This window comes from Umezawaea sp. (assembly GCF_036375055.1).
Lineage (GTDB): Bacteria > Actinomycetota > Actinomycetes > Mycobacteriales > Pseudonocardiaceae > Umezawaea.
Window position 1 is genome coordinate 1 of sequence record NZ_DASUSQ010000055.1, and the last position, 40,634, is coordinate 40,634.

Here is a 40,634-nt window from a genome sequence, read left to right on the forward strand (position 1 = left end):
GCGCCGCTGGGCCGTTCGCCTCTCGCCTCGGCGAAGGCGGCATTCGATACTGGAAGGTCCTGAGGGAGGTGCGGGGTGAGGCTGCGGTGGGTGGTCCCGTTCGTGACGATCACCACGGCCGCCATGTCCCACGGCCGCGGGATCACGCCGGGCCATTCCGTCGTGACCGCCACCGACTGGTGGGTGTACTACTGCGAGGAGTGCGGGAAGGTCGTCGGCTGGAGCGGGTCTCGATCCCCCGACCCCGTCCGGTGCGAGGTCTACGGTCACGGTTACGCGGTGGCGTCGATCGCCCGCCAGTGCGCCACCTGCTCGACGCTGCTCGTGTACCTGGATCGGCCGGACGACGCGGATTTCACCACCGAGTGCCGCGGTGGTGGGCACGGGGACCGACCTGACGCGCAAAGCTCGCCCGACGAGGTGGAGTTCATCCCGGGGATCGGACTCGACTGATGTGGCTGAGTTCCCTGCTGACCTCCGGGGCGACCTCGTTGGGCCGCCTCATCGTGGTCGGGTTGCTGCCCAACGCCGTGCCCGCGGTGGTGGTCTGGCTCCTGCTGACCGCGGGCAGCTTCAGCGGACCCAGCCACTGGGAGCGGGTGCGGCTCGCCAACGCGCTGCCCGACGCCATCACCGTCGTCCTGTTCCTGCTCGTCGTCGTCCTGGTGACGGTGGTGCTCCAGCCGTTCCAGATCAGGATGGTGCGGGTATTGGAGGGCTACTGGGACAACTGGCGGCTCACCGCACGGCTGGCGCCGGTGTTCGTGGAGTTCCAACGACGGCGGATGGCGAAGCTGCAAAGAGCGACCGGCGAGCCCGCCTCGGCACCCGAGCCCACCTCCGCGTTGGACGCGGCGTGGCGGCGGCAGAGGGAGGACGCCCGGTCGGCGGCCCGTCGCAGGCGCCACTGGCAGCGGATGGAGAGGTATCCGGGCTTCCTGCCGTCCGGGACCCAGCGCCAGGTGCAGATCCCGTTGCTGCCCACCGCGCTCGGCAACGTGCTGCGCGAAGCGGAGACCTCGGCGGGGGAGCGCTACGGGCTCGACACCGTCAGGTCGTGGCCCCGGCTGTACCCGCTTTTCCCCGAGCGGTTCGCGCAGATCAACGACTCGGCCCGCGACGCGCTCGACGCCGCGGTCACCCTGTGCGTGAACTTCTCGGTGACAGCGGTGGTGACCGCGGTCGCCCTGCACGACGAGCCCAAGGCCTACTGGATCCCGGTGCTCGCGGTCGCGCTGTGCTTCTTCAGCTACCTCGGCGCGGTGGCGGCGGCCGCCGACTACGGCCTGTCCGTGAAGGTGGGGTACGACCTCTACCGGTTCGACCTGCTCAAGGCGTCCCACTACAGGCTGCCGGAGAACACCGCTGACGAATTCGCCGCGTTCGCCGCCCTCTCGACGTTCTACGCGAAGAACACGACCGACATCGGCGCTCGGGCGTTGGCGAAGAGGTACCTCGGCGGCGCGGTCCTCCCGTACCAGCACGACGAGGCCGAGGACACCGCTAAAGACGCTTGACGCTCACGATCCCCGCCACGGCGAGCACGTGCAGCCGGATCGCCGGACCCTTCGGGTCGATGCGGTCGTACGGACCGGGGTCGACGATCTTCGACCACACCCCTCCCGGGTCCACCAGCACGACCGGCTGGTTCGCGGGCACGACCAGCCTCACGTGGCCGAGCACGGCGGTGGCCTCCACGACCAGGTCGCTCTTCTGAGGTGCGTCGAAGGTGATCAGGTTGGCCCGCACCTGGCCGACGATCGCCCGTGGGCGGAGCACACCCGCCGGTGCCCGGTCCAGGTCTACCCGGCCGGAGGTGAAGACGCGCGTCCAGGACGGGCCGGGGCCGATCAGGAGCAGCAGGGTGGTCCCGGCCAGCGCGACGACGATCGGGACGACCACCTCCAGCGTCGTCAGGGCGTCCTGGCGGACCGCCAGGGCGATCCCGCCGACCAGCGCGATCAGTCCCGGTGCCAGCAGGAACTCCGACGGGACCAGTGCTCGGACCACGTTCAGCACGGCCAGGCCGAGGAGCAGGAAGGGCCACCAGCGGTCGAGGAACCTCCAGGCCGCGCTCAGCCGGGACGCCGGATCACCGATCAGGAACGCGGCACCGACGACCATGACCACACCCAGCCACGTGCGGGTGCGGAGGTCCCGTGCCGACTCGGCGGAGGACTTCGCGCTCACCGCACGAGGGTATGCCCGACCCGTCCGACAGGGGACTGCCACCTCGACCTCCGATCAGACCCGAACCACGCGCCCCACCCGACAGCCCGGCCCGACAGCCCAGTCCAAGGCCCGGCTCAGGTTCCAGGCCAGCCCGGCTACCCGGCCTCCAGCCCAATCCATCGATCGACGTGAACGGGGGGATGGGGTGGGGTGGGCGTCCACTGTGGAGCGGGGCGGGGTCAGCCGAGCGCGAGCGACACGCCGATGGCGGTCATGACGGCGGCGATCGTGCCGTCCACGAACCGCCACGCGGCCGGGCGGGACAGGACCGGCGCGAGCCTGCGCGCCCCGAGACCCAGGCCGGTGAACCACACGACGCTCGCCGTGGCCGCCCCCAGGCCGAACACCCACCGGTTCGGGTCCGCGTGGGCCACCGCTCCCAGCAGCAGGACCGTGTCCAGGTACACGTGCGGGTTGAGGAACGTCATCGCCAGGCACGCCAGCAGGGTCGCGCGCAGCGTGGCGGGCGGCAGGTCCAGCGGGGTGAGGGCGTTCGGGCGGACCGCGCGGCGGGCCGCGAGCAGGGCGTAGCCGAGGAGGAACGCGGCGCCGCCCCAGCGCACCGCCGTCAGCGCGGCGGGCACGGAGGTCAGCGCGGCGCCGAGACCCGCGATGCCCGCGGCCATCAGCGCCGCGTCGGCGACCACGCAGGTGACCACCACGGGGAGCACGTGCTCGCGGCGCAGGCCTTGGCGCAGCACGAACGCGTTCTGCGCCCCGATGGCGACGATGAGAGCGGAGCAGAAGCCGAAACCGGCGAGAGCGGAACCCATGCCGGTGACGCTAGGAGCGCGGCCCGCCACACTCCAGCTAAAGATCCTTCACCACCGTTAGACTGCCTCATGTCACTCGACCCGGTGCAGCTCGCGACGTTCCAGGCGGTCGTGGAGCACGGCAGCTTCGACGCCGCCGCGCGGGTGCTGCACGTGACGCCGTCCGCGGTGAGCCAGCGCATCAAGGCGTTGGAGCAGGTCGTCGGCCAGGTGCTGGTGCGCCGCACGCGGCCGTGCGAACCGACCGACGCGGGCAGGCCGCTGGTGCGGCTCGGCGGTCAGGTCGCGCTGCTCGAACGGGAGGCGCTCGCCGACGCCCGCGGCGCGCTGGTCGGGCAGGCCCGCACCCGCGTGGCCGTCGTCGTCAACGCGGACTCCCTCGCGGGCTGGTTCCTGCCGGTGCTGGCCGAACTGCCCGACGTGGTGTTCGAACTGCACACCGACGACGAGGGGCACACCGCCGAACTGCTGCGCGCGGGCGCGGTGATGGGCGCGGTCACCTCGGAGCGGATCGCCGTCCAGGGCTGCCGGGTCACGCGGCTGGGCGCGATGCGCTACCTCGCGGTCGCCTCACCCGGCCTCGCCGAGCGGTGGTTCGCCGACCGCGACCCCGCCGAGGCGTTCGCCGTCGCGCCGGTGATCTGCTTCAACCGCAAGGACGTCATCCAGCGGCGGTTCACCCGCTCGATGACCCGCCGCGACGTGGACCCGCCCACGCACTTCGTGCCCGCGGCGGGGAGCTTCACCGAGGCGATCCGGCTCGGTCTCGGCTGGGGCCTGGTGCCCGAGGGCGTCGCCCGGCCGGACCTCGCGGACGGCGTGCTGGTCGATCTCGCCCCCGGCCGCCACCTCGACGTGCCGCTGCACTGGCAGTGCTGGCGGCTGGAGTCGACGGTCCTGTCGGCGCTGACCGCCGCGGTCGGGAAGGCCGCCGCGGGCGCCCTGCGCCGGGCGTGACCCGCGGGGTGCTCCTCGGGGCGTCCCGATCGGGTTCCACGCGCCCGCGCTCCATTGTGGAGTCGGTCGATCACCACGCGTCACCACCGCCACGGTGACCGCCGATCAGCGTCGTCACCAGCGGAAACGAATTCGTGGAATTGCCGGTCCATTTATTTTCGAGGCCTGGGTGAATTGGCTGCCCGCTATTTCACGTGGGCCGCTCGGCGGGGGCGAATGGCTTTCTGTTCGGTGAAACTTTGCTCGCCCGGCGTGCTGGTGCTGTGGTCGCCGGCTGGCGGCGCGCCGGTATCGAACCAGTTCAGAGGCCTTCCACGGTTCTCATAGTGGATCTTCCGCCGTTCGTAAAGATGCTCTTCCGTTGAGTGGAAGGGTGTGTCGAGTCAATTCGGGTTTTCATTCCCCGCTTTGCCCGTATCGCTTTCTGTGCCACCATGTGGACCCGCCGTCACGCCATCGGATGCGGATGACGAATCGAATGGAAGCCTGAGGATCCGTCGGTTTCCCGTCGGTCGTCGCGTCCACGCACATCGGGAGTTCCTGCACATGATCTGTCGAAGCGGCCACCCCGCGCGGACCCTCACCGGGCTCCTGGGCGCCGTCGTGCTGCTCGTCGCCACGTCGGGCTGCGGACTGCTCGGCGGCTCCGGGGCCGCACCGGGCGCGGCGGCGCACGGGGCACCGGAGAAGCCCAAGATCAAGATCGGGCTGCTGCCCATCGTGGACGTCGCGTCGGTGCACATCGCGATCGAGAAGGGCTACTTCCGCGAGGAGGGCATCGAGGTCGAGCCGGTCATCGTCCAGGGCGGCGCCGCGGCGATCCCCGCGCTCATCGCGGGCGACCTCGACGTCACGTTCGGCAACTGGGTGTCGTTCTTCGCCGCCCAGGCCAAGGACGCGGCCAAGAGCGCGGACGGGCTCAAGCTCATCGCGGACGGCTACCAGGCCAAGCCGGGCATGTTCATGATCCTCGGCAAGGCCGACTCGGGCATCAGGTCCCCCAGGGACCTGGAGGGCAGGACGATCGCCCTCAACACCTTCAACAACATCGCGGAACTGACCGCGAAGGCCACGCTGGAGGGCAACGACGTCGACCTGAAGTCGGTGACGTTCAAGGAGATGCCCATGCCCGACATGGAGGCCGCGATCGAGAGCGGCGCGGTCGACGCGGGCTTCATGAGCGAGCCGTTCATCACCAGGGCCCAGCGCAACGCGGGCCAGATCCCGTACCTGGACGCGGCCTCCGGCCCGACCGACGGCATCCCGATCGCCGGGTACGGCACGACGGGCGCGTTCGCCCGGCAGAACCCGAACACCGTCGCCGCGTTCCAGCGCGCCATGCTCAAGGGCCAGCGGGACGCGGCCGACCACGCCACCGTGCAGGCGCTGCTGGTGGACTACGCCAAGGTCGACCGGGACACCGCCACGCTCGTCCACTTCGGCGAGTACCCCACGTCGCTCGACCTCAGCAGGCTCCAGCGGGTCTCGAACCTCATGAGGACCTACGGCCTGCTCCAGAACGACTTCGACGTCAAGCCGATGCTGGTCAGCGGTCCGACCGGTTGAGACGGAGGGGACCGGGCCACTCGGCGGGGTGGCCCGGTCGGTCCGTCCGGCCTCAGGCCTCCGCGAGCGGCAGCGGCAGCACCTTGGCGAGCGTCGGCACGGTGATCGCGGCGACGGCGAGGTGCATGGCGACCAGGGCCAGTGCGTTGAGGAGGGGCACGCCCGTCATCAGGATCCCGAAGTCCGGCACGAGCGAGAGGAGCACCGCGGCGGGCACGAGGTACCGCAGGACGGCGCGCGGGTTGTCGGCGTGGCGGCGGACGAGGAACCAGGCCAGCGCGCCGAGCAGGATGCCGACGACCGTCAGCGACGCGTACTCCTGGAGTTCCAAGCCCATCCGGGTCCCGCCGGGTGGCAGGGCCGAACTCGCGATCGTGGCGATCACGGAGTTGACCGCGACGCTGGCCAGCGCGGCGAGCACGACGCCGCCGACGACGGTGCCCGCGTCGAACGCGGGCCGCAGCGGCCGGGGCGTGGTGTCGGTGGTCTTGGTCATCGGTGATGTCCCTCCGAGGTCAGGGGAACCGGGGTGCGCGCGACCAGTCCACTGTGGATTGCGGTTGGTCGGTTGCCAGGATATGTCGGGATCGCGGGCACCAGAACCGGTCAATTCCGCATGGATCTCATCGACCGGTTCGATAGTTGGCCTGAGCTGCGGTGTTGCCTTGCCACCCCCGGTGGGGCGGAGGACAATCGCGGCGGTGGCCACGGACTGGGGCAGGCTGGACCTGAACCTGCTGATCCCGCTGAACGCTCTGCTGCTGGAGCGCAACGTGACGAAGGCGGCGGACCGGCTCGTGATGGGCCAGCCCGCCATGAGCGCGGTCCTGGCCAAGCTGCGGCGCCACTTCAACGACCCGCTGCTCGTCCGCGACGGTCGCGCGATGGTGCTCACGCCGTTCGCGGAGTCGCTGCTCCAGCCGGTGCAGACCGCGCTGGTCGCGGCCCGCGAGGTGCTCAGCTCGGGGCGGTCGTTCACCCCGGCCACCGATCAGCGCACGTTCACCCTGATGGCCAGCGACTACGTGGCGGACGTCCTCGTCCTGCCCGCGCTGCGCGGCCTGTCGGCCGACGCGCCGGGGGTGCGGGTCACCGTGGTCTCGCTGCGCGCGGAGATGGTCGAACTGCTCCGGACCGGGTGGTGCGACGTGCTGTTCTGGCCGTTGCAGCTCCAGACGCCCGAGCTGCTGAACTTCCCGCACGCCACGCTGTTCGGCGACGAGTTCGTCGCCGTGGCCGACCGGGACAACCGCGCGGTGCTCGGGCCGCTGACCGCCGAGGACCTGGGGAGCACCCGCGCGGTCCAGGTCAGCGGCGTGGCGGGGCAGCGGGTGGTGTCCGAGGTGAGGCTGAACGAGCAGGGCGTGACCCAGCCGAGGCCGCTCACCGTGGACTCCTTCACCCTGGCCCTCCAGGCGGTCGCGGGATCGGACCTGATCACACTCGCCCCGCGCCGCCTGGTCGAGCGGCTCGGCCCGGCGCTCGGCCTGCGCGAGGTGCCGCTGGCGATCGAGCCCCCTCGGCTGACGATGGCGATGTTCTGGCACCCGCGCAACATGCTCGCCCCGGCCCAGCAGTGGGTGCGCGAGCGGCTGGCGGAGGTGGCCTCCCGGCTGTGAACCGGGGCCGGGCCGGTGGGCGGGGACGCCCGCCGGGCAGCCGCGGGTCCACCAGCACGACGTCCGGGCGCGGGGACCGGGCCGGCCGCACCGCCTCGACCCCGTCGGTGGCCCCGCCGCCCCTCCGAACGGCTGGTCGGTCCGGCCGATCGGGGGAGGGGGGAGCGGCTACCGCGCGGACGCCACCACGGTCGAGGCCGTCAGCACGAGCGGTTCGCCGTCGGTGACGGCGATCGTGTGCTCGCTGTGCGCGGTGCGGGACCCGTCGGCGGAGCGGATGGTCCACCCGTCGGGGTCGTAGACGATCTTGTCGGTGGTGCGGGCGAACCACGGCTCGATCGCCAGGGTCAGGCCGGGGCGCAGCTTGAGCCCGCGGCCGGCGCGCCCGGTGTTGGACACGTGCGGGTCCTCGTGCATGGTCCGCCCGATGCCGTGGCCGCCGAACTCGGTGTTGACCGGGTACCCGTAGTCGGCCGCGACCCCGCCGATCGCCGCGGAGATGTCGCCGAGGCGGTTGCCCGGCAGCGCGACCGCGATGCCCGCGGCCAGCGCGCGTTCGGTGGCCTCGACGAGGCGCAGGTCCTCGGCGCGCGGGGTGCCCACGACGACGCTGCGCGCCGAGTCGGCGGCCCACCCGTCGATGGACACCGCGATGTCCAGGGTCAGCAGGTCGCCGTCGAGCAGCGTGTAGTCGTGCGGCAGGCCGTGCAGCACCGCGTCGTTCACCGACAGGCAGATGACGTTGCGGAACGGGCCCCGGCCGAAGGACGGCGAGTAGTCCCAGTAGCAGGACTGGGCTCCCCGCTCCGCGATCAGGTCGCGGGCGCGGTGCTCCAGGTCGAGCAGGTTCACCCCCGGACGGGCCCGCTGGGCGACGTCGTCGAGCAGTTGGGCGACGAACGCGCCGGTCACACCCATCGCCGCGATCTCCTGCGGCGTCTTCAGCTCCAGCACCGAGAACTCCTCCTGACGTACCGACGTTCGGTATTAAAATACCACCCTAGCGAATCCGTCGGTATTTTCATACCGGGGACCGGTAGGCTGTCCCCGTGGTACGTCTCCCGTTGACCTCGGAACAGCTCGCCGCGGGCAGGCGCCTCGGCGCGTCCCTGCGCCAGGCGCGGGGCTCCCGCACGCTCGCCGACGTGGCGCAGGCGTCGGGCATCTCGCCCGAGACCCTGCGCAAGATCGAGACCGGCCGGATGGCGACCCCGGCGTTCACCACGGTCGCGGCGCTGGCCCGCACCCTCGCCGTGCCCATCGACGACCTCGCCCAGATCTGCCTGGCGCACACCGACCTGGAGCAGACCGGCTAGTGCCGGGCCGCTCCAGGTCGGTGCGGTGATCAGGCCGCGGGCTCACCCGAGGGCGCGGGCATCGGGGTGCCCAGGCGGACGGGGGTGCCGAAGTTCGGTGTGCCGTCGGCGTTCCAGGTGAACCTCTGCGCCCGCGTGGAGCGGTTCATGTCGCAGCCGCCGCTCGCCGAGTCGTTGGCGTGGTAGACGATCCAGTCCTCCGTGCCGTCCGGTGACGTGAAGAACCCGTTGTGGCCGGGGGCGTACACGCCGTTGGCGTCGTTGCGCTGGAACACCGGGTTCGGCGACTTCGTCCAGTGCGCGCGGTTCAGCGGGTCGGTGCCGGTCAGCGTCAGCAGGCCCAGCTTGTAGTCCGGGCCCCAGCACGCGCTGGCCGAGTACACGATCATCGTCTTCCCGTTGCGGTACAGCGGTTCCGCGCCCTCGTTCACGGGAGCGGTCTGGCGTTCCCAGGCCAGCGTGGGCTGGCTGATGGTGCGCCTGCTGCCGCTGATCGTGTACGGGTTGCTCAACGGCGTGATGGTGAGGCTCTGCGTGCCGTCCATCGCGCTGCCCATCAGGTACAGCTTCCCGTTGTGCCGCAGGATGCTGGGGTCCAGCTCCCAGGTGGTGCCCAGGTCGGCCTTGAACGAGTACGGGCCCATCGGGTCCGTGCCGGAGGATTCGAGCACGTGCAACCGCTGGGTGGGGTTGTAGTCCGGCACGTCCTGGCCCGCGACGTAGTACAGGTACCAGCGGCCGTTGATCAGGTGGAACTCCGGTGCCCACATGTTGCAGCACCCGTTGGGGCGCCCGGACAGGCTGAACACCGTCTGGTCGGCCGCCGTCGACAACCCGGCCAGCGTGCGGGACCTGCGCATCGTGATCGTCGAGTTCCACGTCGTCGTGGCCAGGTGGTAGTAGCCGTCGTGGAACTGGAGCCACGGGTCGGGGCCGTTGCGCTTGATCGGGTTCGTGACCGTGCCCGCGCCGAGCTTCACCGGCAGCCACTGCTGGTTCGCCCCGTCCAGGTCGGGCCACTGCACCACCCGCGCGCCGTCGGCGGTGGACCACTCGTAGGTCTCGACCGCCTTGCCGCTGCCCCGGTTGAGCAGCCGCACGTACCCGCCCGCGGAGTCGGCCAGCCGGAACTGCTGGCCCGCGGAGTTGGCGTCTGCCCACTGGACGACGTCGGCCGCGTCGGCCGTCGAACCGCCGGAGATCTGGAGGACCTTGCCGCTGTGCCGCGACCTCAGCCGGTAGTAGCCGCCGCCGGAGTCGACGAACTGCCACTGCTGCCACGCGCCGTCGTTGCGGGTGTACTGCGAGATCCGGGCGCCGTCACCGGTCGCCAGGTCGTAGACGTCCAGCGCCTTGCCGCTGTGGCGGTTGACCAGGACGTAGGAGGCGTTCGTGTCCACCACCGCCGCCGACGCGGCGGGCGGCAGGGCCGAGGTGATCCCGCCCAGCAGCGCGGCGGTGGTGGCGAGGACGAGGGCGGCCCGTCGTCGACGGACGGCGTTGATCGGTGTCACGGTGTTCTCCCTGCGACGCTGCACGGGTGTCGTGGTCGGGTGGGTCAGTGGACGTAGGGCCAGCCGGAGGAGTCGATCGCGAGCAGGTTGATGCCCAGCAGCGACGCGCCGTTGTCGGCGTAGTAGTGGTAGACGAGGACGTCGCCGTCGTTGTCCGCCAGCACGTCCTGGTGCCCGGTCCCGTGGACGCCGCCCTGCCCGGCGAGCACCTCGGTGCCGCCGCCTGAGGTCAGGGCGACGCCGTTGCGGTCCACGTACGGCCCGGTGACGCTGGTGGAGCGGCCGACCATGACGCGGTAGGTGCTCGACGCCCCCTGGCAGCACAGGTCGAACGACACGAACAGGTAGTAGTAGGAGCCGCGCTTGACGATGTTCGGCGCCTCGATCGCACCGCCGCCGCGGCCCGCGAGGGAGCGGATCGTGCTGTCCGACCGCAGGCCGGTGGACGGGTTGAGCGCGATCATCTTGATGCCGGACCAGAACGAGCCGAAGCTGAGCCACCAGCGGCCCTGGTCGTCCACCACCAGGTCGGGATCGATGGCGTTGACGTTGTCCGACGTCCGCGTCTCGACCACCAGGCCGCGGTGGGTCCACGTGCCGGAGTTCCCGCTGGGGCTGGTCGCGAGGAAGATCGCCGACCGGTTCGAACCGAACGTCGAGGCCGAGTAGTACAGGTAGTACTGGCCGTTGCGGTAGGACAGGTCCGGCGCCCACAGGTTGCGGCTGCCGCCGGTGTAGGCGTTCGTCCACGACGCGCCGCCGGGGAACACCGAACCCGCGTTGCGGAAGGCGACGCGGTCGGTGGAGGTCTTGAGCGCGATGTCGTTCCCGGTGTGGGCCACCAGGTAGGTGCCGTCGGGGCGCTTGACCGCGCTGGGGTCGTGCACGCCGATGTCGCCGGTCACCCGGCCGGGCGCGGGGTAGGCGGACGCGGGGGTCGCCGTCGCGACGGTCAGCGCGAGCGCGGCCGCCACCACCAGGGCGCGTTTCATCGAATGGACCACGGTGTCCTCGATCTCCTCGTAGGGGGAGCGGCGGCGTGCGCACCCGCTGGCCAGGACTACTGGGAGCGTGACCGGAACGATAGTGGGGTGGATCGGATTGGACAAGGTTCTCTGTTATCGCTAACAGAGGTGGGAATGTCGAACGAGTCGATCGAATTCCTTTTGGTACTGGGGATAGCTGCTCGAACCTGTCGATCCTGGACGTTCGGAGGCGGTGGTGTTGATCGTTTCTGTTATCGCTAACAATTGGGCGAGGGGGCGATTGGGCTGCGAGTGCGGCGCGGGGTGGGGCTGGGTGTGGAGTGAGCGAGTGCGACGCGGGGTGGGGTTGGGTGTCAAGTCGGGTCAGCGCGGCGTGGGGTGGTGCGGGCTGGCTGGCGAAGCGGGCCAGCACGGCGCGCAAGGTGGGATTGGGCGTCGAGTTGGCCCGGCCCGGTGCGGTGCGGAGTGGGCCCCGGTGTCGAATCGGGCCGGGTGTCGAATCGGGTCGGTGCGGCGGGCCGGGTGTCGAGTTGGGTCGGTGCGGCGGCGGGGGGTGGAGATGCGTGAGTGCGGCGTGGGGTGAGCTGGGTGTCGAGTCGGGCGGTGCGGCTCGGGCAGTGGGAGTCAGGTGTCCACCCGGGCCAGCACCGCGCGGGCGTGGTGGAAGTCGGCCTCGGTGTCGACCCTGGTCAGCAGGAGCTTCGTGACGCCCAGCGCGACGTACCGCCGCAGGTACTCCGCCACCCGGTCGTAGCTGCCGACCAGCAGGGGCGCCGCCGTCCGGCCGGTGCTGTAGAGGCCGGTCCAGTAGACGTCGTCGTGGACGTCCGCCTCCGCCGCCAGCGTGGCCAGCCGTCGGTTCCAGTCCGACTCGGACTCGCGCTTGAGCAGCGTCCTGAGCCTCGCGGCCCGGTTCACCCGGTGGCCGTCCAGCGCGGCGGCCCACGCCTCCTCCGCCGTGGGCCGCGCCACCAGTCCGACGCGGATGCCCATCTCCAGCCCGCGATCACCGCGCGCGGCGGCGAAGCTCTCGGCGAACCGGTCCACCGGCTCGGGGTGGGTGATCGTCACGTGGCCGACCTGGTCCACGAGGACCCGGTTGGCCTTGGACGAGCCGGGGACGAAGATCCGCGGCCTGAGGTGCTCGGGCAGCTCCGCGTTGACCCGGAGGCCGCGGAACCGGTAGTGCTCGCCGTTCCAGGTGAGCGGCTCGTCCGAGCTGAGCAGCCGGTGCAGCACGGCCACGTACTCGGCGGCCCGCGCGTAGCGCCCGTCGTGGTCCAGAGGGTCGCCGACCTGGTCCAGCTCCTCCGGCGCCGCACCGGTGATGACGTTGAGGTCGACGCGGCGGCGGTAGAGCGACGTGAGGCTGCTGATCGTCTTCGCCGCGGTGAACGGCGGCAGGGCGTACGGCTGGAGCGCGACCAGCGGCACGAGGGTGGAGGTGTGCTGGAGCAGCAGCCCGGCCACCGTCCACGGGTCCAGCACCACGTGGTCGTAGAACACCAGCAGGCCGGTGAAGCCGTGGCGCTCGGCGCGCTCGGCGAGGCCGGTCAGGTGGGGGCGGAAGTCGTGGGTGGGCGGCAGCCACGGGACCGTGGCCGTGCCGATCACCTCCAGGCGCTCGCCCACGTCAGCCCGTCGGGATGGAGGAGGCGCCGGGCAGCTCCGTCCACCGGTCGGGGTCGAACAGCCGGTCGAGGAAACCCCTCTTCCACCGCGTGGGCCGGCCCTCCAGCTCGCCGTACTCGTCGAGGTAGCCGAGGTCGTCCGGCTCCAGCCTCGCCAGCAGGTCGGCGGGAACGGCGTCCGGGTAGAGCAGACCGGTGTGGTGCAGCGCGAAGAACAGCTCCCGCCGGGCGCCGAGGTCGTCGGCGTAGCCGGGCAGCCGGTCCAGGTCGGCTGGCGCCGTGACGCGGATCGACTCCTTCACGTCGAGGAAGCGCTGGAGGGTGAGGTCCCTGCTCTGGGTGATGCTGAGGTAGCTGGTCGCCTCCTTGTACAGGTGCAGGCACAGGTCCAGCAGCTGGTCCAGCGGGCTCAGCACGAACGACGGCTCGCCGCAGACCACCGCGGGCCGGGCGCGGTCGAGCACCACGCCGACCTCGACCCCGCCGGCCGACCGCTTCTGGAACAGGTCGAAGCAGAGGTCCACCTCGAACCACCGGACCTCCGGCTCGGTCGTCGTCCTCAGGAACGGCAGCGCGTTGTTCAGGTGCACGGCCCAGAACAGCTTCGTCTTCCGCTCGTGGGGGATCACGCGGGTGCCGTTGGCCGACGGAACCCCCTGCGCGTAGCCGAGTTCGGTCAGCACCTCGCCCGCCGCGTCCAGCGACTCCCGCTCCACCAGGACGTCGAGGTCGCTCATCCGCCGGATGCCGGGATCGTCGTAGACCAGGGCGCACAGCGACGGTCCCTTCCGGACCGCGTACCGCACGCCGCGCTCGTTCAGCGCCAGCAGGATGCGGCCGAACTCGGCGAAGAGGCTCCGGTTGCGCCGGGCGTTCGCCTCGTAGGCGGCCGAGTAGATCCACGGGTGCGGCAGCACCGACCGGTTCCTGGGCAGGTGGCGGCCGAGGTTCCGCCCGATCGCGCAGATCACCTGCTGGGTCAGGGCCTGGTCGAGGAAGTACGGCCAGTCGGCCAACACCCCGGCGTCGGACCACTGCCGGACGGCGTGGTCGCTCGCGGCGTCCCAGCGCGGCGCGGACAGGGCGAGCAGGAGCCGGGCCTCGGGCCGCAGCCCGGTCGCTCGAACCGCGGATGTCATCGGGGCGCCTCCAGGTCGAGGGTCTTGCGGACGCGGTCCGGCCAGCGGCCCGTCTCCTCGCCGTGGCGGTGCAGCAGGGCGAGCGCGAGCCGTTCGTAGCCGAACGCGAGGCACGCGGTGTGCGCGACCGCGCCGTCCGGGCCGGTGATGGCGAACAGCCTGCCGAACTGGTCGGTGTGGTAGTTGCCGGAGGCGACGGCCTGCCGCTGCCCCGGCGCGACCTCCGCGCACAGCTCGACCTTCAGCTCCCGCTCCACCTGGAGCTTGCGCAGCAACCGGTTGCCCCGGCCGAAGAACGGGTCGCTGGCCACCTCGCTCGTGGTCTCCAGACCCAGCTCGGCGAGCAGGTCCCGCGCGGCGGCCAGGCGGTCGTCGCGCCAGGCGAGGCACCGCTCGGCGGTGTCGAGCCGGACGAACTCCCGCATCCGGAACGACCGCAGCCGCCCCGGTTCGGCGTGGGCCTCCTGCCGGAAGCACGTCGCCTCGACGCTCACCTCGGTCGGGCCGTGCAGGCGTTCCCCCGCGTGCACGGGGTAGACGCAGTAGCAGCCCGCGGGCAGCAGCACGAGGTCGGACTCGGCGAGCGCCCCGCCGTCGGTCCTGGCGAACACGCGGCCGAGCAGGTGGGGGAACGACTCGTGGTAGCCGACCTCCTCGATGGTCTGGCGGGCGATCACCGGGGGCGTGCGCAGCCGCGGCACGTCGGGGGCCGCGAGCGTCGACAGCGCCGACGCGAGGCCGTGCACGACCGCCTCGAAGCCCCCGGTGGACAGGTGGACGCCCGCGGCGGGGGTGGGGACCAGTGCGGGCTTCACCGCGCGACGCTCCCGGTCAGGTCCCGGACGGAGCGCACGATGCTGTAGATCGACGCGAACGTGGAGTGCCTCAGCTCGCTGTCCGGGAACTCGAAGCCGAAGGTGGACTCCAGCGCCAGCATCACCTCGACGCTGGCCGCGGACGTCATGCCCATCAGCCACAGGCTGTCGTGGATCCCGATGGCCCGCACGGCGTTCCCGAGCCCGGAGTGCTGCCGGAGGATCGTCCTCACCTGTGCTTCCACAATCCCTCCCCAGGGGTCACGCGGTCGGGGTGGCGGTCACCGTCACGGATTCGACGACCACCGGGTCCGGGGAGTCCGCGATGGCCAGCACGACCCGTCGGCCCTCCTCGGTGAGCACCTCGCCGAAGCCCGCGTAGGACCCCTCCAGGTGCGGGGCAGGCGCGACCGTGATGAAGAACTGCGAGCCCGTGCTGGTCGAGCCGGGCCCCGCGCGGTTGGCCATCGCCACCCGGAACGGCCGGTCGAACACCGGGCCAGGGCAGATCTCCTCGAACCAGCGGTAGCCCGCGCTGCCCTCGCCGGTGCCGAGCCGGTCGCCGCCGTGGACGAGGAACCCCGGCACCCGCCGGTGGAACGGGGTGCCGTCGTAGAAGCCGCCCTCGCCCGGCTTCCCGGTCGCCGGGTCGCGCCACGGCCTCGTGCCCGTGGCCAGCCCGACGAAGTTGTCCACGGTGTAGGGCGCCCGGTCGGGCCAGAGCCGCAGGTCGATGTCGCCCGCCGTGGTGTGCAGGGTCGCCAGCACCGACCGGTAGGTGGTCAGCGTCTCCGGGATCGGCGAGCGCACGCGCATCTTCCGCACGGTGACCGGACCGGCCAGCAGCGGGTCGGCCACGGGGTCGAACTCGGCGGGCTCGGCGCGGTTGCCGCAGCCCAGCATCCCCGGCCGGGCGTGGCGCAGGCTCAGGTCGAACCAGCCCGAGCGCTCGTCCTCCGGTGCCGGGCCCTCGCCGCGGTGGTGCCGGAACAGCGTCCGCACGGCGGCCGACGCGTGCCGCGCCAGCAGTTCCACGTCGGTCCTGGCCTGCGCGTCGAGCACGGTCGGCACGTCCTGCACGTCGTAGAACTTGTCGAAGACCGAACCGTTGTTGTGCTCCAGCGTGAAGCACTGGTCGACGAACACCAGGTCCGGCAGTTCACCGCTGACGTAGCGGGTCATCATCTCCGCGATCGGGCGCCAGGCCGCGCCGCCGAACTCGATCCCCGGCCCGGCGAAGGCCCGCCGGGCGAGGTCGAGCGCGCGGGCGTGGCCGAGTTCGGTGCGCAGGTGCGGCCAGAGGACGCGGCTGTCGCCCTCGCCGAGCCCGCGGAGGAAGTCGGCCAGGTCCGGCTCGCACCGCTCCAGCGGCACCCGGCTGAAGTGGCCGAGTTCGCTGCCGATGGCGACGTCCAGGTGCCCGGCCAGGTCGGAGCACAGCTGGGGGAGCCACCGCGCCAGCCGGACGCCCGCGTCCCTGTCGCCCGCCGCCGACATCCACTCCAGCAGGTAGAAGTCCGCCGCGAGGCTGGACGGGTCGACGTGGTCGACGAACCAGCGCGGGCTGACCGACCCCAGGTCGCGGGCCATGTCCGCCAGGGCCTCGTCGCGGTCGCGGTCGCCGAGCAGGTAGCGGGTCCAGTGCCGCTCGGCGACCGCGAAGAGCCTGGGGTAGCGCCACTGCGAGCCCAGCACGTCGAAGCAGGGCCGGTGCTCCGGCCGCGCCGCGCGCACGAGGTGGCCCGCCAGCACCTCGATGAGGATCTTGGTCAGCAGCAGCCGCAGCCTCCGCTGGTACGGCGCCGTGCCGGGCAGCCGCCGCGCCAGCTCGACCGAGAGGTTGGCCGGGTCGTCCCTTGTCTCCATCAGGTGCGCCCACCCCAGGAGCGTGAGCACGCTGTCGGCCAGCGTCGTGCCCCGGAAGCGGTTGCAGTCGACGTGCAGGCCGGTCAGCGAACCCCCGTCGGACAGGTAGCCGACGGCGGGCGTGTGCGGCGCGAACGGCACCAGGTGCAGGTCCAGCACCCGAGTGGTCGGCGGCGTCCCGAGCGCCTCGCACAGCGGCGGCAGGTACTGCTCGGGCACGAGGATCGAGTCGAGTTCGGCGGCGGCGCGCTCCCGCACCGCGTCGTAGCGGGCGATGATCGGCGCCAGCACCGGCTCGGCGGCGGTCATCGCCGTCGCGATCAGTTCCGCGCCGGGCACGAGCCGCTCGTCGTCGACGAGCGCCACCAGCTTCGCCGGGTCGGGCGCGGCGGCGACCGCGGCCGGGATGTTGTTGCGCACCACCGGTGCCCAGGACGCGAACCCGTCCCAGAACGCCGCCACCTCCGGGCTCGTGGGGCGGGGGAGCAGCATGGCCTCGAACGAGAAGCGGTCGTGCAGCTCCCGCTGCACGGCGAGGAAGAGGTCCAGCGTGGCGCTCCGGGCGTGGTCAATCCTCAAGGTGCGCTCCAATGATCAGGGCCGCGTCCTCCAGCTCGCGCAGGACGGCGCGGCACCGCGTGCCGGTGACACCGCTCCAGGGCTCGGCGAGCGGCCCCAGCGCCGCCGCCCTGCCCGCGACCCGGTCCACCGGAGCGCCGTTGCACAGTCCCCAGACCAGCAGCGCTTCCGGTGGTGCCCGGAACAGCCGTGCGCCCGGCCCGACGATCACCGTCGCCGCGTCGGACGCGCACGGCACGAAGAACGCGGCCCGCCGCAGCGGACCGCCCTCGTCCACCCACCCCGGCCAGTGGTGCAGCGGCACGTCCCACCACCCGAGGGTCATGGCGGCGACCAGGCAGGTCTGGACGAAGGAGGCGAGGTCGGCGAAGAGGTCCGGGTCGCCCGGTTCCGGCGCGGCGTGGTGCACGAGCCGCCGGTACCGGGCGAGCGGGAACGACGCGGGCGCGCTGCGGGCGAGCTGGTGCCACACCCACTTCTCGCCGTGGTGCAGGTCGCCGCACGCCGCGGCCACCGCCTTCCCCGCGGCCAGCAGCGCCCGGTGGCCCGCCGTGGACGCCGCGTCCAGGTCGAGCCGGTCGGTCGAGCCCCGCAGGCCCGCGACGTCCTCGACGGCGGAGTACGCCGTGCGCGCCCAGCCGCTGATCACCCTGCGCCGCAACGGCAGCGGACGGGAGGCCAGCCGCTCCCGCAGCGCCGCGAGCCCACCGGTGTCGGTGACGACGTCCGCGGTGAGCAGCCGCACGGCCAGCGCCACGTCGGCGTCGGGCACCCGGCCGCGCGCCGGGGCCGGGTAGTCGGCCACGACGCCGTCGACCAGGTCGTCCAGCCGCTCGGTGGCGAGCGTCTGGACGTCGACCCGGACCCCGTCGGCGAACAGCTGCCGCCGCGACTCGCGCATCCCCGGCCCGGCCAGGTACACGTCGAGGTCGCTCGACCCGCTGCCGAGCCCCACCGCGGTGCCGCCCGCCACGAACGCGGCGTCCGCGCCCTCGGCCGTGGCCAACCGGGTGGCCACCTCCCTCCCGAGGGCGGACAGGTGCGCGCCCGCCATCACCACCCCGGGTTCTCGGGGAGGGCGAGACCGAGGTACTTCCCCTCGTCGGAGATCATGATCCCCGCCTGGCAGCACCCGTCGAGGAACGTCCTGACCCGCTCGACCCCCACGTCGTGACCGCGCCCTGCCACGACCTCCCGCACCTTGGCGGGGGTGTGGGCGGTGTCGCCGCACGCGTCGTAGGCCTCGGCCCGCCAGTCGGTCAGCACGAGGCGGCGCGGCTCCTCGGACCGCTTGTCGACGATCGTGAGCCTCCCCGGCAGCCGCTGCACGACCAGGCTGGCCCTGGCGGCCGAGCGCTCCTCCCAGACCTCGATGGCGGCGTTCACCGTCTTCACCGTGGTGTCGGAGATGCCGGTCGCCTCGTAGTCGAAGAAGTAGGCGATCTTCGCGTGGTCCAGGTCGGCGGGGTAGATGTGCCGGTAGCACTCCTGCGGCCGCTTGTTCCTGATGTCGAAGGACTCGTCGGTGTAGTACGGGCTGAATCGTTCGAGCCAGATCTTCCGGCAGCCCGACGGCGGTTCCAGGTGGTGGAGCAGGGGGATCAGCCGGAGCTGCTCGGCGTAGTCCTCCTCGGTCTCGCCGGGGAAGCCCGCGAGCAGGTTCCACGAGACGTGCACGCCGTAGTACCGCGCCCACTTGAGCAGGCGGACGTTGATGAGCACGCTGGAACCCTTGCGCATCAGGCGGAGCACGTTGGTGCTCAGGCTCTCGATGCCGGGCTGGACGCGCATGATGCCCGCCAGGTGCATGATCCTCAGCTGCTCGCGGGTGAGGTTCGCCTTGACCTCGAAGAACATGTTGACGTCCCAGTGGCGTTCCGCCAGCTCGGCGCAGAACGACGTCAGGTACTTCATGTCGAGGATGTTGTCCACGGCGTCCACGTGCACGATCTGGTACTCGCGCAGCAGCGCGGCCAGCTCGTCGACCGCGCGCGGCCCCGACTTCGCCCGGAACGCCATGTTGAGCGCGTTCAGCCCGCAGAACGTGCAGTGGTGCTTCTGCCCCCACCAGCACCCGCGCGAGAACTCGACCGGCAGCCGGATCTGGTCCTCCGGCAGGACGTTGAGGCGGCCGAACCTGTTCAGCGCGTCGAAGTAGTCCTTGTACTCCGGCATCGGGAGGTCGTCGAGCGCGGCGGGTCCCAGCCGGTCGTTCGTCGTGGGCTCGGACGGGTGGCCGTGGCGGTGCACGTTCGGCAGCCGGACCTCGCGCCCGTCCGCGATGGCGTCGAGGATCGCCGGGAACGCGACGTCGCCCTCGCCGACCACGACGTAGTCGAGCCACGGCAGCTTCCGCGCGTACTCCAGCCCCATCTCGCTGTCGAAGTTCGCGCCGCCGTAGACCAGGGAGATGCCGGGGTGCGTCTCCTTCAGCGCCTTGCCCAGGGCGAGCGCCGCGGTGTTCTGGAGGAACGTCGAGGTGAACCCGACGACGTCGTAGTCCGCCCACTCCGGCCGCGCCGCGCAGTCGGCGATCCACCGCGGCAGCCGTTCGCGCTGCGTCCTGATCAGGTCGTCCCGGTCGCCGCCGGTCCACTCCGCCCAGTCCGACTCGACCTCGGGGTAGGTGGCCAGGTAGTCCGCGAGCGGCAGCACCTCCCCGAACGCGGCGTGGGAGAACAGCCACTCGCCGAGGAAGTAGTCCCGCATCGCGTCCATCATGGCGATCTTCTCGTAGCCGGGGCCGCCGAGGAACGCCGCGAACTCGATGTTGAGGTAGTGGGTGTCGCAGTCGTGCCCGGCCTTCCTGGTGACCGCCTGGAGCAGTCCGCACTGGATGGACGGGGCGTTGACGCGCGCCCAGGGCATGTTCACCAGCGCGACGCGCAGCCGCCGGGCAGGCGGGGTCACCGGCGCGGACGACGCCGCCGGGCGCGACGGGAGGAGCGGGATGTCGGTGCGGGTCATCAGATCCCCCAGTTCGTCGGTACGGCCGCGGAGGTCGTGGGGTCGGCTAGGCGAAGTCGTCGTGCCCGTGTCTGGACGCCCGGCGGGTCTGCACGCCGACGGCGAGCACGCCGAGCACGGCCGACGCGAGGCAGATCGCCAGTTCCAGCAGGGCTTCGGTGAGCCACGGGCGGCCGTCCAGCCCGGCGCGGACGGCGGCCAGCCCGTGGCCCACCGGCAGCACCGAGCCGACCGCGTCGATCCATCCGACCTGGCCGGGCGGCAGGAACGCGCCGCAGCACAGCATCGTCAGGTAGCCCAGGATGTTCGGGGCCAGCACGTCGGCGCGCTTGGCGATCGTCGCCGTCGCGGCGGCGATGCCGAGCAGGGCGTACCCGCACGCCATCAGCGCGAACACCGGCAGCCACGGCAGCAGCCGCACGGCGAGGTCCCCCATGCCCAGGACGGCCGCCGCGATGGCGGCCTCGGCCAGGAAGAGGGCGAACCCGACGGCCAGGTACGGCACCGCGCGGGCGTACAGCACGACGGCGACGGGCACGTCACCGGTGCGGATCCGCCAGAACGTCGAGAAGTACTTGTCCCCGAAGGGAACGTTGATCACGTTGACCGTGTTCGTCGTGGTCAGCGCGAGCACCAGGCCGCCGACGAACGCGAACTGCCGGTGGTCCTCCCCCGCGACCACACCGCCGAGCACGGTGAAGAACACGATCTGGAGCACGCCCTTGGGCAGGGTGGCGAAGATCGACGCCGCGGGCGGGAGGGTCGCGCGGAACTCGCGCCCACCGAGCCGGGCCGCCTCCGCGGCCCGCCACAGCGCCGTGCTCACCGGGACCCGGTCACGCGTGGTCAAGGGAACCCCGCTGCCGCGCCTTGTCGATGGACCAGCGGTAGGTGTGCCGGGCGAGGACGCCGTAGGCGGCGGTCAGCACCACGGCGACGACCAGCGGGGTGGCCGTGGGTCCGCGCCCGGCCGCTGCGGAGAGGAACTCGTTGATCCAGCGCAGGCTCAGCAGCTGCGGGACCCAGCGCAGCCACACCGGCAGGAAGTCCTGGGGGATCAGCAGTCCGCCCAGCACGAACACCGGGTACATCAGCGCGCCGGACCAGACCAGCCCGTTGCGGGTCAGCAGGAACAGGCAGGACAGCAGCGCGCCGAGCGTGGTGGCGGAGACGACGACCACCACCAGGCCCACCAGCAGCCAGAGGGGGTGGGCCAGGGCGACCGGCAGCCGCAGGGCGAGCACGGTGACGACCGTCGCGGCCAGGATCGTGCCGACGCCGTACAGCGTCGCGCCGAGGCTCTTGCCGAACAGCACCACCGTGGGCGACTCGACGCCGCACACGCAGCGGGCCAGCGTCCCGTAGGTGCGCTCGCGGCGCAGCACCCCGCCGCTGGTCCAGACCGTCGACCCCCACAGCGCCGTGAGCATCACCGAGGTGACGATCTCCGTGGCGCGGCTGGGGGACGGGCGCTGGGTCTCGACCGCGATGACCAGCAGCACGACGGGCAGGAACCCGGCGTTGACCAGCAGCAGCGGGTTGCCGCGCATACCGCGCTGCTCGGTGCGCGCGGCGGTGCAGAACGTCCACGCGGCCCCGCGCAGGCGCTCACCCGGTGCCGACGGCCCGGTCACGGGCGCACCCGGCCGTTCGCGGCGAGCTGCGCCGCGACGTGGGAGTAGACGTCCTCCAGCCGCAGCGGCGCGACGTCCACGCCGAGGATGGTGGCGCCGCCCAGCGCGGCCCCCAGGTCGCCGAACGACTCGACGCTCCAGTCGCGCACGCGCAGCCGCAGCGTCCACAGCCCGTCGGCGCCGCTGAGGTCGTCCACCTCGAACCGCGCCGCCCCGCCCCCGTCCAGCGCGGGCGGCGACCCGGTGCCTCGGACCGTGACGACCGCGGTGTAGCCCGCGAGCTTCGCGAACTCGGCGACCTCGACGTCCGCCGCCACCTCGCCGTCGGCCAGGATGACGACCCGGTCGGCGAGCCGCTCGATGTCGAGCAGCAGGTGGCTGGTCAGCAGCACCGAGGTGCCTCGGCTCCTGAGCACGGCGACGTCCTGGCGCAGCCGCTCCGCCTCGACGGGGTCCAGGCCCACGGTCGGCTCGTCCAGGAGCAGCACCGGCGGCCGGTTGATCATCCCGATGGCCAGGTGCAGCCGCTGGCGCATCCCCTTGGAGTAGGTCTCCACGGCGCGGTCCGCGACCTCCGCGAGCCCGACGTGGTCCAGCGCCTCGGCCAGCCGCTCCGCGAGCCCGCGCCTGCCGACACCCGCGAGCACCGCGAAGAACCGCAGGTTCTCCCGGCCGCTCAGCTTGGCGTAGAGCCCGCGTTCCCCGCCCAGGACGACACCGGTCATCCGGCGGACCTCCCGCAGGTCCGAGGTGACGTCGTGGCCGAACACGCGGGCCGTCCCGCTGGTCGGCAGCAGGAGGGTCGCGAGGATCTTCGTCAACGTCGTCTTGCCCGCGCCGTTGCTGCCCAGCAGACCGACGATCTCGCCCTGCCCGACCCGCAGGCTCACGTCGTTCAGCGCGACGACGTCGCCGCCGCGCACCTTGAACGTGCGGCCGAGGCCCTCGACCTCGATCGCCGCCGTGCTCACCGGACCCCCTCCCCGCCGCTCGGCAGCCCGTGCCGCGCGGCCAGGAGCCGCGCGAGCGGGACCCTGGGGGCCGCGCAGGAGATGTGGTCGACCCCGACCTCGGCGAGGAACCGCACCGCCGAGGACTCCGCGGCCTGCTCGCCGCACACGCCGATCCGGATGTCGGGGCGCACCGCGCGCGCGTCGCGCACCACCTGCCGGATCACCGCCCCGACGCCGTCGAGGTCGAGCCGCTCGAACGGAGAGTGCTCCACCAGGCCGAGGTCGCGGTAGGCGGGCAGCAGGTGCCGGTCGGCGTCGTCGCGGGACAGGCCCCACACCAGCGCCGTCAGGTCGTTGGTCCCCAGCGACAGGGCGTCGACCCGTTCGGCCAGCCGCCCGGCGAGCAGCGCCGCGCGCGGCGTCTCGACCATCGCGCCTATCGTGATCGACAGCTCCCGCGCCGAGGTGCCCGCGTGCGCGCAGACGTCGGTCAGCAGGTCCCGCACCACGTCCACCTCGTCGGGCGTGCTCACCATCGGCACCAGCAGTTCCGGCCGGGGGTCGTGCCCGGACCGCCGGACCGCCAGCACGGCGTCCACGAGCGCCTGGACCTGCGCGACGGTCAGCGCGGGCACGAGGATCCCGAGCCGCACCCCGCGCACGCCGAGCATCGGGTTGTGCTCGCGCAGCCTGGACAGCACCGACCGCACACCGGGATCGGTGGTGGACGCCGGGTCGGGCAGGAACTCGTGCCGCGGCGGGTCGAGCAGCCGGACCGCCACGTCCAGGCCGTCCATCGTCGTGAACAGGTCGGTGAACTCCGACCGCAGCACGTCGCGCACGTCGGCGAGGCCCTCGGTCAGCTCCGGTCCGGGACGGGCGATCAGCACGCGTTCGAGCAGGGCGCGCCGCTCGCCGAGGAACAGGTGCTCGACCCGGCACAGCCCGACGCCGGTCGCGCCGAGCACCCGGCCCAGCGCCGCCGCGCCGGCCGAATCGGCGTTGACCTTCACGGCCAGGCCCGGCAGGTCGGCGAGCACGTGGTCGAGCCAGCCGAGGAGTTCGGCGTCGCCGTGCCCGCCCACGAGCGGTTCGGCGGGACGGCCGCGGTACACCGTGCCGGTGGACCCGTCGACGGTCACCACGTCACCCGGCACGAGGACGTCGCCCCGCGCGCCGCGGAGGCGTTCCGCGTCGTCCAGGACGACGCCGTCCACGAGGCCCGCGACGGCCGGGCGGCCCAGTGCGCGCGCGACGACGGCGGAGTGGGTGGTCTGCCCGCCCCGCTCGGTGACGACGGCCGCGGCCGCGAGCAGCCCCGGCAGGTCGTCCGGGCTCGACTCGGGGAGCACCAGGACGGGGTCGAGGCCGTTCGCCCGCGCGGCGACGGCGGCCTCCGCGCTGAACACCAGGCCACCGCAGGCGGTTCCCGGTGACACGCCGAACCCGTGCACCACGGCCTCCAGGCCGCTGGTGTCCGCGGTCGGCGTGAGCGCGCGTTCCAGTTCGTTCGGGTCGACGGCCGCCACGGCCTCGGCCGACCCGAGTTCGCCTCGGGCGTGGCGGGCGGCGACGGCTTCCACGGATGCCTTGCCGCGCAGTGGAACCGGCGGGGTTCGTACCCCGAAGTCCTCGCCGGTCCCCACTACCTCGTGGGCGACCGAGACCGGGTTCGTGAGCGGTCGGGATCGATCGCTCATCTCGTCATCGGACGTTGTAGTACTCCCGGCGGACGCCGAGGAGGTAGACACGATCGTCCACTTCGGCGGCCTCCTCCGGTGTGAGCGGTGAGAACTCGAGTTCGGCCAGGTCTTCAGCGGCTGCGCTGTGCGGGGATTCGTTCATGCCCGCGAGCGTAGGGACGGGCTGTTTCACATCGCCTTCATCCGTCGTGCGGCAGGTCGAGGCCCGTCCCACCGCGCAGGGCGGCGGCCAGTTCCGCCAGCGGGCGCGCCGAGCGGGTGCGGGCGCGGGTGGCCACCCGCGCCAACGCCAGCGGCAGCCGCGCGCACGAGTCGATGATCTCCGCCACGGCCTCCGGCTCGGCGCTGACCCGGTCGACCCCCAGTCGGTGGGCCAGCAGTTGCCGCGCCTCGTCGACGGTGGGGCGGTGCAGCCGGATCGTCCGCGCCCCGAGGGCGACGACGATGCCGGTGAGCGGCGTGCGGGCGGTCACCACCGCGACGCAGCCCGGCCCGCCGGGCAGCAGCGGGCGGACCTGGTCGGCGTCGCGGGCGTTGTCCAGCACCGTCAGCACCCGCCGACCGGACAGCACGCTGCGGTAGAGCGCGGCCCGGCCCTCGACGCCGCCCGGCCGGTACCGCGCGGGCACCAGGAAGGAGTCCAGCAGGGCGTCCACCGCCTCCTCGGACGTCAGCGCTGGTCTCGACGGGTCGAGCCCGTGGAGGTCGACGTACACCTGGCCGTCCGGGAACCGGTGGGCGACCTGGTGGGCCCAGTGCACCGCCAGCGAGGTCTTCCCGACGCCCTCGCCGCCGTGGACCACGACGACCCCGGCAGGCCGAACCCCGTGGCCGGACCCGTTGTCCAGCACCGCGTCCAGCGCCTCGACCTCGGCCAGCCGCCCGGCGAACCCGTTGACGTCGGCGGGCAGCTGGCGCGGCACGACCCGCAGCGCCCGCCCCGCCTCGGGTGGCGCGCCGTTCGCCGTGCGGCCCAGCAGGTCCCGGTGGACGCCCTGGAGCTCCGGGCCGGGGTCGACGCCGAGTTCCCGGCCGATCCGCGCCCGGAACACCTCGTAGTGCTCCAGCGCCTCGACCGGCCTGCCGCACCCGTCCAGCGCCACGAGCAGCCGCGCCCACAGCGACTCCCGCAGCGGGAACCGGGCCGTCAGCTCCAGCAGCGGCGGCAGCAGCTCGGCCCCGCGATCGGCCGCGATGAGCCGGTCGGCCCGGCGTTCCACGGCCGACAGGTACCGGTCGACCAGCCGCGGCGCCTCGGAGTCCTCCAGCCAGGCCGAGTGCACGCCCTCGAACGGGGACCCGCGCCACAGCCCCACGGCCTCGTCCACCAGCGCCGCCTCCCGCACCGGGTCGGTGGTCCGCGCGGCGGCGTCCAGCAGGGCGTCGAACCGGAGCGCGTCGACGTCGTCCGGCCTGGCCCGGAGCACGTAGCCCGCGGGGTCGAACAGGATCGACCCCGCGCCCAGCGCGTTGCGGAGGCGGGTCATGTACGTCGAGACGGTGCGGCGGACGTCGACCGGCAGGTCCGGCCCCCACACCGCCATCGCGAGCTGGTCGATGGTCACGGGTCTGCCCGCCGACAGCGCCAGCGCGACGACCAGCGTGCGGAGCCTCCCGGTGGTCAGCGCCACCGCCCGCGTTCCGACGACCACCTCCAGCGGGCCCAGCAACCGCACCACCAGCCGGCCGCTCGGGCACCGCTCCTGACTGGCGGGCAGCACGGCCCGCCGACCGCTGTGGGACCGCATGGCGAATCTCCCCCGAGTAGTACCGGGTCCACAATGGACTGGCGGACCACTCGACCCCAGACCTCCCAGTACGGCCCGCGTGATCTACTGTGGCAAAATTGTCGGTTGCCCGCAACGATCGTCAATTCCCGACGGTGGGTTCGGGCGGATTGTCAGGCCTGGTCGGGCGGAAGCGCTGTCCGTCGCGGTGGGCCGGGTGTCATCCGGATGGACGATCCCGAGCACGCCCGGTGACGTCGTCCGCACCGCGGTCCCCGGCCCCTCGTCCGTCCACTCGGGACGGTGGCGGTTCGCACGTGGGCGACGTGCCGCCGCGCTCGACCTGGTTCGTGCCGCCCCTGGTGCTCCCGTGATCGTGGGCGGGTGCCGAAGATGACCTCCGCGGCCCTGTGCGCGCAGGTCAGAGCCGGGACCCCGGTGCCCACCGGAAGGCGTGCGGCTCGGGCTGACGCGGCCGGGGCCGTTCGCGGCGCCTGCCCGGTGGACGGCGGTCGCCGCCCGGACCCGGTGGTGTCGGGCCAGGGCAGCGGTCGCCGGTGTCGGCGGCGGTCATCCGGCGGCGAGGCGCAGGCGCTCCAGGTGGGTCGCGACCGCGTAGCCGCCACCGCCCGCGACCGCGAGCACCCAGAAGAGGCCGGGCGTGCCGAGGAAGAGCGCCGAGGAGGAGACCAGGGCGAGCCACGTGCCGAGGCCGTAGTGCACGACGTTGCGGCGCACGGCGCCCTCGGCCAGGTAGAGCAGGCCGACGACGAGCCCGGACCCGGCGGGCCACAGCAGGCTCCGGAGGTCGGGTGAGTCCACTGTGGACCCGATTCCGGTGATGGCGAGGAACAGCGCCGCGAAGCCGCTGATCCACGCCAGCCCGACGAGCTGACCGGGCAGGGCGTCTGGTCCGCTCACCCCGCGCTGGGCGCGGAGGGCGGCGGCGGTGCTGAAGACCGTGCCCGCGGCGAGGCCGAGGCCGAGCAGCGCGGTCGGCAGCCAGCCCGGCAGGACGACCAGCGGGTCGTCACCCCTGGAGAGGGCGGCGGCGCCGTGCCCGGCGACGTGGGCGAAGCCGAAGCCGAGGTAGCCCGCGCGGTTGTCGATCTCGCGGGAGCGGTCGGGGGCGGCGGTCGGGGGAGCGGTGAGGGTCGGGGTGGACATGGCTGTGCCTCCGGGGGAGTGGGTGGTCCAGGTGCCGTCAGACGAGGTGGGACAGGGGGACGGCGACCCGCCGGGTGATGTCGGCGGGCCAGGGGAACGCCGTGGCGACGGTGCGCTGGTGGGCCAGCCCGTGCAGGCCCACCCAGAGCGCGACGGCGTCGGCGGCCGGGTCGTCGCTGGTGCAGCAGCCCGCGGCGACGCAGGCGGTCAGGCCGTCGACGACGAGCCGGATGGTCCCGGCGCCGAGGTCGGCCGGGTCGTCGGGGGAGGGGCGGCCGTCGGCCGCCGGGGGCCGGGGGCGGCCGAACATCGTGCGGTAGCGCTCGGGGTGGGTGCTGGCGAAGTCCAGGTAGGCCAGGCAGAGCGCGTGCAGCCGCCGCCGGGGGTCGTCGCCCGCCTCGTCGGCGGCGGACCGGAGCCGGTCGGACAGCTCGGCGAAGGCCTGCCGCACGACGGCGAGCACGATCGAGGACTGGTCGGGGAAGTGCGGGTAGATCGACGAGGCGGCGATCCCGGCGCCGCGGGCGACGGCCCGCAGCGTCACGGCCCGCGGGTCGCCGCGGGAGTCGAGCAGCGCGGTCGCGGCGGCCAGGATCTCGCCGCGGAGCAGGTCGCCCCGCCCGCGGCGGTTCCCGGCCCGCTGACCGGCCGCGCCGCTCATGACCGGTGCGCGTCGGGGACGATGACGACCTTGCCCGCGACCGTGCGCGACTCGGCCAGCGCCAGCGCGCCCGCGGCGTCGGACAGCGGGAACTCCGCGGCGATCTGCGGGGTGAGGACGCCGTCGGCCACCAGCCGCAGCACCCGCGTGAGGTCCTCGCGGAGCCTGGCGCGGAAGCCGTCCAGGCCGAAGCGCCTGCCCGCCCAGAAGTTGTAGAAGTGGGCGTTCCTGCCGTTGGGCGAGTAGTTCCACAGCGCCAGGCGCGCGAACGACGCCAGCACCGGGAGCTGCGAGCTGCCCTCCTCGTCCTTGGTCGCGGCGGTGCCGTAGGACACCAGCGTCCCTCCCCTGCGCAGCAGCCGCCACGAGTCCTCCAGGCCGGAGCCCCCGACGTGGTCGAACACGGCGTCGACGCCGTTGGGCGCGAGCGCGCGGAGGCGCTGGTACAGGGCGGGGTCGCGGTAGTCGACCGGGGTCGCGCCCAGCGCGCGCACCGTGTCGTGGTGCCGCGCCGACGCCGTGCCGATCACCTCGATCCCGGCGTGCCGGGCCAGCTGCACGAGCGTCGAGCCGACCCCGCCGTTGGCGCCGAGGACCACGATCGTTCCGCCGGAGCGCACGTCCGCGGTCCGGTGCAGCATCTGCCAGGCCGTGACGCCGTTGACGGCCACGGTCTCCGCGGCGGCGGCGCTGACGCCGTCCGGCACGGCCACCAGGTCCGCGGCGTCCAGCAGCAGGGCGCTGGCCCAGGCGCCGGTCTTGGTGACCGCGGCGAACCGGCGGCCGACGATCCCGGCGTCCACGCCCGCTCCGACGGCCGTCACCGTGCCGACGACGTCGTAGCCGGGCACGAAGGGGAACGCGGGCTGGTCGTAGTACTTGCCGCGCCGCATCTGCTGCTCGGCGAACGACACGCCGGTCGCGTCCATCCGCAGGACGACCTGCCCCTCGGCGGGGGCGGGGAGTTCGCGGGTGCGGACCTCCAGGCCGGTCGGCTCTACCCGGCCCGGCAGGACGACCTCGGTGGCGCGGGTGGTGACGGTGCTGTTCATGGGGTTCTCCGTAGCTCGTACCGTTGTGGTTACGGTCGTAAGGCTACGACTGTTCGCTGAACGAGCGCAAGAGGCAACACCGATAAGCTTTTTCTTGTAAGCTGACGCCATGGCGGAGAACACGACGGTGTCCGGAGCGGTGAAGCCCACCCGTGCTCGCAACCGCAGGGGAGAGGGTGGCCGCCTGCGCGACGAGATCGTGTCCGCCGCGGTCGAGCTGCTCGACGAGACCGGCGACGAGAGCACCGTGACCCTGCGGGCCGTCGCCCGGCGCGTCGGGATCGCCGCCCCCTCGATCTACCGGCACTTCCCCGACCAGCCGAGCATCATGCTGGCCGTCGTGCGGCAGGCCTTCGCCGAGCTGGAGGAGCAGCTCCGCGCGGGTCTGGCGGGCGCGGGCGACGACCCCCGGCGGCGGCTGCTCGCCGTCGGCGGCGCCTACCTGGAGTTCGCCCAGCAGCACCCCGGCCGCTACCGCACGATGTTCGGCGGGCTCTGGATGCCGGACCTGGACGCGACCACCCTGACCGCGGCCGACCTGTCCTCGCTCGGCGACGCGAGCATGGGGCTGCTCGTCGACGCGCTGGAGCGGTGCGTCGACGCGGGCATCGCCACCAGCGACGACCTGGTGGCCGACGGGGTCGCGCTGTGGGTCGGCCTGCACGGGCTCGCCCACCAGCGGGCCGTGACCGTGGCCTACCCGTGGCCGCCGGACATCGCCGAGCGCCTCATCACCGCGCTCGCCCACCTGAAGGCCGAGTAGGCCGCCGCGGGGTCGGCACGCCGCCGGTCAGGACGTCGTGCACGGTGACCTTCTCCAGCTCGGTCGCGACCGCGTCGGCCACCACCCGGTCGAGCGCGGTCAGGGACTCGTGGACGCGGCGGCCCACCGCGCACGCGGGGTCGGGGCCGTGCAGGCCGAGCATCGGGTCGTCGCCCTGGAGGAGCCGCCAGATCCGCGCGAGCGTGACCGCACCGGCCTCGACCGCGAGCTCCCAGCCCCCGTGCACACCCGGCCGCGACCGCACCAGCCCGGCCTCGCGCAGCGGGCCCAGCACGCGGCGCACGTGGACCGGGTTGACGTTGGTGCTCTCGGACAGCTCGTCCGAACTCACGGGGCGGCCCCCGGTCGAGCCCGCCAGGTAGGTCAGCACGTGCACGGCGACGGCGAACCGGGTGTTCGTCGACCTCGCCATGCGGCCGATCTTGTCATATCGCAACCACCGTGGCTACGGTTAGGCAATCCGTAACCATGATGATGACGAATTAGGGGTTCGCCATGACCGGCACCCTGCACCTGCGACGACTCGCCTGGGCGGGCGTCGAGGTCCGCCTCGGCGGCACCCGCCTGCTGATCGACCCGCTCCAACACGCCGAGCCGCTGGTCGCCGCCCTCGGGGCGCCGCGCGGGCCGCTGCCGCCGATCGACCCGCCCGCCGGGACGCACGTCCTGCTCACGCACCTGCACCCGGACCACTACGACCACGAGCTGGTCGCGCGGCTCGCGGACACCGGGACCGTCGGCTGCCACGCGCCGATCGCGCCGGTGCCGCGGGAGGCGGGCCTGCACCCGGTCCCGCAGGACCTCGGCAGCCCCCGGCGCGTCGGGTCGCCCACCGTGACACCCGTGACGTCGCTGGACTGGCGGGGCGGCGAGTCCGACCAGGTCGCCCGGGTCGTGGAGGGAGCCGGGCGGCGGATCATCCACTGCGGCGACACGATGTGGCACGGCGACTGGTGGCGGATCGCTCGCGAGCACGGCCCGTTCGACGTCGCGTTCCTGCCCGTCAACGGGGTCGTCGCGAAGTTCGAGGGCTACGAGGCCGATGTTCCGGTCACCCCGACGCCCGAGCACGCCGTCGAGGCCGCCGCCGCGCTCGGGGCGAGCACGGCCTGCGCGATCCACCACGGGCTCTTCCACAACCCGCCCACCTACGTGGAGCAGCCCGACATCGAGGGCCGCTTCCTCCGCGCCGCCGCCGCGCGGGGGGTCACGGCCGCGCTCGTGGCCGAGGGCGAACCGGTTCCCCTGCCCGTCGGGTCACCCGAACCCGACGTGTGAGGAGGTGCCTGCCGGGGTAGTCCTCCCGCTGAGAAGACCCCAGTGGCAGTCGAGGAGCCAGGTGCCCCCACCTTCGATCCGTCCGCAGGACGAGTTCCGGCTCGACGACCACGAGGTGCCGCCGCTGGCGCAGGTGCGGACGTGGATCAGGGAGGTGCTGGCCGACCTGGACCCCGACTTCGTGGCCGACACCGAACTCGTCGCGACCGAACTCGCCGCCAACGCGTTCGAGCACGCCAAGGCACCGAGGGCGATCCGCCTCGGCCGTCGGGACGGGGTCGTGCGGGTGGAGGTCGACGACGCCGCGCCGGACCTGCTGCCGCGGCCGGGGAGGTCGACGCTCGGGCAGTTCCGCGGCCGGGGGCTGGTGCTGATCGGGTCGATGGGCGCGGACTGGGGCGTCGACCGGTCCGACGACCGCAAGACCGTGTGGGCCGAGATCCCCGACCCGAACCGCCGCACGCCGTAGTCGGTCGGGCAGCGCCTCGATCACCTCGACGCAGGGACCCGCGCAGCGGTCGCGGATCCTGACACCAGGACCCGCCACGAGCCGTTCGGGTCCGCGGCGGACCGGCCGCGGAACGAGCACGTGAGCGCGCTCGTCGCGGGCACGGGGTCGAGGTGGGAGCCCGCGTCACCGGGGGAGCGGGTCCCGTGGACCGGTTCGCCGCACGGGGCGACGCAGCCGTCGCGGACGTGCACACCGGGACCGGCGACCAGCCCGGAGCGGGTGGCGGCGTCCCGCGCCGCGCAGCAGCCCCTCGTCAAGCGCCACGGGAGAACCCCCCTCGCCGCACGACGGCGTCGTCCACGTCCATCCCGGTCACCTCCGGGTCGACCCCGTCCAGCCTCGCTGGACGGAAGCGGTCGCCGAGCGCCACGTCCTGCGGTACGCGGCGGGGGACTGGCCCGTGATCCGCTTGAACGCCACGCTGAGCGCGCTCTCCGAGCCGTAGCCGGTGTCGCGGGCGATGACGGCGATCGGCGCGGTGTCGCGGCGCAGGCGGTCCGCGGCCAGTTCGACGCGCCAGCCGGTGAGGTAGTCGACCGGTCCGCGGCCGACCACCTCGCGGAAGCGGGCCGCCATCGTCGAGCGGGACACCGCCGCCGTCCGCGCCAGTTCGGCGACCGTCCAGGCGTGGTCGGGGCGGGCGTGCACCGCGCGCAGCGCCGGGGCCACCACCGGGTCCGCGAGGCCCGCGAGCCAGCCCCCGGTGGAGCGCGGGTCGGTGGCCAGGTGGCGTCGCAGGACCTGGATCAGCATGACGACCGCGAGGTGTTCGGCGACCAGGCTCGCCGCGAGCCGGTCCTGCCGCAGCTCGGCGTCGACCTGGCCGATCGCCCACAGCGCGGAGGCGGCCTCGGGGGTGCCCGCGGGCACGTGCAGGACCGGCGGCAGGGCGTCCAGCAGCAGGGCCCGCGCGCGCTCGCCGAACGAGAAGCCGCCGCCGATCAGGTCGACGTCGGCACCCGTGCCCGCCCGCGCCGGACCGGTGCCCGCCGCGGCGAAGAGCGGGCCCGCGGGCACCGGGTCGGTCGGGGCGCCGCCCGCGAGCCGGAAGCCGCGCGACCGGGTGAGCAGGAAGCAGTCGCCCTCCGCGAGGTCGACGGCCTCGGGTTCGCCCTCGACGGTCAGCCTGCACCGACCCCGCCGCACGGTGTTGAACTTGACGCCCTCCGGCGGGTCGAACGCCACCGCCCAGTCGCCGCCCGCGACCAGGCCGGACGACAGGTAGGCGCGGGTGTCGAGCAGCGACAGGACGTTCTGGAGCGGATCCACCGGACCTCATCCTGGACGATGGCTAAAGAATGCTGGACCCTGAACCATGGAGAGTCCATCCCGGTGATCGTACCGTTCTCCTCATGACAGCAACGCTCCCCTTCACCGCGCGGACCACCGCGACCGAGGTCCTCGACGGCGTGGACCTCACCGGACGCCGGATCGTCGTGACCGGCGGCGCCTCCGGCCTCGGCGCGGAGACCGTCCGCGTCCTCGCGCGCGCCGGTGCCGAGGTCACGGTCGCCGTGCGCGACCCGGCCGGGGCGGCCGGTCTGGTCGCCGAACTGCCCGAGCGTGCCGTGCGGGCGGTCGCGCTCGACCTGGCCGACCTCGACTCCGTCGCCGCGTTCGCGCGAGGCTGGTCGGGTCCGCTCGACGTGCTCGTGGCCAACGCGGGCGTGATGGCGGTCCCGGAGCGCGTGCTCACCGCCGCGGGCTGGGAACTCCAGCTCGCCACCAACTTCCTCGGCCACTTCGCGCTGGCCACCGCGCTGCACGGCCACCTGCGCGCGGCGGGCCGGTCCCGGATCGTGGTCGTCGCCTCCGGCGCGCACCGCGACGTCCCGTTCGACTTCGCCGACCCGCAGTTCGAGCGGCGGCCCTACGACCGCTGGACCGCCTACGGGCAGTCGAAGACCGCCGACGTCCTGCTCGCCGTGGGCGCGTCCCGCCGGTGGGCGGCGGACGGCGTGACGGCCAACGCCGTCAACCCCGGCTGGGTGATGACCGGTCTGCAACGCCACGTCGACGACGCCGCGATGAAGGCCATGGGCGCGATGGACGAGGACGGCGCCATCATCGAGCAGCCGTACTCCAAGACCCTGGCCGAGGGCGCCGCCGCCTCCGTGCTGCTGGCGGGCTCACCGCTGGTGGAGGGGCTGACCGGCCGCTACGTCGAGGACAACCGGGTGGCGCCGACCGTGCGGCCGGGCGACGAACGGCCGGGCGGGGTGGCCGAGCACGCCGTCGACCCCGAGGCGGCCGACCGGCTGTGGGAGTACGCCTCGCGCGCGCTCTGAGCCGCGGTCACGGCGTGCGGACCCGAGGCGACGCGGCGTGCAGCACCAGCGCCTCCCGCCGCTGGTGGACGGTCAGGTAGCGCAGGCCGTCGTCACCCGCCCGGAACGCGCGGCGCGACCGCCGGGGCAGCCACACCAGCCCGCCGGGCCGCAGGTCGACGGTGTCCAGCTCGGTGGTCAGGCTGCCGCCGCCCTGGAGCACGACGACCAGCGAGTCCAGTTCGGGCCCGGCGTGCGCCTCGATGCCCGCGCCCGGTGGCAGCCAGATGACGTTGGAGTCCAGGTCGCGCTCCCGCGACCGCAGCTTCCACAGCACCTCGGTCGCCTCCGGCCGCGACGGGTCGCTCCAGTCGCCGACGACGTGGGGCAGCGGCGTCGTGGCCGCCTTGCCGATCCGGACGCGCCAGGTCTCGGGACCGCGTTCGACGTAGTCCCAGTGGTGGCTGCCGGGGTGCTCGACGTCGAACTCGTCCCGCAGGCGCAGCGGGTCGTGGTCGTCCACCAGCACGAACGACTCGCCGACTCCCAGGGCGTCGTAGGCCCGGAACGTCGTCGGGTTCCTGTCCGGTCCGCGCAGCGGGCGTACGTCGATTTCCTGGACCGCCATGGTGTGCCCCCTCAGTACCGATCGCCCATTTATACAAGTCGGCTTTGTGTAAACTCAAGTCGTGATCAACACCCCCGAGCACCGGTGAGCACCCCCGAAGCGCCCGCCGGGCGTCGGCGCGAGGTGCTCGACCTGCTGCGCGGGTCGGCCGGGTCGCTGAGCGTGGCGGAGGTCGCCGACCGGTTGGACGCGCACCCCAACACCGTCCGGTTCCACCTGGACGCGCTCGTCCGCGCGGGTCGGGTGGAGAGGGTGCGCCTGCCGCCCTCCGGGCCCGGCCGTCCTCCGCTGGTGTTCCGTGCGCGCCCCGGAATGGACCCGGCGGGGCCGCGCAACTACCGGGCGCTGGCCGCCGTGCTGGCCGAAGGCCTCGCCGCGGGGCCGGATCCCGCCGCGAACGCGGTGGCGGCGGGCCGGGCCTGGGGCGCGCGGCTGCTGGAGCCGCGGGACGCGGTCGTCCCGACCGAGGCGGGCGTCCGGACCCTGGTGGGGCTGCTCGACGACCTCGGGTTCGAGCCGGAGTGGCCGTCGTCCGGTTCTGCCGAACGGGTCGGCCTGCGGCACTGCCCGTTCCTGGAGGTCGCCCGCGCCAGGGCCGAGGTCGTCTGCTCGCTGCACCTGGGGCTCATGCGCGGCGCGGTGGCCTCGCTCGGCGCGCCCGTCACCGTGGACCGGCTGGAACCGTTCGCGGAACCCGACCTCTGCCTGGTGCACCTGTCCACACCGGACTCGACGACGCGGGGAGGCGGACGGTGATGGAGACGGGACGGGCGGTGGCCGTCGCGGTGGCCTTCCTCTGGCTCGGCATGGTCCTGGCGATCTCCTTCCTGGAGGCGCCCCTCAAGTTCCGCGCGCCGGACGTCACCGTCCGAACAGGACTCGGCATCGGCCGGATCGTGTTCCGCGCGCTCAACGCCGTCGAATCCGTCCTGGCCGCGGTCCTCGTGGTCGTGGCCGTCCTCGGTGGACCACCGCCGGACGCCGTGGTCGCGGGCGCGGTGGCCGTCGGAGTGCTGCTGGTGCAGCTGGTCGCCGTCCGGCCCCGGCTCACCCGCCGCTCCGACCTCGTCCTCGCCGGGGCGGACGTGCCGCGCTCGCGCGGCCACCACGTGTACGTGGCCCTGGAGGTCGTGAAGGTCGTCGCCCTCGTGACCGCCGGGGTCCTGCTGCTCGGCTGAGAGCGCTCCGGTCCGCCTCAGAACCGCCCGAACAGCCAGCGGCCCGCCCCGCTCGCCGCGGGGTCGAGGCAGAAGTCCCGCACCACCTCCACGATCTCCGCCACCGAGACCGACCCGTCCCGGTCGCGGTCGACGGCCGCGAGCACGGCGGAGGCCTCGTCGTCGGACAGCCCGCACGCGCGCAGCAGCCGGGAGAACTCGGCACCGTCCACGACACCGTCGGTGTCGGTGTCGACCAGCAGCAGCACCGCCTCGGCCAGCGGCCGGACGTCCGCGTCGAACCCGTCGTCGCCGGTGGCCCCGTCCAGCAGGCGGCGGTACTCGGCCTGGCTGACGGAACCGTCGGCGTCGGTGTCGCAGCGGCGCTCCACCGCCCGCCACAGCGCGCGGTACCGCTCGCGGACCGCCAGCGCGGTCGGCGACCCCGGCGGCTCGCCGAAGGCCTGGACCAGGCGCAGCGCGAACACCTCGAAGTCGTCGGGGGTGAGACGGCCGTCCCCGTTCGCGTCGAGGGCGCTGAACCGCGCGGAACCGCCGGGCGCGGCCGGAGCCCCGTCCCGCAGCCGGGCGCCGCTCCAGGCGATCACGCTCTCGTGCCCGGCCGCGAGCACGTCGGCGTGCGTCGCCCCGCCGTGCCGGTCGAAGCGCACGGCCGTGCCGGTGCCGCGCAGGTCCGCGACGAACCGCTCCACGACCTGCACGGGCACGACCTCGTCGGAGTCCCCGGCCGTGATGTACACCGGCCGGTCCATCCTGGTGACGGGGACGCGGCAGGCGTGCAGCACCCGGTCGATGCCGGGCCGCGCGCGGATGCCGGTGATCCCGGTGGCGTCGTTGGTCTGCCGGTTGATCGCGCGGAACACGTCGACCAGCGTCGCCCTGGACGCCACCTCGACGAGCCTGCCGCCCGCGTCGGTGAGGAACGGGCGCGCGTCGAAGTCCGGGTGCGACGCGCGCAGCCCCGCGAGCAGGAACGGCAGCAGCACGGACACCGTGCTCGCCCCGTCGTGGGTCAGCAGGTCGACGAGCTGGGGCAGGTGCACCGGTGGAGCCAGCGCGACGGTGCCGCGGAAGTCGAGGTCGGGCGCGTAGTGCCCGGCCATCAGCCCGACGAACAGCGCCGCGTGGGCGCCCTGGGAGAACCCCGCCACGAGCCAGGACCTCCCGACGTGGCCGTGCAGCCCCCGCGCGGCGCGGACGATGTCGATGACGTCGTCCGCGACCGCCTCGCCGTTGAAGTACGGGTGCGGGCCGGACGTGGCCAGCCCCTCGTAGTCGGTCGCCGCCACCACGTAGCCCGCCGCCAGCCACCGCGCCACGTGCTCGCGTTCGAGCCTGCTCAGGCCCGCCCGCGAGGGGGCGCAGCGGTCCGCGAGGCCGGTGGTGCCGTGGGCGAAGCTCACCACCGGCCAGCCGCCCGTCGGAGGGGCCGCGGCGGGCAGGAACACCGATCCGCTGACCTCCCGCCGCACCCCGTCGTGGCCCACGCCCTGGTACACGACCCTGATCGCGTCGGCCGCGTGCTCCGGCCAGAACGCGGTGGGCAGGCAGGCGCGGTTCAGGACCGTGCCCGCCTCGTGCGCGGTCGTCCGGGGTCGGGCCACCGGAACCTCCCTCTGCCGGTGCCGGGGTGGCACCGGACGTCGAACGGCGGTCTGCGGCTCGGAAGATAGCCGGACCCCCGCCCCGGCAGGCCCCCGTTCACCCGCCGGGGCCGCCGCGTAGCCCGTCTGCCGCAGCGGGGAGGTGGTCGTCAGCCGTTCGAGCGGTGCTCGGGGTCGTCCGCCGGGGCGAGCGGGCACGACGGCGCGGGATCCGGCACCGGCGCGGCGATCTGGTGCGGTGGTCGGACTCCGCGGCCGGGACGAGGGGTCCCGCACCTCCTGTCGCGCCGACCTTCCGACCTCTCGTCCCTTGTCCGGCGACCGCGTGCCGCGTCATGATCACCGACGATCGGCACCGCCCGGTGCGGACCCGTGGTCAGGCAGGAAGAGGACGCCCGTGACGCAACCCCGGTACCGCCGCCGACCGGGGGAGCACGGCGTTCGCGCCGTCTCCCTCATCCTGGCCGTCGCACTGGTGGGAGTCGGCCTCGCGGGCTCCGCGAGCGCGCGGACCGAGCCCGGCGGGGACCCGATCCGGGTCATGGTCGTGGGCGACTCGATGTCGCACGGCGCCGAGGGCGACTGGACCTGGCGGTACCGGCTGTGGCAGTGGTTCCGGGACCAGGGCGTCGCCGTCGACTTCGTCGGCCCCTACCGCGGCACCCAGGACGCCGCCGTCGCCGCGCCCCCGGCCGTGCCGCCCCTCCAGGGCGACGAGCCCGCCCCGCCCGGCGGCCCCCGGACCTCGGGCGCGTACGCCGCGGGCGCGGAGGCGTTCGACAGCGACCACTTCGCGGTCTGGGGCCGCCAGGCCGCCCAGGACAAGGGCCTGATCCGCGAGCAGGTCGCCCTGCACCAGCCCGACTACGTGCTGGTGGGGCTCGGGTTCAACGACCTCGGCTGGTTCGTCAGCGGACCGGAGGGCACCCTCGACAGCATGAGGACGCTGGTCGAGCAGGCCCGAGCGGCCAAGCCGGACGTCCGGTTCGCGCTGGCCAACGTCCCCCAGCGCACGAGGATGGACGGCCGCGAGGACCTGCCCCGCAACACCGACGCCTACAACGCGATGCTGGCCGCCGCGATCCCGTCGTGGAGCACCCCGACCTCCCCGGTGGCACTGGTCGACTGGCGCGGCAACTACGCGTGCGAACTCGACGGCTGCCCGGACGGCTACGACGGCCTGCACCCCAACGCCACGGGCGAGTACAAGATCGCCCAGGCCTTCGAGCGCACCCTGCACGACGGCTACGGACTCGGCTCCGCCGTGCCCGCCGTCCCGACCGACGTGCCCGCCCGCCCTACCCCGGTGCCGACCGGCGTCGTCGCGAGCGCGAGCCCCGGCGGGATCACGGTCACCTGGGACGCCGTCTTCGGCGCCTACGGCTACACCGTGCGGAGCAGGCTCAAGGGCGCCGCCGACTGGGCCGGGTCGAGGGCGGCGGCGAACCGCCACGACACCGCGTGGACCGTGGACGGGCAGGAGTGGGAGTACCAGGTCCGCACCGACAACGGCGACCAGGTGCGGTCCGACTGGTCCCCGGTCGTCAGCGCCGTGGCCCACCCGCTGACGGCACGGGGGCCGAGCGACATCGTCACCCGCGCCACCGCCACGGGCGTGGACGTCTCGTGGAACGAGCCGACCGGCGAGCACACCTCGACCATCGACCGCTACCAGATCCTCACGCTGGACAAGGACGTCCCCGGCGCCTGGCTCGGCGGCACGGCGGTGAAGGGCAGGTCGGTCCACGTCGACGGCCTCGTGCCCGGCCACCGCTACACCGTCGCGGTCGCGACCTGGAACGCCGCGGGCGGCGGCATCCCCGCGGGCGCCCGTCCCGTGGTGGTCGGAGCAGGCACCCCCGCGCCGCCGACGGACCTGCGGGTCACGTCGACCGACCCCACCACCGTGCGGCTGCGGTGGACCGGGTCGAGCGGGGCGGCCGGGTACCGCGTGTGGGTGCGCGACGTCAACGGCGGCGAACCCGCCAGGGTGGACGGGAACGTGGTCGAGGCCACCGAGCACGGCATCGCCTACCTGTTCCCCGGTGTGTGGAACTACGAGTTCTGCGTGACCGCGATCAACGGCGAGGCCGAGTCGGGCAGGTCCGACTGCGTCGTGGCACCCCGACCCTGGGGCAGGTGACGCGTTCCGGTCGCCGCCGATGAGTTCCGGGCGCCCGCCGGGTCTACCCCTTGTGGACACCCAGAACCTCGCTGACCTCTACCGGCTGCCCGCCCTCGACTGGTCGTCGGTCACCGCCCGGCTCGACGCGGGCTGCGACCAGGCGCCCGGCGCGGGCGGGCCCGACCGGCACACGACGTGGCTCACGACCCTCGACCCCGACGGCGGCCCGCACGTCACCGGGATCGGCTCGCTCTGGGTCGACGGCCGCTTCTGGTTCGAGACCGGCCAGGGCACCCGCAAGGGCCGCAACCTGGCCCGCGACCCGCGGTGCGCGCTCTCGCTCGCCACCCGCGAGTTCGACCTCGTGGTCGAGGGCACCGCCGAGGTCGTGACCGACCGCGACACCCTCATCCGTCTGGCCGCGACCTGGGCGGAGGGCGGCTGGCCGTGCGAGGTCGACGAGTCGGGCACCGCCCTCACCGCGCCGTTCAGCGCACCGTCGGCGGGCACGCCGCCGTGGTCGGTCTACCGCGTCACCGCCAGGTCGGCGCACGCCGTGGCCACGGTCGAGCCGGGCGGCGCCACCCGCTGGACCTTCTGACGCGCTGTCGGGGACCGCCGGAGCGGGGTTGCGCTGAGCAACTGACGTAACCCCTTCGGGTGGCGCGCCGATGATCAAGGTATGCGTGCAACCGACGACTCCGGTACCGAGCTCGACGCGGAGTTCCAGATCGAGCGGGACGGCGACCACCTCGACCTGGTGCTGATGAGCAGGAGCGGGAGATCGAGGGCGCGGGAGAGCCGCAACCCCCACTACAACGTCGCCCTCGAACTCCTGCTCGGCAGGCTCCGCGATCTCGACGCGGTGCTGGAGAGCGGCGCCGTCGACTCGGGCCCGGCCCGGAAGCGGCCCGAGTCGGAGCGCGTGATCCTCGACTCGCCGGTGGTGCTGGCCGACGTGCGCGACATCGAGGAGTTCCGCAAGCAGCTGAGCACCCGCCAGGGACGGATCGGCAGGACCCCGGACGGCAACACCACCAAGCGGATCCGGCTCCGGCTGCGCGTACCCGGCTACACCGCCACCGACGCCGACCGGCTGGCGGACGACCTGGCACGGCCGCCGAGCGGGCCCGACGAGTTGCCGGTGGCGACGCAGGAGTTCGCCGACCGGCTGCACTTCGACCTGCCCTGGCTGGAGAAGGTCGTCACGCTGCTCCAGCACCGCAAGCAGGTGGTGCTGCACGGGCCGCCCGGAACGGGGAAGACCCACCTGGCGCGGGAACTGGCGCGCCACATCACCGACCCGACGGCGATCCGCCTCGTCCAGTTCCACCCGTCGTACTCCTACGAGGACTTCTTCGAGGGGTTCCGGCCGCGCGCCAGCGGCGGGAGCGCGACCTTC

The 40,634-nt window shown here is 73.4% G+C and carries 41 protein-coding genes; 15 read left to right on the forward strand and 26 right to left on the reverse strand.

Annotation, left to right across the window (positions count from 1 at the left end; genetic code table 11):
- The first annotated feature begins 75 nt into the window (after positions 1 to 75).
- Entirely contained in the window at positions 76 to 453 is a 378-nt protein-coding gene (locus tag VFZ92_RS15985; RefSeq protein WP_330876717.1) for a hypothetical protein, read from the forward strand.
- Entirely contained in the window at positions 453 to 1,517 is a 1,065-nt protein-coding gene (locus VFZ92_RS15990) for a hypothetical protein (protein WP_330876718.1), read from the forward strand. Before VFZ92_RS15985 ends, VFZ92_RS15990 begins: the two co-directional genes overlap by 1 nt.
- Here VFZ92_RS15990 and VFZ92_RS15995 read toward each other — a convergent pair.
- Complete coding sequence (locus tag VFZ92_RS15995) at positions 1,504 to 2,190, reverse strand: hypothetical protein (protein WP_330876719.1); 687 nt, start codon at positions 2,188 to 2,190, stop codon at positions 1,504 to 1,506. The genes VFZ92_RS15990 and VFZ92_RS15995 overlap by 14 nt on opposite strands.
- A 221-nt stretch (positions 2,191 to 2,411) precedes the next feature.
- Positions 2,412 to 3,005, reverse strand: a complete 594-nt coding sequence (locus tag VFZ92_RS16000) for a LysE/ArgO family amino acid transporter (protein WP_330876720.1) — start codon at positions 3,003 to 3,005, stop codon at positions 2,412 to 2,414.
- A gap of 69 nt (positions 3,006 to 3,074) precedes the next feature.
- Between VFZ92_RS16000 and VFZ92_RS16005 the strand changes: the two genes are divergently transcribed.
- A complete protein-coding gene (locus VFZ92_RS16005; RefSeq protein WP_330876721.1) occupies positions 3,075 to 3,962 on the forward strand; it encodes a LysR family transcriptional regulator ArgP in 888 nt (295 codons plus the stop codon).
- Positions 3,963 to 4,508: 546 nt separating this feature from the next.
- On the forward strand, positions 4,509 to 5,528 hold the full coding sequence (locus VFZ92_RS16010; RefSeq protein ID WP_330876722.1) for an ABC transporter substrate-binding protein: 1,020 nt from the start codon (positions 4,509 to 4,511) through the stop codon (positions 5,526 to 5,528).
- Between the two features lie 52 nt (positions 5,529 to 5,580).
- Here VFZ92_RS16010 and VFZ92_RS16015 read toward each other — a convergent pair whose 3' ends face one another.
- Positions 5,581 to 6,024, reverse strand: a complete 444-nt coding sequence (locus tag VFZ92_RS16015; protein WP_330876723.1) for a DUF6069 family protein — start codon at positions 6,022 to 6,024, stop codon at positions 5,581 to 5,583.
- A 205-nt stretch (positions 6,025 to 6,229) separates the two neighbouring features.
- Here VFZ92_RS16015 and VFZ92_RS16020 point away from each other — a divergent pair, with 205 nt between their 5' ends.
- On the forward strand, positions 6,230 to 7,147 hold the full coding sequence (locus tag VFZ92_RS16020) for a LysR family transcriptional regulator (RefSeq protein WP_330876724.1): 918 nt from the start codon (positions 6,230 to 6,232) through the stop codon (positions 7,145 to 7,147).
- A gap of 168 nt (positions 7,148 to 7,315) precedes the next feature.
- Here VFZ92_RS16020 and map read toward each other — a convergent pair whose 3' ends face one another.
- A complete protein-coding gene (map, locus tag VFZ92_RS16025) occupies positions 7,316 to 8,101 on the reverse strand; it encodes a type I methionyl aminopeptidase (RefSeq protein ID WP_330876725.1) in 786 nt (261 codons plus the stop codon).
- Positions 8,102 to 8,196: 95 nt separating this feature from the next.
- On the opposite strand from map, the gene VFZ92_RS16030 reads away from it, so the two are divergent.
- Positions 8,197 to 8,463, forward strand: coding sequence for a helix-turn-helix transcriptional regulator (locus VFZ92_RS16030; protein ID WP_330876726.1), 267 nt, complete (start codon positions 8,197 to 8,199; stop codon positions 8,461 to 8,463).
- A gap of 29 nt (positions 8,464 to 8,492) precedes the next feature.
- On the opposite strand, the gene VFZ92_RS16035 is transcribed toward VFZ92_RS16030, so the two are convergent.
- The 18 genes from VFZ92_RS16035 to VFZ92_RS16120 all read right to left on the reverse strand — a co-directional run bounded on the left by VFZ92_RS16035 (position 8,493) and on the right by VFZ92_RS16120 (position 28,857).
- Positions 8,493 to 9,977, reverse strand: a complete 1,485-nt coding sequence (locus VFZ92_RS16035; protein ID WP_330876727.1) for a family 43 glycosylhydrolase — start codon at positions 9,975 to 9,977, stop codon at positions 8,493 to 8,495.
- 44 nt (positions 9,978 to 10,021) lie between these two features.
- Positions 10,022 to 10,969 carry an arabinan endo-1,5-alpha-L-arabinosidase gene (locus VFZ92_RS16040; RefSeq protein ID WP_330876728.1) on the reverse strand — a complete coding sequence of 316 codons (948 nt, stop codon included), beginning with the start codon at positions 10,967 to 10,969 and terminating at the stop codon, positions 10,022 to 10,024.
- Between the two features lie 618 nt (positions 10,970 to 11,587).
- A complete protein-coding gene (locus tag VFZ92_RS16045; protein WP_330876729.1) occupies positions 11,588 to 12,595 on the reverse strand; it encodes an LLM class flavin-dependent oxidoreductase in 1,008 nt (335 codons plus the stop codon).
- Between the two features lies 1 nt (position 12,596).
- The gene (locus VFZ92_RS16050) at positions 12,597 to 13,733 is read right to left on the reverse strand and encodes a nucleotidyltransferase family protein (RefSeq protein WP_330876730.1); all 1,137 of its coding nucleotides are present in this window, start codon (positions 13,731 to 13,733) and stop codon (positions 12,597 to 12,599) included.
- Entirely contained in the window at positions 13,730 to 14,548 is an 819-nt protein-coding gene (locus tag VFZ92_RS16055) for a hypothetical protein (RefSeq protein WP_330876731.1), read from the reverse strand. Before VFZ92_RS16055 ends, VFZ92_RS16050 begins: the two co-directional genes overlap by 4 nt.
- Positions 14,545 to 14,781, reverse strand: a complete 237-nt coding sequence (locus VFZ92_RS16060) for a phosphopantetheine-binding protein (protein WP_330876732.1) — start codon at positions 14,779 to 14,781, stop codon at positions 14,545 to 14,547. Before VFZ92_RS16060 ends, VFZ92_RS16055 begins: the two co-directional genes overlap by 4 nt.
- Positions 14,782 to 14,809: 28 nt before the next feature.
- The gene (locus tag VFZ92_RS16065) at positions 14,810 to 16,993 is read right to left on the reverse strand and encodes a peptidylprolyl isomerase (protein ID WP_330876733.1); all 2,184 of its coding nucleotides are present in this window, start codon (positions 16,991 to 16,993) and stop codon (positions 14,810 to 14,812) included.
- Positions 16,983 to 18,047 (reverse strand): hypothetical protein, encoded by a 1,065-nt coding sequence (locus VFZ92_RS16070; protein ID WP_330876734.1) that lies wholly within the window; start codon positions 18,045 to 18,047, stop codon positions 16,983 to 16,985. Before VFZ92_RS16070 ends, VFZ92_RS16065 begins: the two co-directional genes overlap by 11 nt.
- Complete coding sequence (locus VFZ92_RS16075; RefSeq protein ID WP_330876735.1) at positions 18,047 to 19,960, reverse strand: RiPP maturation radical SAM C-methyltransferase; 1,914 nt, start codon at positions 19,958 to 19,960, stop codon at positions 18,047 to 18,049. The genes VFZ92_RS16070 and VFZ92_RS16075 overlap by 1 nt, the downstream gene beginning before the upstream one ends.
- A gap of 46 nt (positions 19,961 to 20,006) precedes the next feature.
- The gene (locus VFZ92_RS16080; RefSeq protein WP_330876736.1) at positions 20,007 to 20,810 is read right to left on the reverse strand and encodes an ABC transporter permease; all 804 of its coding nucleotides are present in this window, start codon (positions 20,808 to 20,810) and stop codon (positions 20,007 to 20,009) included.
- The gene (locus tag VFZ92_RS16085) at positions 20,797 to 21,594 is read right to left on the reverse strand and encodes an ABC transporter permease (RefSeq protein ID WP_330876737.1); all 798 of its coding nucleotides are present in this window, start codon (positions 21,592 to 21,594) and stop codon (positions 20,797 to 20,799) included. The genes VFZ92_RS16080 and VFZ92_RS16085 overlap by 14 nt, the downstream gene beginning before the upstream one ends.
- A complete protein-coding gene (locus VFZ92_RS16090; protein WP_330876738.1) occupies positions 21,591 to 22,565 on the reverse strand; it encodes an ABC transporter ATP-binding protein in 975 nt (324 codons plus the stop codon). The genes VFZ92_RS16085 and VFZ92_RS16090 overlap by 4 nt, the downstream gene beginning before the upstream one ends.
- Positions 22,562 to 24,247: a putative PEP-binding protein gene (locus tag VFZ92_RS16095; protein ID WP_330876739.1), complete on the reverse strand. Its 1,686-nt coding sequence runs from the start codon at positions 24,245 to 24,247 to the stop codon at positions 22,562 to 22,564. The genes VFZ92_RS16090 and VFZ92_RS16095 overlap by 4 nt, the downstream gene beginning before the upstream one ends.
- Positions 24,248 to 24,251: 4 nt before the next feature.
- The gene (locus VFZ92_RS16100; protein ID WP_330876740.1) at positions 24,252 to 24,392 is read right to left on the reverse strand and encodes a hypothetical protein; all 141 of its coding nucleotides are present in this window, start codon (positions 24,390 to 24,392) and stop codon (positions 24,252 to 24,254) included.
- A 37-nt stretch (positions 24,393 to 24,429) separates the two neighbouring features.
- On the reverse strand, positions 24,430 to 25,998 hold the full coding sequence (locus VFZ92_RS16105; protein ID WP_330876741.1) for an AfsR/SARP family transcriptional regulator: 1,569 nt from the start codon (positions 25,996 to 25,998) through the stop codon (positions 24,430 to 24,432).
- Positions 25,999 to 26,547: 549 nt separating this feature from the next.
- Entirely contained in the window at positions 26,548 to 27,144 is a 597-nt protein-coding gene (locus VFZ92_RS16110) for an ABC transporter permease (RefSeq protein WP_330876742.1), read from the reverse strand.
- A 37-nt stretch (positions 27,145 to 27,181) separates the two neighbouring features.
- Positions 27,182 to 27,805, reverse strand: coding sequence for a TetR/AcrR family transcriptional regulator (locus VFZ92_RS16115; protein ID WP_330876743.1), 624 nt, complete (start codon positions 27,803 to 27,805; stop codon positions 27,182 to 27,184).
- Positions 27,802 to 28,857 (reverse strand): medium chain dehydrogenase/reductase family protein, encoded by a 1,056-nt coding sequence (locus VFZ92_RS16120; RefSeq protein ID WP_330876744.1) that lies wholly within the window; start codon positions 28,855 to 28,857, stop codon positions 27,802 to 27,804. Before VFZ92_RS16120 ends, VFZ92_RS16115 begins: the two co-directional genes overlap by 4 nt.
- Positions 28,858 to 28,966: 109 nt before the next feature.
- Between VFZ92_RS16120 and VFZ92_RS16125 the strand changes: the two genes are divergently transcribed.
- Positions 28,967 to 29,620 (forward strand): TetR/AcrR family transcriptional regulator, encoded by a 654-nt coding sequence (locus VFZ92_RS16125; RefSeq protein ID WP_330876745.1) that lies wholly within the window; start codon positions 28,967 to 28,969, stop codon positions 29,618 to 29,620.
- Here VFZ92_RS16125 and VFZ92_RS16130 read toward each other — a convergent pair.
- A complete protein-coding gene (locus VFZ92_RS16130) occupies positions 29,589 to 30,053 on the reverse strand; it encodes an Rrf2 family transcriptional regulator (protein ID WP_330876746.1) in 465 nt (154 codons plus the stop codon). The two genes, VFZ92_RS16125 and VFZ92_RS16130, sit on opposite strands and share 32 nt — an antisense overlap.
- A gap of 83 nt (positions 30,054 to 30,136) precedes the next feature.
- Here VFZ92_RS16130 and VFZ92_RS16135 point away from each other — a divergent pair, with 83 nt between their 5' ends.
- Positions 30,137 to 30,919 (forward strand): MBL fold metallo-hydrolase, encoded by a 783-nt coding sequence (locus tag VFZ92_RS16135; protein WP_330876747.1) that lies wholly within the window; start codon positions 30,137 to 30,139, stop codon positions 30,917 to 30,919.
- A gap of 61 nt (positions 30,920 to 30,980) precedes the next feature.
- Positions 30,981 to 31,388 (forward strand): ATP-binding protein, encoded by a 408-nt coding sequence (locus tag VFZ92_RS16140; protein ID WP_330876748.1) that lies wholly within the window; start codon positions 30,981 to 30,983, stop codon positions 31,386 to 31,388.
- 354 nt (positions 31,389 to 31,742) lie between these two features.
- Here VFZ92_RS16140 and VFZ92_RS16145 read toward each other — a convergent pair whose 3' ends face one another.
- Complete coding sequence (locus VFZ92_RS16145; protein WP_330876749.1) at positions 31,743 to 32,699, reverse strand: AraC family transcriptional regulator; 957 nt, start codon at positions 32,697 to 32,699, stop codon at positions 31,743 to 31,745.
- An 83-nt stretch (positions 32,700 to 32,782) separates the two neighbouring features.
- Here VFZ92_RS16145 and VFZ92_RS16150 point away from each other — a divergent pair, with 83 nt between their 5' ends.
- The gene (locus tag VFZ92_RS16150; protein ID WP_330876750.1) at positions 32,783 to 33,718 is read left to right on the forward strand and encodes an SDR family NAD(P)-dependent oxidoreductase; all 936 of its coding nucleotides are present in this window, start codon (positions 32,783 to 32,785) and stop codon (positions 33,716 to 33,718) included.
- 7 nt (positions 33,719 to 33,725) lie between these two features.
- Here the strand turns inward: VFZ92_RS16150 and VFZ92_RS16155 are convergent, their stop codons facing one another.
- Positions 33,726 to 34,325 carry a DUF2249 domain-containing protein gene (locus tag VFZ92_RS16155; protein WP_330876751.1) on the reverse strand — a complete coding sequence of 200 codons (600 nt, stop codon included), beginning with the start codon at positions 34,323 to 34,325 and terminating at the stop codon, positions 33,726 to 33,728.
- A gap of 84 nt (positions 34,326 to 34,409) precedes the next feature.
- On the opposite strand from VFZ92_RS16155, the gene VFZ92_RS16160 reads away from it, so the two are divergent.
- Together VFZ92_RS16160 and VFZ92_RS16165 are read left to right on the forward strand one after the other, a co-directional pair.
- Positions 34,410 to 35,081 carry a helix-turn-helix transcriptional regulator gene (locus VFZ92_RS16160; protein ID WP_330876752.1) on the forward strand — a complete coding sequence of 224 codons (672 nt, stop codon included), beginning with the start codon at positions 34,410 to 34,412 and terminating at the stop codon, positions 35,079 to 35,081.
- A complete protein-coding gene (locus VFZ92_RS16165; protein ID WP_330876753.1) occupies positions 35,081 to 35,503 on the forward strand; it encodes a hypothetical protein in 423 nt (140 codons plus the stop codon). Before VFZ92_RS16160 ends, VFZ92_RS16165 begins: the two co-directional genes overlap by 1 nt.
- 17 nt (positions 35,504 to 35,520) lie before the next feature.
- Here VFZ92_RS16165 and VFZ92_RS16170 read toward each other — a convergent pair whose 3' ends face one another.
- The gene (locus tag VFZ92_RS16170; RefSeq protein ID WP_330876754.1) at positions 35,521 to 37,107 is read right to left on the reverse strand and encodes a lipase family protein; all 1,587 of its coding nucleotides are present in this window, start codon (positions 37,105 to 37,107) and stop codon (positions 35,521 to 35,523) included.
- Between the two features lie 397 nt (positions 37,108 to 37,504).
- On the opposite strand from VFZ92_RS16170, the gene VFZ92_RS16175 reads away from it, so the two are divergent.
- From VFZ92_RS16175 to VFZ92_RS16185, 3 genes are all read left to right on the forward strand, one after another.
- Positions 37,505 to 39,250, forward strand: a complete 1,746-nt coding sequence (locus VFZ92_RS16175) for a fibronectin type III domain-containing protein (protein ID WP_330876755.1) — start codon at positions 37,505 to 37,507, stop codon at positions 39,248 to 39,250.
- Between the two features lie 52 nt (positions 39,251 to 39,302).
- On the forward strand, positions 39,303 to 39,833 hold the full coding sequence (locus tag VFZ92_RS16180) for a pyridoxamine 5'-phosphate oxidase family protein (RefSeq protein WP_330876756.1): 531 nt from the start codon (positions 39,303 to 39,305) through the stop codon (positions 39,831 to 39,833).
- 81 nt (positions 39,834 to 39,914) lie between these two features.
- The coding region (locus tag VFZ92_RS16185; protein WP_330876757.1) for an AAA family ATPase at positions 39,915 to 40,634 on the forward strand (720 nt) is incomplete at its 3' end.

What these genes read in the sequence shown, in the direction of transcription:
- VFZ92_RS16165 (WP_330876753.1), top strand. Translation starts at nt 35,081, where the DNA reads ATGGAGACGGGACGGGCGGTGGCCGTCGCGGTGGCCTTCCTCTGGCTC.
- VFZ92_RS16095 (WP_330876739.1), bottom strand. Translation starts at nt 24,247, where the DNA reads ATGAGCGATCGATCCCGACCGCTCACGAACCCGGTCTCGGTCGCCCAC.
- VFZ92_RS16110 (WP_330876742.1), bottom strand. Translation starts at nt 27,144, where the DNA reads ATGTCCACCCCGACCCTCACCGCTCCCCCGACCGCCGCCCCCGACCGC.
- VFZ92_RS16130 (WP_330876746.1), bottom strand. Translation starts at nt 30,053, where the DNA reads ATGGCGAGGTCGACGAACACCCGGTTCGCCGTCGCCGTGCACGTGCTG.
- VFZ92_RS15990 (WP_330876718.1), top strand. Translation starts at nt 453, where the DNA reads ATGTGGCTGAGTTCCCTGCTGACCTCCGGGGCGACCTCGTTGGGCCGC.
- VFZ92_RS16050 (WP_330876730.1), bottom strand. Translation starts at nt 13,733, where the DNA reads ATGACATCCGCGGTTCGAGCGACCGGGCTGCGGCCCGAGGCCCGGCTC.
- VFZ92_RS16120 (WP_330876744.1), bottom strand. Translation starts at nt 28,857, where the DNA reads ATGAACAGCACCGTCACCACCCGCGCCACCGAGGTCGTCCTGCCGGGC.
- VFZ92_RS16155 (WP_330876751.1), bottom strand. Translation starts at nt 34,325, where the DNA reads ATGGCGGTCCAGGAAATCGACGTACGCCCGCTGCGCGGACCGGACAGG.
- VFZ92_RS16040 (WP_330876728.1), bottom strand. Translation starts at nt 10,969, where the DNA reads ATGAAACGCGCCCTGGTGGTGGCGGCCGCGCTCGCGCTGACCGTCGCG.
- VFZ92_RS16135 (WP_330876747.1), top strand. Translation starts at nt 30,137, where the DNA reads ATGACCGGCACCCTGCACCTGCGACGACTCGCCTGGGCGGGCGTCGAG.
- VFZ92_RS16150 (WP_330876750.1), top strand. Translation starts at nt 32,783, where the DNA reads ATGACAGCAACGCTCCCCTTCACCGCGCGGACCACCGCGACCGAGGTC.
- VFZ92_RS16015 (WP_330876723.1), bottom strand. Translation starts at nt 6,024, where the DNA reads ATGACCAAGACCACCGACACCACGCCCCGGCCGCTGCGGCCCGCGTTC.
- VFZ92_RS16075 (WP_330876735.1), bottom strand. Translation starts at nt 19,960, where the DNA reads ATGACCCGCACCGACATCCCGCTCCTCCCGTCGCGCCCGGCGGCGTCG.
- VFZ92_RS16115 (WP_330876743.1), bottom strand. Translation starts at nt 27,805, where the DNA reads ATGAGCGGCGCGGCCGGTCAGCGGGCCGGGAACCGCCGCGGGCGGGGC.
- VFZ92_RS16105 (WP_330876741.1), bottom strand. Translation starts at nt 25,998, where the DNA reads ATGCGGTCCCACAGCGGTCGGCGGGCCGTGCTGCCCGCCAGTCAGGAG.
- VFZ92_RS16010 (WP_330876722.1), top strand. Translation starts at nt 4,509, where the DNA reads ATGATCTGTCGAAGCGGCCACCCCGCGCGGACCCTCACCGGGCTCCTG.
- VFZ92_RS16005 (WP_330876721.1), top strand. Translation starts at nt 3,075, where the DNA reads ATGTCACTCGACCCGGTGCAGCTCGCGACGTTCCAGGCGGTCGTGGAG.
- VFZ92_RS16070 (WP_330876734.1), bottom strand. Translation starts at nt 18,047, where the DNA reads ATGGCGGGCGCGCACCTGTCCGCCCTCGGGAGGGAGGTGGCCACCCGG.
- VFZ92_RS16000 (WP_330876720.1), bottom strand. Translation starts at nt 3,005, where the DNA reads ATGGGTTCCGCTCTCGCCGGTTTCGGCTTCTGCTCCGCTCTCATCGTC.
- VFZ92_RS16100 (WP_330876740.1), bottom strand. Translation starts at nt 24,392, where the DNA reads ATGAACGAATCCCCGCACAGCGCAGCCGCTGAAGACCTGGCCGAACTC.
- VFZ92_RS16125 (WP_330876745.1), top strand. Translation starts at nt 28,967, where the DNA reads ATGGCGGAGAACACGACGGTGTCCGGAGCGGTGAAGCCCACCCGTGCT.